The sequence below is a fragment of the Streptomyces sp. NPDC020780 genome (genome assembly GCF_044334475.1).
Taxonomy (GTDB): domain Bacteria; phylum Actinomycetota; class Actinomycetes; order Streptomycetales; family Streptomycetaceae; genus Streptomyces.
The window spans coordinates 1-56,612 of the sequence record NZ_JBIRTB010000023.1 but is presented as its reverse complement, the minus strand read 5'-3'; the positions used below and the strand labels follow the sequence as shown (position 1 = coordinate 56,612).

47 protein-coding genes, 1 pseudogene and 1 riboswitch (1 of these 49 running past the window's edge) are annotated in these 56,612 nt (G+C 72.4%); of the genes and pseudogenes, 17 read left to right on the top strand and 31 right to left on the bottom strand.

The features are described from left to right. Both ACH4VO_RS30640 and ACH4VO_RS30635 read left to right on the top strand, forming a co-directional pair. A protein-coding gene (locus ACH4VO_RS30640; RefSeq protein WP_360997370.1) for a M15 family metallopeptidase crosses the window boundary here: on the top strand, positions 1-299 show its 3' end. It extends 508 nt beyond the left edge of the window; 299 of the gene's 807 nt are visible here — the last part of the coding sequence; its start codon lies off the left edge, out of view; its stop codon occupies positions 297-299. Between the two features lie 161 nt (positions 300-460). Beyond that, positions 461-808, top strand: coding sequence for a DUF962 domain-containing protein (locus ACH4VO_RS30635; RefSeq protein WP_360997368.1), 348 nt, complete (start codon positions 461-463; stop codon positions 806-808). A 141-nt stretch (positions 809-949) separates the two neighbouring features. Here ACH4VO_RS30635 and ACH4VO_RS30630 read toward each other — a convergent pair whose 3' ends face one another. From ACH4VO_RS30630 to ACH4VO_RS30615, 4 genes are read right to left on the bottom strand one after another with little or no spacing between them, the layout of a single operon-like run. After that, positions 950-1,555 carry an ATP/GTP-binding protein gene (locus tag ACH4VO_RS30630; RefSeq protein ID WP_360997367.1) on the bottom strand — a complete coding sequence of 202 codons (606 nt, stop codon included), beginning with the start codon at positions 1,553-1,555 and terminating at the stop codon, positions 950-952. Further along, complete coding sequence (locus ACH4VO_RS30625) at positions 1,536-1,973, bottom strand: DUF742 domain-containing protein (RefSeq protein ID WP_360997366.1); 438 nt, start codon at positions 1,971-1,973, stop codon at positions 1,536-1,538. The genes ACH4VO_RS30630 and ACH4VO_RS30625 overlap by 20 nt, the downstream gene beginning before the upstream one ends. A 9-nt stretch (positions 1,974-1,982) precedes the next feature. After that, positions 1,983-2,423: a roadblock/LC7 domain-containing protein gene (locus ACH4VO_RS30620; protein WP_360997364.1), complete on the bottom strand. Its 441-nt coding sequence runs from the start codon at positions 2,421-2,423 to the stop codon at positions 1,983-1,985. Then, entirely contained in the window at positions 2,420-5,224 is a 2,805-nt protein-coding gene (locus ACH4VO_RS30615) for a nitrate- and nitrite sensing domain-containing protein (protein ID WP_360997362.1), read from the bottom strand. Before ACH4VO_RS30615 ends, ACH4VO_RS30620 begins: the two co-directional genes overlap by 4 nt. Positions 5,225-5,686: 462 nt before the next feature. On the opposite strand from ACH4VO_RS30615, the gene ACH4VO_RS30610 reads away from it, so the two are divergent. After that, positions 5,687-6,148: a hypothetical protein gene (locus tag ACH4VO_RS30610; protein ID WP_398441759.1), complete on the top strand. Its 462-nt coding sequence runs from the start codon at positions 5,687-5,689 to the stop codon at positions 6,146-6,148. A gap of 120 nt (positions 6,149-6,268) precedes the next feature. Here the strand turns inward: ACH4VO_RS30610 and ACH4VO_RS30605 are convergent, their stop codons facing one another. From ACH4VO_RS30605 to ACH4VO_RS30580, 6 genes are all read right to left on the bottom strand, one after another. Then, positions 6,269-10,993 (bottom strand): hypothetical protein, encoded by a 4,725-nt coding sequence (locus tag ACH4VO_RS30605; protein ID WP_360997360.1) that lies wholly within the window; start codon positions 10,991-10,993, stop codon positions 6,269-6,271. A 66-nt stretch (positions 10,994-11,059) separates the two neighbouring features. Beyond that, a complete protein-coding gene (locus ACH4VO_RS30600) occupies positions 11,060-11,965 on the bottom strand; it encodes a hypothetical protein (protein ID WP_360997358.1) in 906 nt (301 codons plus the stop codon). 70 nt (positions 11,966-12,035) lie between these two features. Next, positions 12,036-13,562, bottom strand: coding sequence for a hypothetical protein (locus ACH4VO_RS30595; protein WP_360997357.1), 1,527 nt, complete (start codon positions 13,560-13,562; stop codon positions 12,036-12,038). A 217-nt stretch (positions 13,563-13,779) separates the two neighbouring features. Then, entirely contained in the window at positions 13,780-17,394 is a 3,615-nt protein-coding gene (locus ACH4VO_RS30590) for a hydantoinase B/oxoprolinase family protein (protein WP_360997355.1), read from the bottom strand. A gap of 218 nt (positions 17,395-17,612) precedes the next feature. Further along, complete coding sequence (locus ACH4VO_RS30585; protein ID WP_360997353.1) at positions 17,613-19,031, bottom strand: HEAT repeat domain-containing protein; 1,419 nt, start codon at positions 19,029-19,031, stop codon at positions 17,613-17,615. 239 nt (positions 19,032-19,270) lie between these two features. Continuing rightward, a complete protein-coding gene (locus tag ACH4VO_RS30580; RefSeq protein WP_360997352.1) occupies positions 19,271-19,663 on the bottom strand; it encodes an ankyrin repeat domain-containing protein in 393 nt (130 codons plus the stop codon). Positions 19,664-20,010: 347 nt separating this feature from the next. On the opposite strand from ACH4VO_RS30580, the gene ACH4VO_RS30575 reads away from it, so the two are divergent. Both ACH4VO_RS30575 and ACH4VO_RS30570 read left to right on the top strand, forming a co-directional pair. Then, entirely contained in the window at positions 20,011-20,205 is a 195-nt protein-coding gene (locus ACH4VO_RS30575; RefSeq protein WP_014044751.1) for a hypothetical protein, read from the top strand. Positions 20,206-20,242: 37 nt separating this feature from the next. After that, a complete protein-coding gene (locus tag ACH4VO_RS30570; RefSeq protein WP_360997350.1) occupies positions 20,243-21,850 on the top strand; it encodes a hypothetical protein in 1,608 nt (535 codons plus the stop codon). A 12-nt stretch (positions 21,851-21,862) separates the two neighbouring features. On the opposite strand, the gene ACH4VO_RS30565 is transcribed toward ACH4VO_RS30570, so the two are convergent. Next, entirely contained in the window at positions 21,863-23,362 is a 1,500-nt protein-coding gene (locus ACH4VO_RS30565) for a PLP-dependent aminotransferase family protein (protein ID WP_360997349.1), read from the bottom strand. 101 nt (positions 23,363-23,463) lie between these two features. Between ACH4VO_RS30565 and ACH4VO_RS30560 the strand changes: the two genes are divergently transcribed. From ACH4VO_RS30560 to ACH4VO_RS30545, 4 genes are all read left to right on the top strand, one after another. Beyond that, complete coding sequence (locus ACH4VO_RS30560) at positions 23,464-24,207, top strand: hypothetical protein (RefSeq protein WP_360997347.1); 744 nt, start codon at positions 23,464-23,466, stop codon at positions 24,205-24,207. Beyond that, complete coding sequence (locus ACH4VO_RS30555; RefSeq protein WP_360997345.1) at positions 24,204-24,968, top strand: glycerophosphodiester phosphodiesterase family protein; 765 nt, start codon at positions 24,204-24,206, stop codon at positions 24,966-24,968. Before ACH4VO_RS30560 ends, ACH4VO_RS30555 begins: the two co-directional genes overlap by 4 nt. Positions 24,969-25,013: 45 nt before the next feature. After that, positions 25,014-26,381, top strand: coding sequence for an MFS transporter (locus tag ACH4VO_RS30550; protein WP_360997344.1), 1,368 nt, complete (start codon positions 25,014-25,016; stop codon positions 26,379-26,381). A 264-nt stretch (positions 26,382-26,645) separates the two neighbouring features. Next, positions 26,646-27,020, top strand: a complete 375-nt coding sequence (locus ACH4VO_RS30545; protein WP_014044757.1) for an RNA polymerase-binding protein RbpA — start codon at positions 26,646-26,648, stop codon at positions 27,018-27,020. A gap of 140 nt (positions 27,021-27,160) precedes the next feature. Here ACH4VO_RS30545 and fxsA read toward each other — a convergent pair whose 3' ends face one another. The 4 genes from fxsA to ACH4VO_RS30525 all read right to left on the bottom strand — a co-directional run bounded on the left by fxsA (position 27,161) and on the right by ACH4VO_RS30525 (position 31,323). Continuing rightward, positions 27,161-27,763 (bottom strand): FxsA family membrane protein, encoded by a 603-nt coding sequence (gene fxsA / locus ACH4VO_RS30540; RefSeq protein ID WP_360997342.1) that lies wholly within the window; start codon positions 27,761-27,763, stop codon positions 27,161-27,163. Positions 27,764-27,867: 104 nt separating this feature from the next. Continuing rightward, positions 27,868-28,635, bottom strand: coding sequence for a polyprenol monophosphomannose synthase (locus ACH4VO_RS30535; protein WP_360997341.1), 768 nt, complete (start codon positions 28,633-28,635; stop codon positions 27,868-27,870). Between the two features lie 537 nt (positions 28,636-29,172). Continuing rightward, positions 29,173-30,813 (bottom strand): amidohydrolase, encoded by a 1,641-nt coding sequence (locus tag ACH4VO_RS30530; protein ID WP_360997340.1) that lies wholly within the window; start codon positions 30,811-30,813, stop codon positions 29,173-29,175. A gap of 69 nt (positions 30,814-30,882) precedes the next feature. Continuing rightward, positions 30,883-31,323, bottom strand: a complete 441-nt coding sequence (locus ACH4VO_RS30525) for an Lrp/AsnC family transcriptional regulator (RefSeq protein ID WP_069173190.1) — start codon at positions 31,321-31,323, stop codon at positions 30,883-30,885. A 204-nt stretch (positions 31,324-31,527) separates the two neighbouring features. On the opposite strand from ACH4VO_RS30525, the gene ACH4VO_RS30520 reads away from it, so the two are divergent. Further along, positions 31,528-31,935, top strand: a complete 408-nt coding sequence (locus ACH4VO_RS30520) for a hypothetical protein (protein WP_360997338.1) — start codon at positions 31,528-31,530, stop codon at positions 31,933-31,935. Positions 31,936-32,328: 393 nt separating this feature from the next. On the opposite strand, the gene ACH4VO_RS30515 is transcribed toward ACH4VO_RS30520, so the two are convergent. Continuing rightward, positions 32,329-33,501 carry an acyl-CoA dehydrogenase family protein gene (locus ACH4VO_RS30515; RefSeq protein WP_360997336.1) on the bottom strand — a complete coding sequence of 391 codons (1,173 nt, stop codon included), beginning with the start codon at positions 33,499-33,501 and terminating at the stop codon, positions 32,329-32,331. A gap of 693 nt (positions 33,502-34,194) precedes the next feature. After that, complete coding sequence (locus ACH4VO_RS30510; protein WP_360997334.1) at positions 34,195-35,040, bottom strand: methyltransferase domain-containing protein; 846 nt, start codon at positions 35,038-35,040, stop codon at positions 34,195-34,197. Between the two features lie 131 nt (positions 35,041-35,171). Between ACH4VO_RS30510 and ACH4VO_RS30505 the strand changes: the two genes are divergently transcribed. Continuing rightward, positions 35,172-35,795 carry a TetR family transcriptional regulator gene (locus tag ACH4VO_RS30505; RefSeq protein ID WP_360997333.1) on the top strand — a complete coding sequence of 208 codons (624 nt, stop codon included), beginning with the start codon at positions 35,172-35,174 and terminating at the stop codon, positions 35,793-35,795. 560 nt (positions 35,796-36,355) lie between these two features. On the opposite strand, the gene ACH4VO_RS30500 is transcribed toward ACH4VO_RS30505, so the two are convergent. Then, a complete protein-coding gene (locus ACH4VO_RS30500) occupies positions 36,356-37,729 on the bottom strand; it encodes a peptidase C39 family protein (protein ID WP_360997331.1) in 1,374 nt (457 codons plus the stop codon). A gap of 381 nt (positions 37,730-38,110) precedes the next feature. Between ACH4VO_RS30500 and ACH4VO_RS30495 the strand changes: the two genes are divergently transcribed. Together ACH4VO_RS30495 and ACH4VO_RS30490 are read left to right on the top strand one after the other, a co-directional pair. Beyond that, a complete protein-coding gene (locus ACH4VO_RS30495) occupies positions 38,111-38,725 on the top strand; it encodes a hypothetical protein (protein ID WP_360997329.1) in 615 nt (204 codons plus the stop codon). Positions 38,726-39,098: 373 nt separating this feature from the next. After that, positions 39,099-41,009 carry an AAA family ATPase gene (locus ACH4VO_RS30490; RefSeq protein ID WP_360997327.1) on the top strand — a complete coding sequence of 637 codons (1,911 nt, stop codon included), beginning with the start codon at positions 39,099-39,101 and terminating at the stop codon, positions 41,007-41,009. 54 nt (positions 41,010-41,063) lie between these two features. On the opposite strand, the gene ACH4VO_RS30485 is transcribed toward ACH4VO_RS30490, so the two are convergent. The 10 genes from ACH4VO_RS30485 to ribD form a co-directional block, all read right to left on the bottom strand. Continuing rightward, entirely contained in the window at positions 41,064-42,149 is a 1,086-nt protein-coding gene (locus ACH4VO_RS30485) for a hemolysin family protein (protein WP_360997325.1), read from the bottom strand. Then, a complete protein-coding gene (locus tag ACH4VO_RS30480; protein WP_360997323.1) occupies positions 42,146-43,534 on the bottom strand; it encodes a hemolysin family protein in 1,389 nt (462 codons plus the stop codon). Before ACH4VO_RS30480 ends, ACH4VO_RS30485 begins: the two co-directional genes overlap by 4 nt. A gap of 185 nt (positions 43,535-43,719) precedes the next feature. Then, positions 43,720-44,199, bottom strand: coding sequence for a PH domain-containing protein (locus ACH4VO_RS30475; protein WP_360997322.1), 480 nt, complete (start codon positions 44,197-44,199; stop codon positions 43,720-43,722). Positions 44,200-44,272: 73 nt separating this feature from the next. Further along, entirely contained in the window at positions 44,273-45,121 is an 849-nt protein-coding gene (gene hisG, locus ACH4VO_RS30470; RefSeq protein WP_360997320.1) for an ATP phosphoribosyltransferase, read from the bottom strand. Between the two features lie 80 nt (positions 45,122-45,201). Then, positions 45,202-45,474: a phosphoribosyl-ATP diphosphatase gene (locus ACH4VO_RS30465; RefSeq protein WP_031097852.1), complete on the bottom strand. Its 273-nt coding sequence runs from the start codon at positions 45,472-45,474 to the stop codon at positions 45,202-45,204. 35 nt (positions 45,475-45,509) lie between these two features. Next, positions 45,510-45,995, bottom strand: a complete 486-nt coding sequence (ribH, locus tag ACH4VO_RS30460) for a 6,7-dimethyl-8-ribityllumazine synthase (RefSeq protein WP_069173202.1) — start codon at positions 45,993-45,995, stop codon at positions 45,510-45,512. An 82-nt stretch (positions 45,996-46,077) separates the two neighbouring features. Then, positions 46,078-47,367, bottom strand: coding sequence for a bifunctional 3,4-dihydroxy-2-butanone-4-phosphate synthase/GTP cyclohydrolase II (locus tag ACH4VO_RS30455; RefSeq protein WP_360997318.1), 1,290 nt, complete (start codon positions 47,365-47,367; stop codon positions 46,078-46,080). Further along, positions 47,364-48,008: a nicotinamide mononucleotide transporter family protein gene (locus ACH4VO_RS30450; protein WP_360997316.1), complete on the bottom strand. Its 645-nt coding sequence runs from the start codon at positions 48,006-48,008 to the stop codon at positions 47,364-47,366. The genes ACH4VO_RS30455 and ACH4VO_RS30450 overlap by 4 nt, the downstream gene beginning before the upstream one ends. After that, the gene (locus ACH4VO_RS30445) at positions 48,005-48,703 is read right to left on the bottom strand and encodes a riboflavin synthase (RefSeq protein ID WP_360997314.1); all 699 of its coding nucleotides are present in this window, start codon (positions 48,701-48,703) and stop codon (positions 48,005-48,007) included. The genes ACH4VO_RS30450 and ACH4VO_RS30445 overlap by 4 nt, the downstream gene beginning before the upstream one ends. Beyond that, on the bottom strand, positions 48,704-49,804 hold the full coding sequence (ribD, locus tag ACH4VO_RS30440) for a bifunctional diaminohydroxyphosphoribosylaminopyrimidine deaminase/5-amino-6-(5-phosphoribosylamino)uracil reductase RibD (RefSeq protein WP_360997313.1): 1,101 nt from the start codon (positions 49,802-49,804) through the stop codon (positions 48,704-48,706). A gap of 162 nt (positions 49,805-49,966) precedes the next feature. Beyond that, a riboswitch (FMN riboswitch) is annotated at positions 49,967-50,097 on the bottom strand. A 260-nt stretch (positions 50,098-50,357) separates the two neighbouring features. On the opposite strand from ribD, the gene ACH4VO_RS30435 reads away from it, so the two are divergent. The 3 genes and pseudogenes from ACH4VO_RS30435 to ACH4VO_RS30425 all read left to right on the top strand — a co-directional run. Further along, positions 50,358-52,697, top strand: coding sequence for a chitinase C-terminal domain-containing protein (locus tag ACH4VO_RS30435; protein ID WP_360997311.1), 2,340 nt, complete (start codon positions 50,358-50,360; stop codon positions 52,695-52,697). A 160-nt stretch (positions 52,698-52,857) separates the two neighbouring features. Continuing rightward, complete coding sequence (locus tag ACH4VO_RS30430; protein WP_360997309.1) at positions 52,858-53,361, top strand: GNAT family N-acetyltransferase; 504 nt, start codon at positions 52,858-52,860, stop codon at positions 53,359-53,361. Positions 53,362-53,496: 135 nt separating this feature from the next. After that, a pseudogene (locus tag ACH4VO_RS30425) lies at positions 53,497-54,002 on the top strand (type I restriction endonuclease subunit R); the annotation flags it as partial. A 70-nt stretch (positions 54,003-54,072) separates the two neighbouring features. Here the strand turns inward: ACH4VO_RS30425 and ACH4VO_RS30420 are convergent. Together ACH4VO_RS30420 and ACH4VO_RS30415 are read right to left on the bottom strand one after the other, a co-directional pair. Then, positions 54,073-54,327 carry a DUF397 domain-containing protein gene (locus ACH4VO_RS30420; protein WP_360997307.1) on the bottom strand — a complete coding sequence of 85 codons (255 nt, stop codon included), beginning with the start codon at positions 54,325-54,327 and terminating at the stop codon, positions 54,073-54,075. Next, positions 54,324-55,202, bottom strand: a complete 879-nt coding sequence (locus ACH4VO_RS30415) for a helix-turn-helix transcriptional regulator (RefSeq protein ID WP_360997305.1) — start codon at positions 55,200-55,202, stop codon at positions 54,324-54,326. Before ACH4VO_RS30415 ends, ACH4VO_RS30420 begins: the two co-directional genes overlap by 4 nt. A 310-nt stretch (positions 55,203-55,512) precedes the next feature. Between ACH4VO_RS30415 and ACH4VO_RS30410 the strand changes: the two genes are divergently transcribed. Further along, positions 55,513-55,812 carry an NIPSNAP family protein gene (locus ACH4VO_RS30410; protein ID WP_360997304.1) on the top strand — a complete coding sequence of 100 codons (300 nt, stop codon included), beginning with the start codon at positions 55,513-55,515 and terminating at the stop codon, positions 55,810-55,812. Between the two features lie 85 nt (positions 55,813-55,897). Here the strand turns inward: ACH4VO_RS30410 and ACH4VO_RS30405 are convergent, their stop codons facing one another. After that, positions 55,898-56,404: a hypothetical protein gene (locus ACH4VO_RS30405; protein ID WP_360997302.1), complete on the bottom strand. Its 507-nt coding sequence runs from the start codon at positions 56,402-56,404 to the stop codon at positions 55,898-55,900. Positions 56,405-56,612 lie beyond the last annotated feature (208 nt).

Below are 56,612 nucleotides of genomic sequence, written 5' to 3'. Positions count from 1 at the left end.
GCCCCTACGTGCCGGGCGAGGAACTCGCGCCCTGCTACGCGCCGCAGGACGAGCGCTTCCCGGACAACTCGGTGGACATGGGAACGGGCTACGACTGTTTCGACACCCTGTCGCACACCGACGACCCGCGGGCTCAGGGGGTACAGCGGGCCAACCGGCAGTTCCTCAAGGAGACGCTCACCGGGCTCGGCTTCGTGAACCTGGCCGAGGAGTGGTGGCACTACACCTACAAGCCCGAGCCCTTCCCGGACACCTACTTCGACTTCCCGGTCGCCAGGCGTTCGGTCGCCGGACGCTGACGCCCCGCGGACCGGGGTCGGCGGCCGGCGGACCGGGTGACGGCACTCCGTCGGGAGGAACGGGCACCCGGGACCACCCCCGTGGGCTCCGGGCGCCCGTTCTCCCTCTCGGACGCGGAACTGCCGTATCCGGTTGCGGGATCAGGCGTTACGGTGCCCTCATGCCACAGCAGACGTTCGATTCGTACGAGGAGTTCTGGCCGTACTACGTCGCCATGCACTCCAGGGCGGCGACCCGGTGGGTCCATCTGACGGGAACCCTGACCGGTCTCGCCGTCACCCTCTACGGGCTCGCGCGGGGCCGCAAGCGGTACGCCGCGGCGCTGCCGCTGATCGGGTACGGCACCGCGTGGCCCGCGCATCTCCTGATCGAGAAGAACAATCCGGCGACCTTCGGGCACCCCGTGTGGTCGTTGCGCGGCGACGTGCGGATGATCCGGACGATGCTCGCCGGAGGGGACCGCGAGCTGGCGGAGACGGCGGCCGGGTGGCTCGCCCGGAACACCTGAGAAGCCCACCCACGCGCAGGGTTGACGACTTCTCGGCCCGGGTGAACACTCCTGCCACGGCCGTCGCCCGTACGTGCCGTGCCCGCGGCCCGTACCCCGGTCGGCGGGGGTACGGGCCGCGTGCGGTGCTGCCGCCGGCGCTCAGGCCTTGGCGGGTTCCCGGAGCAGGTCGGCACGCGCCAGCGCGTGCTCGACGACCGCGACCAGCACGTCCCGGACGGACGGGCGGTCGCGAGCGTCGCAGAGCAGCACCGGCACCTCGGCGTCGAGGTCGAGTGCCGCCCGCACCGTGGGGACGGGGAACTGCTCGGCTCCCTCGAAGAGGTTCACGGCGACGGTGAACGGGATCCGGCGGCGCTCGAAGTAGTCGACCGCCGCGAAGCAGTCCTCCAGCCGCCGGGTGTCGGCCAGCACCACCGCACCCAGGGCACCTTGGGCCAGCTCGTCCCAGAGGAACCAGAACCGGTCCTGGCCCGGAGTCCCGAAGAGGTAGAGGACCAGATCCTCCCGGAGAGTGATCCGCCCGAAGTCCATGGCCACCGTGGTGGTCTTCTTGGCCTCGACCCCGGCGAGATCGTCCACGGGGCGCCCCGCCTCGCTCAGTGTCTCCTCCGTGCGCAGCGGTCTGATCTCGCTGACCGCGCCCACCAGTGTCGTCTTGCCCACGCCGAAGCCGCCCGCCACCAGGATTTTGAGGGTAACGGGCTCGACGGGCCGCTTGCTGCGGCTAGAGCGCCCGAAGGCCATTGATCACCTCGCGAAGAATGCTCACGTCCGGCAGTTCGGCCGGCGGAACGGGACGGGTGACGTGCACCAGTTCGTCCTCGACGAGGTCACCGACCAACACGCGGACCACCCCGACGGGGAGGTCGAGTCCGGAGGCGAGCTCGGCGATCGACTGGGGCATGTCGCTGCACAGTTCGACGATCTCCACGTGCTCCGGGGAGAGCGTCTGGTCCCGGCCGGGGTCGTCGGCCGCGGGTTCGGGCACGACGATCGCGATCAGGTCGAGACGGTGACGGGACGCGCTGCTGGTACGCCCCCGGGTCATCGCGTAGGGGCGGACCACAGGGCCGGCGTCGGCGTCGTACCAGCGGGAGAGGCCCGCGTCCGCCGGAGCCTGAGCTGATCCGGGCACGGCGTCCCGGGCGGAGTCGGCGCTCATGCCATCCCCTCACCCTCCGGCGGGCGTACCGGTCGTCCGGGGGGAGTTGGCAAGGTGGGCCCCCACGCGCTTGACCATCAGGGTCATCTCGTACGCCACCTGACCGATGTCCGAGTCGGAGTCGGACAGGACGGCGAGGCAACTGCCGTCGCCGGCCGCCGTGACGAAGAGGAAGGCCTCGTCGAGCTCGACGACGGTCTGCCGGACCCGCCCCGCGTCGAAGTGGCGGCCCACCCCCTTGGCGAGGCTGTGGAACCCGGAGGCGACGGCCGCCAGGTGCTCGCTGTCCTCACGGGTCAGGTCCCGCGACGTGCCGGTGGCGAGGCCGTCGCTGGACAGCACCAGCGCCTTGCGGATACTCGCGACGCGCTCGACCAGTTCGTCGAGGAGCCAGTCGAGTTCGCCGGAGCTCTGGCGTGCGGTGCGGTGTGCGGCGTGCGGTGCGGTCATCGACCGTCCCCTCCCGGAGTCGTTCCTGGTGCTGTCTCGCCGTGGCCGGTCCCGTCCTCGGCGTTCTGCCGACGGCCGCGCTGCCAGCCGCGTTGTAGCGAAGCCATGCGATTGCGTACGTCGTCCGCGTCACGTTCGAGATCCTCGTCGGTGACGGCGGGGGTGTGGCCGGGGGTCCGTCCTGCGAAGTCCTCCCGTAGCTGTGGGGCCAGGCTCGCCTGCCGGACCCTGCGGGGCAGCCCGCCCACGGTGTCCGGTGCGGGCGGCCGGGGGGCGGCGCCGCGCTGCGGCGGGCGGGCCTCGGGGGCCGCTGGTGCGGGGACGCGGTCGCGGCCCGGGGACGCCGGAAGGCCCGCGGGGCGGGGCGGGGAGTCGTCCGGCGGCGTCGGATGGGAGCGGCCCGGCTCGCCGACCCGGCGGCCCCTGTCGGTCACCAGCGTGGGCGAGGTGCGGCGCGGCAGCGGGGCCGGTCCCGACGGGCGCATCGGGCGGACGTCGGCCATGGGCCCGTCCGTCCGGTCGCCGGCCTGCTGATGCTGTTCGTGGTCGTCGTCCCGGCGCAGGGCACGGGCCCGGAAGATGCCTCCGCGCTCGCTCTCGGTGTCCTCCAGGTCCGACACCCCGTCGAGGACGGGGGCCAGGGCCGGGTCGAGTGCCCGGTCGAGTGCCGGATCGTCGAGGCCGAGCGCGCTCATCGGGCCTTCGAGTTCGACGGGGCCGTCGAGGACCGACGGGTCGGTGAGGCCGGTGGGGACCGGCGCGAGCCCGGAGGATCTGCCGGCGCCCTCCACCGCGCCGTCCCGGCGGGCCTTGCCGGCCGTTCCGGTGCCCGGCCGGCCGCTGCCGATGGCCTTCTCGGCCCGGCGGTCGAGACGGAAGCCCGTGCCGTGGGTGTCGGGGGTGTCGGGGGCGTCGGTGAGCAGTTGTGCGGGGATGAAGACGACGGCGGTCGTGCCTCCGTACGGCGAGGTCTGCAGGGAGACCCTGACGTTCTGCCGCTGGGCGAGCCGGCTGACCACGAAGAGGCCGAGCCGGTCGGTGTCGGAGAGCTCGAAGTCGGGGGTCTCGGCGAGGCGCAGGTTGGCGTCCAGCAGGACTTCCGGTGGCATACCGAGGCCCCGGTCGTGGATCTCCAGCGTGAAGCCGTTCGCCACGCGTTCGCCGTGCACCTGGACCGCGGTGTGCGGAGGCGAGAACACGGTGGCGTTCTCCAGGAGTTCCGCGATCAGGTGGGTGAGGTCGGCGACGGCGGGGCCGCCCACGCCGATCCGGGGCAGGCGGCGGACCTCGATCCGTTCGTAGTCCTCCACCTCCGCGACCGCGGCGCGTACGACGTCCATCAGCTGGACGGGCTTGCGCCACTGGCGGGAGGGGGCCGCGCCCGAGAGGATCACCAGGCCTTCGGCGTGGCGTCGCATACGGGTGGTGAGGTGGTCGAGGCGGAAGAGGTCGGCGAGTTCGTCGCTGTTCTCGGTACGGCGCTCCATGGTGTCCAGGAGCGTGAGCTGGCGGTGCAGGAGCACCTGGTTGCGCCGGGCCAGGTTCACGAAGACCTCGGAGACACCGCGGCGCATGTCGGCCTGCTTGACCGCGGCCTCGACGGCGGCCCGCTGCAAGGTGTTGAGTGCCTGGCCGACCTGGCCGATCTCGTCCCGTTCGTACTGGAGGTGAGGGGCCTCGGTCTCCACGTCGACCTGTTCGCCCGCCGCCAGCCGCCGCATCACGCTGGGCAGCCGTACTCCGGACACCTCGTGGGCGTCCTTGCTCAGCCGGGACAGGTCACGGATGAGTTCCCGTCCCACGCGTACGGAGACGAAGACGGAGACGAGCAGGGCGACGAAGCCGAGGACGCCGGCGACTCCGGCCTTGATCAGGACGCGGTAGCCGGCGGGTTCGGCCCGGTCCTGGAAGCGGTGGGACATCTCGGTGCTGTCGTTGGCCAGGCTCTCCAGGACCGGCGTGGCCACCTCCTGCCAGCGCGCGGCGTCGACGGCACCGGTCTTCCTGAACGGTCCGGCCGCGATGAGCCGCTGTTCGGTGGTGCGCAGGGGTTCGGTGTCGGGGCTGCCCCAGAACTGCTCCATGCGCGTGCGTTCGGCCGCGGGCAGGAGCTCGAGGTTGACCTCGTACAGGAGTCCGCGGTTGGCGACGAGGTCGGACACGGCACGGAGTTCGGGGGCGCCCAGCCGTCCCGCGACGAGCCCTGAGGTGATCAGCGCGTCCTCGCGGGAGAGCATCTCCCTGGCCCGGGAGACGCCGACCAGGGCTCGGACCTGCTTGTCCATCGAGACGTTCTCCCGCGTGTGGAGACCGTTGAGGAAGCGGTAGCAGGGGTCGACGAGGCCGTTGTAGAAGTCGAGCGCCCTGGTCCGGTCGATGGTGCGCTTCTCGACGGAGTCGCGCAGCGCGTCCAGTCCGTCGATCTCGCCGAGGATCGAGTCGAGCCTCGCCTCGGCGTCCGGGCCGAGGGCGTCGCGGATGTCGTCGCGCCGGGCGCTCCGGCGGACGTCCGCCACGAGCCGGTCGGTCGCCGCGCGTTGCCGGCGCAGGAGGGGCAGGGCGTCGGAGGCCCGGGGATCGGCGAGGAAGACGAGCGTCTGACGGCGTTCGCCCTGCACGGCGCGGACCGTGTCCTCCAGCGGGTGGCCGACCTTCTCCACGATGGCGGTCGCGCCCATCAGCTCCCCGGCTTGGCGCCCGGTGATGTAGGTGGCGAAAACCCACAGGCCCGTGAGTGAGAGGAGCGGCACCAGGAGCAACGCCACGATCTTCCTGCGGATGGACTTCCCGCGAAAGCGCATGGCCTCCCCCAGCTCGACCCCGCACCGCGGGGGTGGACGTCCGGTGTTCCGGTGGTGGTTCACCGAAGGTCCGTCGGTGTTCCGTCAACAAACGGCGCGAGCCTACTACCGACTTACGGGTAACTCGAAGGCGTGTCCGGACGCTTTTCGGCCGTAGATCCCGGAGTTGGCCACCAGTTGTCCTGGTATTCCCTACGAAGAAATTCGCGAAAGCGACAGAGAGCGCCTGGCAGTCGGCCGCGTACCCGCATGAGTCAGTTGGCCGGAAGTCTTCGGTCCGTGACCTTTCGGGGCCGATTGCGGACGTTCCCGGGAATCTTCCTCTCCCTGCGTTCGTCCATGTGTACGGGGCAGAGGACATGACGGGGCTCGCGCGGCACGCCGGCAGGCGCCGCCCGCGTAGAACGGGCGCAAGCCGGGCAGCCACCCTTCGGTCCGACAGTGGTGGGGAGTTGAGGGTCCTTGGAAACGGACGAGCGTCGGAGTGGGGTGCGGGCGGCAGCCGCGGCGCCGGAACCGGCGGGCAGGGCGCGGATCCGACGGCAGTTGTGGGTGGAGGAACCCGCGGAGCGCCGGCGGATGCCGGATCCGGTGCGGACGGCCGCTGTGCGCGCCGTGCTCATCGTGTCGCTGACGATCATCCAGGCCGTGGTGGCGTTCCTGTGCACGCTGGCGGGCTCCTGGCTCGCCTTTCCCATGGTGGTCAGCGGTGTGGCCAGCACGGTGGTGGCCACGTGGTCGGCGCTGGACGTGTGGGTCACCCGGCAGGTGTGGAACCAGCGGCACGGCGTGGTCTCGGTGCCGAGCAGCACGGCTCGCCAAATGCGCCGCGAGCGGCGGGCTGCCCGGCGCACGGCCAGGAGCCGGGCCCGCAAGGAAGCCCGGATACGCCGCCGGGGCGCGGGCGGGCTGTCCCGGGCCTGAGAGCCCGCGCCCCGGCGGCCGGGAAGCGGAGCGGGCGTATCCGGTCCGGGTCGGGCCGCCGGTGCGCGAGGTGCGCGAGCCCCACCCGGGAAAGCCGGCCGGGTGGGGCGGGAGCCCGCGTCAGCGGAGTGCCGTCTCCGTACGCATCTGCGGGAGCTGTGCACCGCCCCCGGTGTCGGGGGTCTGCGCGGACCGCTTGAACATGCGCGTCGCCGTGATCTCGCCGTGGACGGTCTCCCCCTCGGGGTCCTGCTGCGGAAGCCCGGGGCGAAGGTGCTCCTCGACACTGATGTACTTCAGCCCCGCCCGCAGGTCCGCGTCGTTGCGGAGCCGGATGACCAGCGGGAACTCCGCGAGGGCCGTGGTGTCGAACAGCCCGGTGGTGTAGAGGAGCTGGACGCCCAGCGCGTCGGCCACGGCGCGCTGAAGTTCCAGCAGGTAGGTGGCGTTGGCCCGGCCGATGGGGTTGTCGAGGAAGAGCGTTCCCGCGTGGCGGTGCCGGTCGCGTCCCCGGTCGTTGCTGCGCAGGGCCGCCATCGTGCAGTACAGGGCGATGGCGGCGGTGAGCAGCTGACCGCCGGAGAAGACGTCCCCCATCTGTCCGACCGGGACCCGCTCGGCGCGCAGGACCGCGTCCGGCTTGAGGATCTCCACGGCGATTCCCTTGGGCCGCAGGGCAGCCTGCACGCCGCGCAGCAGCAGGGACATGCCGTCCCGGCGCAGGTCGGAGTTCTTCCTGAGCGCTGCGTGGGTGGCCTCGTCGATGACCTCGCCGAGTCGTTCGGTGAGGGTGGCCTGGTCGGGTTCCTCGAAGCGGATCCGGAGGAACTCCTGCCCGGACCATTCGCCGAGCCCTTCGGGGAGCTGGGAGAGCCGCTGGGCGGAGCGGAGTGTCGTGAGAGCGGACTCCACGAGACCGCGCAGCCGGTCGACGATGGAGTCGCGGTTGCGTTCGAGCTGGGCCAGCTCGTCGGTCAGGACGCGCAGCCGCGGGGCGAAGGCCGTGGCCCACTTCTCCGCGTGGTCGGGCAGGGCGGTCGCGGGCAGTTCCCTGATCTGCTGCCGTGCCGGTGTCCGGACCTGTTCGTAGCGGGTGGAGTTGGCATGGCGTACGAGCACGTCGCTCGCCTCCCGTACGGAGCCCTCGGCCGCCGACAGCTCGGTGGCGCAGCTTCGCAGGGAGCGGCGGGCCTCGGCGGCGGACTGTCTGGCCTCCTCCAGGGTGCCGGGGTACGGGACGGAGGCGTCGGTCCCGTCGTCCGTGCCGTGGTCCCTGAGCAGGTCGCGCAGGAGAGCCGCGGTCTCGTCGAACCCGCCGGCGGACTCCTCGGCGGTCCGGTGGGCGCGCAGGAGTTCGGCGTGGGCGGCGTGGGCGGTGTCCAGGGTCCCGGTGGCGCAGGCCAGTTCGGCCGTGGCCGTGCGGAGCAGGTCCTGGGCGTGGTCGGCGTCGGCCGGCGAGAGGTCCTCGGGGAGCTCGGTGTGGTGGGGTGCGTCATCGGCCGGGGCGAGCCGCTCGGCCTCCCCGCGCAGTCTGCCGAGCTGCTCGCTGGCCGTGGACGCCCGGGTCTCCAGGAGTTGGACGAGCCTCTCCGCACGGGCCGCGGCCGCCTGCCGGGAGGGTCCGTCGGCGCCGTCGGTGCCTTCGAGGAGCTGTGCGGCGCGGGTGCGGACCTTGTTGGTGAGCCGGTCCAGCTCGGCCAGGGCGGCACTCTCGTCGCTCTCGGCCCTGGCCTGCTCGGCGCGCAGGTCGGCGCCGACCCCGACCTTCTCGTAGAGCTGGGAGGCGGCCCGGTAGGCCTCGCGCAGGGCGGGAAGCGAGGTGCGTGCGCTGCCGGCCGCCGGCTCCGGGAGGGTCTCCGGGGCGCCGGCGATCTCGGCTCGCTCGGCCCGCAGGGCCCGGGCGGTGCGGTGGGCGTCGTCCGCGGCGCGCTGGGCTGCCCGGCGGTCCTCGTCCGCGGCGCGAGCGCGCTCCAGGCAGGCCGTGGCGCGTGCCTCGGACTCGGCCGCCTCGTCGGTGAGTTCACGCAGCCGCGCCTGCCAGGCCGCCCGGTCGCGCAGGCGGTGGGCCAGACCGGCGAGGGCGTCGGCGGCGCGGCGGGCGCGCTGGGCGGCTTCCTGCCGCTCCTCGCGGACGCGGGCGGCGTCGGCGGCCGCCTCGTCCGCCTCGGCGCGGACGGTGCGGGCCTCGGCGAGGACGGCTTCGGCGGTCTCGGCGGCGGTGCGGGCGGTGCGGGCGGCCTCGCCGAGCTCACCGAGCATGCCGAACGGGCAGTCGGCGCGCCACGCGGCGATACGGGCGGCGAGGGCCCGGTCGGCGGTGAGCCGGGCCGCGAGCGCCCGGATGTCCTCGTCGCGGGCGGCGGCCCGGGTCCTGAGGGCCAGGCGCTCCTCGTCGGCGGCGTGCTCGTCGTGCATCGCCGGGTTCGGCGGGACCAGGAACACGTCGTCACTGCCGGTGCCGGTGCCGGGCGCCGGTACGGGAGCCAGGAGCGCGGCGGTCGTCCCGACGGCCACGGCCGAGCGGGGCAGCAGCGCGGCGGCGGCGAGGACCTCCCGGGCGCGGGTGTGGGCGTCCGGGTCGGTGATGACGACGCCGTCGACCAGTTCGGGGCGTGCGGCGAGCACGGCGGCGTGGTCGGCGGGTTCGACGGCCTGGGCGAGGTAGCGCCAGCCGGGCAGTGCGGGGATGCCGTGCTCACCGAGGTACTCGACGGTCGCCAGGACGTCGGGGCCGGGCGGCAGCAGTCCGCCGTCGCCGAGGGCCCCGAGGATGCGGGAGTCGTCGGCGGCCGCTGTCCGCAGGTCGAAGAGCCGTCGTTCGGCGGACGCGACGCCCTGGTCGAGGAGTTCACGCAGCTCGTCGGCGGCCGCGTCGAACTCCTCGGCGGTGAGCGTGTGCGGGTCGTGGGGGGCGGAGCCCGTCGCGCGCGGTGCGCTCCCGTCGTTCTCCTGCGTGTCGGTGGTGGACCGGTGGGGGCGGGGTGTGCCGGCGCCGGGCGCGCCCGGCAGGCCCAGCAGGTCGGTGAGGCGGTGGTCGGCCGCGATCGACTCGGCGGCCCTGCGTTCGGCCTCGTACGACTGTTCGGCGGCCCGGGCGCCGTCGGCGGCACGGGCGGCGGCCAGCTCGGCACGGCTCTCGGCCGCGGCGGCTTCCCGTGCGTGGTCGGCCGCGGCCCGGGCCGCTTCCCTGGCGGTGTCCCAGGCGGCGACCGCGGACTGCTCCGCGTCGTTGGCGGCGAGCGCCGCGCGGGCCGGGTCGGCGTCCGGCGCGGTGTCGTCGAGCCAGCCTGCCCGCACGGCTTCGGCGGTCTCCTGTTCGACCTCGGCGAGGCGCTGTCGCAGGTGCCCGGCCTCGCTGCGGGCGCGCTGGGCCTCGGTCGCGGCGGTGGTGGCGTCGCGGTGCGCCGTCTCTCCGGTGGCCTGGAGGACGGCGGAGCGCTCCTCCTCCTCGTCGGCCACGCGCTCGCCCGCCTCCGCGGCCGTGTGCAGGGCCCGTACGAGGTCGGCCGCGGCCGTGGCGCGGGCGGCGAGGGCGGGGGCCGCGTCACGCTCGGCCTCCCGGATGGCCACGGCGACACGTGCGGAGCGGTCCGCCGCCGCACGGTGGCGCAGGACCGCCTCGGCGGCCTGCCAGGCCGCGTGCAGGGTGCGTGCCTCGCCCAGTTCGCGGCGTTGTGCCGCTGCGCCCTTCTCGGCGGCGGTCAGGGCCAGCGAGGCGTGCCGGTAGGCCAGTTCGGCCGCGATCAGGGCCCGTCGGCCGCGGTCCGCCTCGGCCTCGGTGACGGTGCGGGCCGCGGCGGTGACCTGCGCGGCGAGCTCCCCGGTGCGGCCGCGTTCCTCCGCGGCACGGGCGGAGAGCCTGCGGGCCAGGGTGCGGGTGCGCCGCTCGGCGCCCGCGTGGATGTCGCGGCTGCGGGCCCTGGCCCCCGTGGCGTCGACGATCCGGCCGAGCAGTTCGACGGAGCCGGCGGTGAAGTCGCGCTCGGCGGTGAGCTCGGCGCGCCGGCCCAGTTTGTTGCCGAAGCCGCTGACGAGGTCGGCGAGACCGTCGGTGTCGCGGGTGTCGGTGACCGCGCGCAGCAGCAGATCGGTGAAGTCGGAGTCCTTCTTCACGGCGAAGAGACCGGCGGCCTCGCCCTCGTCGGCGTTCATCTCCCGCTGGTAACGGAAGAGTTCCGGGTCGAGCCCGAGGTCGCCGAGGTGTTCGTTCCAGCGGTCGTGGATCTCCTCCCAGTGCACGTCGAGGTGCTGGTAGAACTTGCCCGCGTCGGTGAGGGCGTCGCGGAAGCCCTTCATGGTGCGGCGCCTGCCCTGGGCGCCGGAGACGCCCTCGACCGGCCGGCCCACGGCGGTGGCCTCGGCGACCGGCAGGCTGTCCAGGCTGAGGCCCGGCCCGGGACGGAAGGAGTACCAGGCCTCCGCGAACTTGCGGGGGTCGTTGGAGACCTGGCGTCCGCGCCATTCGCTGACCTTGCCGACGACGACGCACTCACCGGTGAGGGTGTGCTGCCATTCCAGGGCGACGTGCCCGCAGTCGTCGGCGAGCAGGAACTTGCGCAGGACGCCGGAGCTGGCCCCGCCCAGGGTGTTGCGGTGTCCCGGCAGCATCACGGAGAAGATCAGCTTGAGCAGGACCGACTTGCCGCCGCCGTTCTCCAGGAAGAGCACCCCCGCGGGTGCCGGGCGGCGTGGCGGGCCGACGGGTTCGTCCTCGAAGAACTCCGCCTGGGCCGGCGCGGGTCGGGGCACGGGCTCCCCTACTCCGCGCAGGTCGAGCACGGTGTCGGCGTAGCGCGCACCGGCGGGTCCGATGGAGTAGAGGCGGACCCGGGACAACTCGTACATGGCGGCGGACTCTCGTCGTTCAGGCAACGGGGGGGGACGGCTGCTCTATCAGCGGGTGGGGAGTGGTCAGGAGTGGAACGGCAGCCCCGCGTCGGCGGCCAGCTCCAGGCCGTCGGCGTCGGGCGGGGGCAGCAGGGTGGCGGAGCCGTCCGTGACCGGGACGACGCCGAGCTCCAGCAGCTCGGCCATGGCGGCGCTGCCCGCCATGTCCCGTACCTGGAGCTGGTAGCGGGCTGTGGTGCGGTACGCGCCACCCGCGTCGTCCCCGGTGCGCTGGAGGAACCCCGAGTCGGTGAGGAAGGCCACGGCCTTGCCGATGATGCCGGTGGTGGAGCCGGCGAGCCTGCGGGCGTCCTTGGTGGCGCCCGTGGCACTGCGACGGGCGTAGATGCGCCACCCCGACTCCAGTCCGGGCGCGTCGGTGGCCGGGTCGGTGTTGTCACCCTGCTGCTCGGCGCGCTCCTCCAGGCGGTGGCAGGCCTGGCGGACGAAGGCGTCGACGCCGTTGACGGTGATACGGCCGATGTAGGCGTCGTCGGCGAGGTCCTCGGGGCGGGGGAAGGCCATGGCGGCGACGGCGAGGTGGGCCAGACCGTGCAGGAAGCGGTCGGCGGCGTCGGACGAGGCCCGCCGGGCGTAGTCGCCCATGCGCACCGCGAAGACCGAGTCCTCCGCGGCGGTCACGGCCATCCCGGCACGGGTGGAGACCTCCAGGACGATGAGTCCGAGCCCGGTGGCGACGGCGTCCGCGAGGCGGGCGAAGGCCGGCTCCTCGCGGTAGCGGCGCAGCAGATCGGCGTACGTGGCGTCGCGGGCGGGCAGGAGTTTGGGCTGCAGTCCGAAGGAGACGAGCCGGGCCGCGTCGGCCGCGTCCGCGGGGGTGACCGCCGCAGGAGCGGCCGGCGGTGCGGCGCCGTCCGCGGGCGACGGCTCGTCCCACGCTTCGGTGTGCTCGGCGTACTGCTCGCTCAACTCGGGAACTCCTCGGTACGGGTGGGGTGCTCGGGGTGCGGCGGGAAGGCGGTGGCCGGCCGGGGGGCCGTCATGAGGCGTCCTTCCGGTCCGCGGCCATGCCCGCGGCGTCCAGCAGAGCCATGCCCACTATCAGGTCGGCCCCGCCGAACTCGGCGTCCTCGAGCGGGGTGCCGTCGTCGACGGCGAAGAGCAGCCGCCGCTCGCCCTGGCGGTAGGCGGTGCCGACCGGGGGGCTCGCCGCGTGGACCGCGAGCAGGGCGACGAGGTAGGGCAGGTCGGGGTCACGGCGCCTGGCGTCGGCGAGGAGTCCGGAGAGCCTGCGGGGCGCGTCGTGCTCCAGGTCGAGCAGTTCCATGGCACTCGCCAGCTGCTCCTCGCTGAACCTGCTGTCGTCGGGGGTGGCGACGAGGTCCGGCTCCGGCATCTCCGCGCCCAGGTGCTCGCGCTCCACCGGCGGCGTGAGCAGCATGTCGACGAGGTCGCCGAGGCGGGCCGAGGAGGGGGCGCGCAGTCCTGTGCCGTGGCCGAAGAAGGCGTCGGTGGCCCGGGTGGCCTGTTCGACGGGGAGCGGCAGCAGGGGTGCGAGGAGCTGACCGTACAGGTCGAGTCCGACGCGTGCCGTGGGGGTGGCGAACGCCTGCCGGTCCTGTTCGGCGCGGAAGAGCGGTCCGGCCTCCAGCAGCCTGGACTGCAGCTGGGTGTGGCGGCGGATGCAGTCCTTGACGATGTCGACGAGCTCGGCGGCGCGACGCTTGTTCTCCGGCTCCCCGGCCTCGTCCCTGGCCTTGCGGATGTTGGTGAGGATCGCGTTCTCGTGGCGGTAGCGGTCGGCCACGTGGTCCAGCGCTTCGGCGATCATGTCGGGGACGGCGTTGAGCCAGTCGACGGCGCGGACGTTGCGCCGGGTCGCATCGAGCGTCCTACGGAGGGTCTCGGCGTACTGCACGGTGCGGTAACGGGCCTGTTCGGCGGCGAGTTGGGCGTCGGCGAGGCGCCCCCGGCTGACGAGGACCTCCAGCTTCACCTCGGCGGCGATCTGTGCGCTGGTGACGTCCGTGTCCAGCGCGCCGACCAGGACGTTGACCGCCTCGTCGGTGGCCCGGAGGTAGACGCTGCCGCCGTGGCCCGGTACTTCCTCGACGAGTTTGAAGTCGTAGTCCCTGCGGACGTAGACGCCGTCCGGTCCGAAGGTGCCGTACACCGCGCGGAAGCCGCGGTCCACGCTGCCCACGTTGATCAGGTTCTCCAGCACCCAGCGGGCGACCCGTTCGTGCTCGGCGACGGGTCTTGCGGGGGCCTGGGCCGCCACCCGCGGGAGGAGTCTGGCCACTATCTGCTCATGGTCGGCGCCGGTGTCGAAATCCATGGTGAGCGTGACCAGATCGATCGCCGCCAGGGCGACCTCGGCCATCGCGTAGACCGTGTACTCCCCGGCGAGATTCGCCTTGCGTACGTCGAGGTCGTGCAGCGGGGCGGTACAGGCGAGCGCGCGCAGCCGACGCGAGAGCCCCTCGTCGGCGGCGGGGCCCGGGGCGGGCCGCGGTCCGGCGCTGAGCTGGGGCGGAGCGGTGTCGGTGTCGGCGGGCGAAGTCACGCTGCACAGATTAGGTCCTCGGACCGACAACGGTCGAAACGGCGCAGAAGCGACCGGCTACGGGCTGTCCCGCAATTCCCGGTGGATCAGCGCGCGGCGTCAGATGCGGTGCATCGCACGGCGGAGGAGCGTCCGCATACTGGATGTATGGGGACGTTTCGGCAACGCGGCGAGGTGCCGTAGCTGTCGTCGCGCGCCCACCGGGAATTACGGGCCCTCATGGGGCCCCGTAACCGCCCCCGCCCGGGGTACGCAGCACCAGCACGTCCCCGGTGTCCAGTTCGGCGGTGTCGCAGCCGTTCAGGGGGGTGAGGGTCCCGTCGGCCCGCTCGATGTGCTGGTCCCCGAGGGCTCCGGGTCCGCCGCCCGCCATGCCGTACGGTGCCACCCGGCGGTGTCCGGAGAGCAGTGCGACGGTGACGGGTTCGAGGAAGCGGAGCCTGCGTTCGGCCCCGCACCCGCCGTGCCACCGGCCGGTTCCGCCGCTGCCCGCCCGCACCCCGAAGCTCTCCAGCAGGACCGGGTATCGCCATTCCAGGATCTCGGGGTCGGTGAGCCGGGAGTTGGTCATATGGGTCTGCACGACGTCGGCGCCGTGGAATCCGTCACCGGCCCCCGATCCGCTCGCGACCGTCTCGTAGTACTGGACGCGCTCGTTGCCGAAGGTGAGGTTGTTCATCGTGCCCGATCCCTCCGCCTGGACGCCCAGGGCCGCGTAGAGGGCGCCGGTCACGGCCTGGGAGGTCTCCACGTTGCCCGCGACGGTCGCCGCGGGGTGGACGGGTGCCAGCATGGACCTCTCCGGGACGCGTACGTCCAGAGGCTTGAGACAACCGCTGTTGAGCGGGATGTCCTCGGCGACGAGCGTCCTGAAGACGTACAGGACGGCTGCCATGACGACGGACGTCGGGGCGTTGAAGTTGCCGGGCTGCTGCGGTGAGGTGCCGGTGAAGTCGAGGACGGCGCTGCGTGCGGTGCGGTCCACGGTCACCGCGACCTCGATGACCGCGCCGCTGTCGGTCCGGTAACGGCAGGCTCCGTCGTCGAGCCGGGCCACGATCCGGCGTACGGACTCCTCCGCGTTGTCCTGGACGTGGCCCATGTAGGCCTCGACGGCGTCCTGCCCGAACTGCCGCACCATGCGCCGCAGTTCCGCGATGCCCTTCTCGTTGGCCGCGATCTGGGCGCGCAGGTCGGCCAGGTTGGCGGCGGGGTCCCGCGAGGGGTACGCGGCGGTGGTGAGCAGTTCCAGGGTCTCGGCCTCGCGGAGTTCTCCGTCGCGTACCAGCAGCCAGTTGTCGAACAGCACGCCTTCCTCGTGGATCGTGCGGCTGAAGGCGGGCATGGACCCGGGGGTGATCCCGCCGATCTCGGCGTGGTGGCCGCGGGACGCCACCAGGAAGCGCAGCCGGCGCTGCCGTCCGTCCTCCGGTTCGTCGAACACGGGTGTCACGACAGTGACGTCGGGCAGATGCGTGCCGCCGTGGTACGGGTCGTTGACGGCGTAGACGTCGCCGGGCCGCAGGGAGCCCGCGTTGCGCCGCAGCACCTCCCGGATGGACTCCCCCATCGACCCGAGGTGTACGGGGATGTGCGGGGCGTTGGCGACGAGGCTACCGTCCGCGGCGAACAGCGCGCAGGAGAAGTCCAGCCGCTCCTTGATGTTGACGGAGTGGGCCGTGCTCTCCAGACGCACACCCATCTGTTCGGCGATCGACATGAAGAGGTTGTTGAACACCTCGAGCAGGACGGGGTCGACCCGGGTGCCGACGGCGGTCCGTTCGGGGCGCGGGCTCACCCGGTCCAGCACGAGGTGCCCGGCAGGCCCGGGGACGGCCCGCCACCCGGGGGCGACGATCGTGGTGGCGTCGTCCTCGGTGACGACGGCCGGGCCGGTCACCGTGTCCGACGGCCGTAGATCCCGGCGCCGGTACAGGCCGGATTCCTGCCACCGGCCCCCGATGAACATCCGCACGCTCCGCAGGGGTCGTGGCGGCGTCACGCCTTCGCCGGAGGGCTGGCCGGAAGGATGGGGAGCGGGCGGTCCGGCCGTACCGGTCGCCTCCACGGTGACCGCCTCCACCACGAGGGGCTTGCGCATCGTGAAGCCGTAGCGGGCACGGTGGACCGAGGTGAACGCCTCGGTCATGGCGGCGACCGTGCCCAGGTCGACGGGCAGGCCGGCGTCGGTGCCCGCGTAGCGCAGGATGACGCGTGACCGGGTGCCGATGGCCGTGTCGGGGATCCCGTCGGCACGGAGTTCGGCTCGGGTGCGCGCCGCCAGGTCGTCGCAGAGGGCGCCCACCTGGGTCCTGGTCCCCCGGCTCAGTTCGGCCTCGACGGACTGCTCGCGCATCGCGGTGGCGTCGGCGAGACCGATGCCGTACGCGGAGAGGACCCCGGCGAGCGGTGGTACGAGGACGGTGTCGACGCCCAGGGCGTCGGCGACCGCGCAGGCGTGCTGGCCGCCCGCCCCACCGAAGCTCGTGAGCGCGTAGCGGGTGATGTCGTGGCCGCGCTGGACGGAGATCTTCTTGACAGCGTTCGCCATGTTGAGGACGGCGATCTCCAGGAAGCCCGCGGCGACCTCCGCGGCGGTGCGGGGCTGTCCGGTGGCGGCTGCGACCTCGTGGGCGAGCTCTTCGAAGCCCTCCCGGACGACGTCCTCGTCCAGCGGGAGGTCGCCGTCCGGCCCGAAGACGGCAGGGAAATGGGCGGAACGGATCCGGCCGAGCATCACGTTCGCGTCGGTGACGGTCAGCGGTCCGCCCCGGCGGTAGCAGGCGGGGCCGGGGTCGGCGCCCGCGGAGTCGGGACCGACCTGGTAGCGCCGTCCGTCGAAGTGGAGAATCGACCCACCGCCGGCGGCGACGGTGTGGATGCTCATCATGGGTGCGCGCATCCGCACGCCGGCCACCTGTGTCCCGAGCTCCCTCTCGAACTCGCCCGCGTAGTGGGACACGTCCGTGGAGGTGCCGCCCATGTCGAAGCCGATGACCCGGCCGTAGCCCGCCTGTTCGGACGTGCGCACCATGCCGACGACGCCCCCGGCGGGCCCGGAGAGCACCGCGTCCTTGCCCCGGAAGTGGGCCGCCTCCCGCAGTCCGCCGCTGGACTGCATGAACATCAGCCGGATGCCGCTCAGTTCGGCGGCCACCTCTTCGACGTACCGGCGCAGGATGGGTGAGAGGTAGGCGTCGACGACCGTCGTGTCGCCGCGCGGTACGAGCTTGATCAGTGGGCTGACCTCGTGCGAGCAGCTGACCTGGGTGAAGCCCGCGTCCCTGGCCTCCGCGGCGACGGCCTTCTCGTGGTCGGGGTGGCGGTAGCCGTGCATGAGGACGATCGCGGCGCTGCGGACACCCTCCCCCCGCACCTGTCCGAGCCGTTCCGCGACGGCGGCCCGGTCGAGGGGCCGCACGATCCGGCCGTTCGCGTCGATCCGTTCCGGGACCTCGACCACCCGGTCGTACACGGCCTCGGGGAGGAGGATACGGCGGTCGAAGAGGTGCGGCCGGTTCTGGTACGCGATCCTCAGGGCGTCCCGGAAGCCTTCGGTGATGACGAGGACGGTCGGCTCGCCCCGCCGCTCCAGCAGGGCGTTGGTGGCGACGGTGGTGCCCATCTTGACTCCCGCGACCCGGTCGGCGGGAACCGGTTCGCGAGGCCCGAGGCCGAGCAGCAGCCGGATGCCCGCGACGGCGGCGTCGCGGTAGCGGTCAGGGTCGTGGGAGAGGAGTTTGCGGCTGACCAGGTGCCCGTCGGGGTCGCGTCCCACCACGTCGGTGAAGGTGCCGCCGCGGTCGATCCAGAACTCCCAGCGTCCGGTCATCCCTCCATTCTGGCGTGGACGGACCCCCGCAGGAAGGACGCGTGCGCGAGGTCGGCCCGGTGTGTTCCGGAGGCCCCCGCTCGGCGATACGCCGGACGGAGGCAGCCCGCACCGCGCACCGACGCGGGAGGCGAGGACGGTGAAGCCACGCATCACCGTGCCGCTGCCTGCCGGGAGCGACGCCGCCGGATCCGGTCGTTCCGACCGGGCGCCGGGAGTCAGACCGCCGGCGCGTCGGGGCCGATCCTGCTGCGGACCGCCGTCTGCACCTCGGCCTCCTCGGCGGGGTCGGCGGCGAGCCGCCGCAGGCGCTCGGCGACCCGGACGTCCCCGGTCTCGGCATGGCGCGCGGCCAGCTCCCGGGTGCTCTCCTCGCAGTCCCAGAGGCACTCGACGGCGAAACCGGTGGCGAAGGACGGGTCGGTGGCGGCCAGGGCGCGGGCGGCCCGTCCGCGCAGGTGGGAGGAGGAGGTCTCCCGGTAGACGTGGCGCAGTACGGGCGCGGCGCAGGCGATGCCCAGGCGGCCGGTGCCGTCGGCGAGGGTCCCCAGTCGTGCCGTGTCGGTGCCTTCGCCCCGGACGGCCTCGCGCAGGGCGGCGAGGACGAGCGGGGCGTCCTGCGCTCCGCCGCGGGAGGCCAGCACGCCGGCCGCCGACGCCCCGAGGGCGTCGGGCCGCCGTGCCCAGCGCCGGGCCCGGCGCACCGCGTCGTCCCCGCACATGCGCTCGAAGGCGGCCACGGCCGCGTCGGCGACGGTGCGCGACGGGCAGGCGACGGCCTGCTCGATCAGGTCGAGCACGGCGGGGTCCCGCACCCCGGCCAGGTAGTGCAGGGCCGCGGACCGGGCGCCGTCGGAGCCGCTGCGCGCGGCTTCGGTGATCAGGGGGCGGTCCCCGGCCCCGGCGACGGCGGAGAGGCAGCGGGCCGCCGGTACGTGGAGCACGCTGCCCCGCTCCAGTCCCTCCTGGGCCCAGTCGAAGACCGCCTGGACGCTCCAGCCGGGACGCGGGCCGCCGGGCCGCATCTGCCGCTGCCACCGGTCGAAGGAGCCCTGTTCCGCCGCGGCCCTGACCCGGGCGCCGACGGTTGCGCGGGGGTCGTCGGCCCACAGTCGCCAGGGGCGCGGTTCGAAGGCGTCGCGTACCGCCGCGGCCAGTTCGGCTCCGCCCTGCGCCGTGGCGGGGAAGCGGGCCAGTACGGGTTCGGCGAGTGAGCGCAGTCCGGGGTCGTCGTCGCGCAGGGCCAGCTCGTCCAGGGCCCAGGCCCAGTTCGTCCCTGTCGCCGCGTACCGCCGCAGGAGCCGGAGGGCGTCGTCACGGCCGTAGGAGGCTAGGTGGCCGAGCACCGAGAGCGCGAGGCCCGTGCGTGAGTCGTCGGTGTCGAGGTGGTCCTCGGGGTCCCACAGGTGCCGCTCGATCTGCTCCGTGCCGCCGTCGAGATCGAGGTAGAGGCGTGCGTAGTAGAGGGAGCGGTTCTCGACCTGCCAGTCGTGACGCGGATCGCTCAGTACGCAGTGGTTGAGGGCCGCGAGGGCCTCGGTACGCGGTGCGGCGAGCGCGTGGAGTGTGCCGTCGCCGCGGCCCCTCTGCAGCAGGCCGAGCAGGGTGCCGCTCGGCGCTATGAACGGATCGAACATGGGGAAAGCCTCACATCAAGCTGTCGACGCAACCGGGACTGTGCTGTTCCGAGTGCCGGGAGGGCACTATGCCGCGCAGCGACATGATCGGCCGACCGCCGTCTTCTGCCTGGTGCTCATCTTTCCTCTGCCTCTCGTCGGTGGTCCTGAGCGGACCCGCGACGTCATGATGACCCAGCCATTTCGCCGACGCGACCACATTTACGGCGGACCGGTCAGCCGGCGCCGCGGAGCGCGTCTCAGCGGGCACCGAAGAGTTCCAGCAGGTCGGCCTTGCCGAACATGCGTGCGGTGTCCACGGCGGACGGTGTTCCGGCGGCCGGATCGGCCCCCGCGGCGAGCAGCGCGTCGATCACCGTGCGCTCGCCCTTGAAGACGGCCCCGGCGAGCGGGGTCTGCCCCCGGTCGTTGGCCCGGTCGGGGTCGGCGCCGCGGCCGGCGAGGGCGCTGACGGCGGGCGCGTGCCCGTGGTAGGCGGCGAGCATCAGCAGCGAGTCGCCCCGGTCGTTGGTGAGGTTCGCGGGTACACCCGCGTCGACGTAGGCGGCGAGCACGTCGGCCTCGCCGCGGCGGGCCAGGTCGAAGACCTTGGCCGCCAGCTCGACCACCTCGGGATCGGGTGCTTCGCTCATCGCACGGACCGCCTTCCATGACTGTGTGCCGGGCCCGGCGTGATGACGGCCGGTTCGCGGACGTGTGGGGGTACGGCACGGGGCCGTACGAGTGAACCGACAGGGTACTGCTCCGTGACCGACATGAGCCTGCCCGGCTCCGGCGGGAGATCACCATGTGGAACCTCCCCTTCCGCCCCCGAGGCCGCCTTTCTGCTACCGCCTGCTGCCCGGTGAATGCATTCCGCTCCCCGCCGATCGAGTGAAATCTCTCTCTTTTCACTCGATCGCACCTTTTATCGTATAGATACATCTTGTGATGCTGGAAGTACTCATGGTGACTGTCCCCTCAACCAGGAGAACCGCTCATGATCCTCTCCATCTCGGGCGTGGTACTGCTCGGCATCATCGTCTTCCTGTTCTTCAAGAAGGACGGGCTCAAGGCCTCCCACGCCCTCATCTGCGCCCTGTTCGGCTTCTACCTGGCCGGCACCGCCATCGCGCCGAGCATCACGGCCGGCGGGGCGAGCCTCGCCAGCATGCTGGGCGGGATCAAGTTCTGACGCCCCGCAACCGCTCCCACCCCTTCAGGAGACCGACGTGGCCCGGCGACCACTCCCCCGCATCCTGCGCAGCGGCAGCGCTTCGATCACGCGCAGTCGAGAGGTGGCGCGCTCCGCCGCCGACAGCGCCACCGACGTCCTCCATCCGCTGATCACGGTCACCCGCGGCCTGCGGCTGCTGGCCGGAGCGGGACGGCTGAAATGGGCAGCGACGCCCAAGGACCGGCGCGGGCACGCGCTGTTCCTCGTGGTGGCCTGCGTCCTCGTGCTGGCGCTCATCCCCTACGGGCCCCTGCTGGCCCTCGTCTCGGTGATGGGCGCCGCCGCGTGGAGGGGCCGGGAGCGCACCCCGGCGAGGACCGGCCCCGCCGAGTCGGAGGAGATCCGGCTCCGGGCGCTGTACGAGGCCCTGGTGCCGCATTTCTCCGTGAGCGACGACCCCGCTCCGCTGTTCTCCCACGGCGGTGACTGGGAGAAGGCCTTCGGCACGTCCTACGCGTTCGACGGGAACGGCCGCCTCACCCGGCTCGAGGTGAACTACCCCGCCTACTTCACGGACGGCGATCCCCCCTCACGGGCCCGCGTCGAGCAGGTGCTCCACACGAAGTCCGGCCGGGGCCGCGAATACCACTTCGCGTGGGACGAGGAGGGCAACAGGCTCGTCATGACGGTGCTCGACGCCCTTCCCACCACGATCGCCGCCCAGCGCTTCGTCACCTCTCCCGGGGAGACCGTGCTGGGCTTCACCGACGCCGACGCGGTCCGGCGCACCGTGCCCGTCCGGGACGGCGACACCACGCGTGACGCCTCACCGGTGGTCTGGCGTACCGGCGCCCGCTCCACGGAGCCCCACCTGCTGGTCGCCGGGCATCCGGGCAGCGGCGCCACGACCCTGGTGCGCTCCCTCGCCCTACAGGCCCTCCAGCAGGGCGACGTCCTCGTGGTCGACGGCGGCGGCCACGGCGAGTACGGGTGCCTGTCCGGACGCGAGGGCGTACTCGCCGTGGAGTGCGGCCTGGCCGGGGCCCTGGCGACGCTCGAATGGGCCTCGCACGAGACCGAACGCCGGCTCATCGCGGCCGACCGCGCCCGCCAGGCCGGGCACCCCGAACCCGAGGACATCAGGCGCCCGCTCTGGATCCTGCTGGACCGCCCGAGCGCGCTCGGGCACCTGGCGGCCGCCGACGGAGGGACCGATCCGCAGGAGTTGCTCCAGGTCCCCCTGCGGCACGGGCGGGCCGCGGGTGTGACGGTCGTCGTCGCCGACCACTTCGACGGCCTCGACGCCCTCACGGAGACCGTACGGAGCCACACCCGGGCCCGGGCCGTCCTCGGCCCCGCGACCCTCGACGAGGTCGAGGCCGTGCTCGGCGGCCGGCCTCCCACCACCCCGACCCCCGACGTGCCCCCGGGGCGCGGCTACACCCGGCTCGGCGCCGGACCGGTCCTGCGGCTCCAGGTCCCGGCCACCCCCGACCCGTACGACGACGCCACGAGCGAGGCGCACCGGCAGGCGGTGCTCGACCTGCTGCCCGGAGCGCCGCGGGTGGTGGAGCAGGAGGCACCGGAGGCCGGCGTAGCCGCGGCGTCCCCGTCCGTACGGGCGGAGGCGCTGGTCTCGGCCCCTGCGGCCGCCGAGAGGTGAGGCGTGGGGGCCTCAGGCCACGAACGTCCGTGGCGTATCGGCTCCCGCACCCGCCCCGGACCGGACCAGTCCGGCTGCCGCGGCGAGCCGCAGAGCGGCCTCCTCGGCCACCGGGCCCCCCACGGTGAAGGGCAGCCGCACATAGCCCTCGAAGGCGCCGTCGACCCCGAACCTCGGCCCCGACGGAACCCGTACGCCGACCCGCTCCCCCGCCACGGCCAGCCGCGACCCGGAGAGGCCGCCGGTGCGCACCCAGAGGGTGAGACCGCCGCGCGGGACCTCGAACTCCCAATCCGGGAGCTCGCGGCGCACCGCGCGCACCAGGTCGTCCCTGTTCTCCCGGGCCTGCTCGCGCCGGACGGCCACGGCCTGTTCCCAGCCGCCGGTGCGCATAAGCCAGTTGATGGCGAGCTGTTCCAGGACCGGTGTCCCCATGTCGGCGTAGGCGCGGGCGGCGACGAGGCTGCGGATGACGTCCGGTGCCGCCCGCACCCAGCCGATCCGCATGCCGGCCCAGAAGGCCTTGCTCGCGGACCCGACGGTGAGCACCGTGCTGCCCGCCGGGTCGAACGCGCAGACCCTGCGTGGCATCCGGACCTCGTCGTCCAGGTACAGCTCGTGCATGGTCTCGTCGACGACCAGGACGGTCCCCGCGGAGCGGGCGGCCTCCACCAGGGCACGGCGCCGCTCCTCGTCGGCCAGGGCACCGGTCGGGTTGTGGAAGTCCGCGACGACGTAGGCGAGGCGGGGCGCGGCGTCGCGCAGCACCTGGCGCCAGCGGTTCATGTCCCAGCCGCCGAGGCCCTCCTCCATCGCCACGGGCACCAGCCTGGCACCCGCCTCGCGCATGAGCTGGAGGATGTTGGCGTAGCTCGGGGACTCCACGGCGATGCGCTCGCCGCGCCCGGCGAACAGATGGCAGATCGCGTCGATGGCGCCCATCGCCCCGGTGGTGACCATGATCTGTTCGGGCATGGTGGGGATGCCGCTCGCGGTGTAGCGGTCGGCGATCATCTGCCGCAGGGCGGGCAGCCCGGCCGGGTAGTCCCCGTGGGTGTGCGCGTACGGCGGCAGTTCCTCCAGGGCTCCCTGGACGGCCCGGGTCAGCCAGGGCTCCGGGGCGGGCAGCGAGGCGCAGCCGAGGTCGATCATCGAGCCGAGGGACTCCGGCGGCAGGGGCTCCAGGCCGCGCGCGGGAAGCGGGTTGCCCGCCGGGACCGCCGTCCAGCTGCCGGCCCCGCGCCGCGACTCCAGGAAGCCCTCGGCCCGCAGTGCCTCATAGGCGGCGGCGACGGTGGTGCGGCTGAGCGACAGGGCCAGCGCGAGCTCCCGTTCGGCGGGGAGCCGGGCGGCGACCGGTACGCGGCCCTCCAGGACGAGCAGGCGCACTCCGTCGGCGAGCGCACGGTAGGCGGGCGGTTTGCGGCTGCCCGGGGCCACAGGCCGGGTCTGCTGGGCCCGGAGCTGGCGGGCGAGCTGTCCCGCACCGACGGTCGAGGTCCACTGCGCCATGAAAATCAGTCCACCTTCCTCGGATTGGCCATAGTTGTAGGCCAATCCCCCGCCACAGAGTGACATGCGGCAGTCCACCACCACCACACAGGGGGCACCACTTGTCCGACACCAACGCCCGGCGCGGGACCCGCCTCACCCGTCGGCTGACCTTTCTGTACGCGGGTCTGGCCCTGTACGGGGCGAGTTCGGCGCTCCTGGTGCGCGCCGGCCTCGGACTCGAACCGTGGGGGGTGCTGCACCAGGGCCTCGCCGAGCGGACCGGCATGTCCATCGGCGTCGTCTCGATCGCCGTCGGCGCCGTGGTTCTGCTCCTGTGGATCCCGATCAGGCAGCGCCCGGGGCTGGGGACCGTCTCCAACGTCTTCGCCGTCGGCGTCTCGATGGACGGCACGCTCGCCGTCGTACCCGATGTGCACGGGCTCTGGGCACAGATACCGGTCATGGCCGCGGGCGTCGTCCTGAACGGTGTCGCCACGGGCCTGTACATCTCGGCCCGTTTCGGTCCGGGGCCGCGCGACGGGCTGATGACCGGCCTGCGCCGGGTCACCGGGCGCTCGGTCAGGCTGGTGCGCACGGCGATCGAGGCGACCGTCGTGGTGACCGGGTTCGTCCTCGGCGGCTCGCTCGGCGCCGGCACCGTGCTCTACGCCCTGGCGATCGGACCGCTCGCCCAGTTCTTCCTGCGCGTCTTCGCCATCCCCGCGCCGGACGACCGCACGCCCGGCGACCGCCCACCGTACGGCGGTACCCCGGTCGGCCACGCGACGGACAGCGCCACACCGGCCGACGACACCCCCGGCGTCGCCGGCCGGACACCGCGAGCGGCGATACTTCCGCAGTGACTTCTGGACGCCATCCCTATCTGGACCACCCCTCGCCCCTCGCCTTCGCCCACCGCGGCGGGGCGGCGGACGGCAGGGAGAACACGGCAGCCGCCTTCCGGCGCGCGGCCGGCGCGGGCTACCGCTACTTCGAGACCGATGTGCACACCACCTCGGACGGCCGCCTGGTCGCGTTCCACGACGCGACGCTGGACCGCGTGACGGACTCCCGGGGGCGGATAGCCGATCTGCCCTGGAGCGAGGTGAGCCGGGCGAGGGTGGCCGGCAGCGAGCCGCTGGCGCTCTTCGAGGAGTTGCTGGAGGAGTTCCCCGAGGCCCGCTGGAACGTGGACCTCAAGGCCGGCTCCGCCCTGGTCCCGCTCGTCGAGCTGATCCGCAGGACCGGCGCCTGGGACCGGGTGTGCGTGGGCTCGTTCTCGGAGACGCGGGTCGCCCGCGCGCACCGCCTCGCGGGTCCGCGGCTGGCCACCTCGTACGGGGTGCGCGGGGTGCTGGGCCTGCGGCTGCGCTCGTACGGCATACCGGCGGCGCTGCGCGCAGGAGCGGTGTGCGCCCAGGTCCCGGAGACGCAGAACGGCATCCGGGTGGTCGACCGCGCCTTCGTGCGCACCGCGCACGCACGCGGCCTGCAGGTCCACGTCTGGACCGTGAACGAACCGGAACGGATGGCGGCCCTCCTGGACCTCGGGGTGGATGGCATCATGACCGATCACATCGAGGCGCTGCGCACGGTGCTGAGCGAGCGGGGCGCCTGGTCCTGACGCCGCGCCCCGCCGCGTCCGGCAGGGGACGAGCGAGGGGGCGCGGTGAGCACGGGTACTGCGGGGACGGCCGATCCGGAGCACCGGCCGGCAGCAGGGGAGGCCGGCCGGAAACGGGAGCAGCGGGGCTGGTACTTCTACGACTTCGCCTGCTCCGTCTACTCCACCAGCGTGCTCACGGTCTTCCTCGGGCCCTACCTCACGTCGATAGCCAAGGCCGCCGCCGACGCCGACGGCTACGTGCATCCGCTGGGGATACCCGTGCGGGCGGGATCGCTCTTCCCGTACGCCGTGTCCGTCTCCGTGGTGGTGGCGGTCCTGCTGATGCCACTGGCGGGCGCCGCCGCTGACCGCACGGGGCGCAAGAAGCCCCTGCTCGCGGCTGCCGCGTACGTCGGCGCGACGGCGACGGCGTGCATGTTCTTCCTGGACGGGCAGCGCTACCTGCTGGGCGCCTTCCTGCTCGTCGTGGCGAACGCGTCGATCTCCGTGTCGATGGTGCTGTACAACGCCTACCTGCCGCAGATCGCCACCCCGGAGGAGCGTGACGCGGTCTCCTCGCGCGGCTGGGCCTTCGGATACACCTCGGGCGCGCTCGTCCTCGTCCTGGACCTGGTCCTCTACACGGGCCACGACTCCTTCGGCCTCTCGGAGTCCGACGCGGTCCGCGTCTGCCTGGCCTCGGCAGGCGTGTGGTGGGGCGCGTTCACCGTCGTACCGCTGCGCAGGCTGCGCGACCGCCGGGTCGCTCCCGGCGGTGAGGGCGCGGTGGGCTCGGGCTGGCGCCAGCTGATGTCGACCTTGCGCGACATGCGTCGTCACCCGCTGACGCTCTCGTTCCTGCTCGCCTACCTGGTCTACAACGACGGCATCCAGACGGTGATCTCCCAGGCCTCGGTGTACGGCTCGGAGGAACTCGGTCTCGACCAGACGACCCTCATCACGGCGGTGCTGCTCGTGCAGGTGCTCGCGGTGGCCGGGGCCCTGGGCATGGGACGGCTCGCCCGGCTGTACGGCGCGAAGCGTACGATCCTCGGCTCGCTGGCCGTCTGGACGCTGATCCTCGCCGCCGCCTACGCGCTCCCGGCCGGCGCGCCGGTGTTCTTCTACACCCTGGCGGCCGCGATCGGCCTGGTGCTGGGCGGCAGCCAGGCCCTCTCCCGCTCGCTGTTCTCGCACCTGGTGCCGCGGGGGAAGGAGGCTGAGTACTTCTCGGCGTACGAGATGAGCGACCGGGGACTCAGCTGGCTGGGCCCCCTGGTGTTCGGCCTGGGCTACCAGCTCACCGGCAGCTACCGGGACGCGATCCTGTCCCTGGTGATCTTCTTCGCGCTCGGTTCCCTACTCCTGGCGCGGGTGCCCGTCCGGGCCGCGGTGGCCGCCGCGGGCAATCCCGTGCCGGGCAGGATTTAGACGTTGAAGTGAAAGGCCGGTAGTGTACGTCTTTGGCCTGCCCGGAGGACCGTTACGGCCAGAGGAAGAAGCCGAACCGTTGGGTGACAACTTCGACCAGAGGTGACAAACCGGGCACCGGTGGGTACTCAACCCAGACAAAGCAGCGGCACGACGGGCGACGCATGACCGGCAACGGGAATCTTTACCGCCGACCGGACGTTGACCGGATGACGACGACAGCGACACCTGTCCTGTGGGCGACAAGCCCGGGAGGCACGATTCATGAGTGAGCGAGCTCTCCGCGGCACGCGACTCGTGGTTACCAGCTACGAGACGGACCGCGGCATCGATCTGGCCCCGCGCCAGGCGGTGGAGTACGCATGCCCGAACGGACATCGTTTTGAGATGCCGTTCTCGGTAGAGGCGGAAATTCCGCCGGAGTGGGAGTGCAAGGCGTGCGGCGCCACGGCACTCCTGGTGGACGGGGATGGCCCCGAGGAGAAGAAGGGCAAGCCTGCGCGCACGCACTGGGACATGCTCATGGAGCGGCGCACCCGCGAGGAGCTGGAGGAGGTGCTGGCCGAGAGGCTGGCGGTTCTGCGCTCCGGAGCCATGAACATCGCCGTGCATCCGCGGGACAGCAGGAAGTCTGCCTGACCGCGCATCACCGCACAGATCGAGAGCCGCGGGCCGTGACACAGAACGTGTGTCACGGCCCGCGGCTCGTGGCGTTCCGGCGGGGCTTACCCCCGGCCGGGTGACGCCCGTCCGGGGAGTAGGTCGCCCCTGGCCTGCGGTCAGGGGGCGAGCGGCGGGCGGGGCGCGCCGCCTGGGCCGTCGTCGGACCGGTGGGATGCCTGGGTGCCGTCCTCGCGGATGACCTCTCCCTGGACCACCTTCCCGTCGGGCCGGTGCATACGGGCCTGCTGGAGGGCGTCCGAGAGGGTTCCCGGCGTGGCCTGACGCATCCGGCGCTCCAGGGAGCGCTCCGCGAGGCGGCCGAGCATCGAACGGAGCGGGGGCAGCAGCAGGAGGAGGCCCACCGCGTCGGAGATCATGCCGGGGATCATCAGGAGAAGGCCGCCCAGCATCAGGAAGCCGTTGCCCCTGCTGCCGGCCGGAGCTGCCACCGGCTCGTCGGGGGCGCCGGGCTGCCCCGGCATCCGCTGCAGGGTCTCGGACAGGTTCCGGAAGGCACGCCGCCCCGCCCGCTTGATCACCGCTGCACCGAGCACAGCCCCGGCGACCAGGATCAGGAACACGGTGAAGCCGCTCGCCGCGTCGGCCACCACGATCAGCAGCCAGATCTCCAGTACCAGCCAGGCGGCGAGACCGAGCGGCAGGAAGGTGCGGGCGCGTGAGCGCCGGGGACGGTTCTGAGGCGGTGTGCCGGTCGTCATGCACCCAGTGTGCCTGTCCCGGCGTGCGTGCGGCGTAAGCGGGTGATCTTGGAGCCGCTCGTCCGGGCCGGCCGGGCACGGCGCGCGCGGGTGCCCGGCGGCGGTCAGGCGTTCTTGCGGCCCAGTACCTTGTTCGCCCGGCCGGTGATCCCCCAGCCGGTGACCCGCCAGAGTGCCTCGACGAGGATGTCGCGGCTCATCTTGGAGTCACCGATCTCTCGTTCCATGAAGGTGATGGGCACCTCGACGACGTGGTAGCCCGCCTCGACGGCCCGGCGGGCCAGGTCGACCTGGAAGCAGTACCCCTGGGAGGCGACCTCGTCGAGGCCGAGGCCCTTCAGGGTGGGCGTGCGGAACGCCCGGTAGCCGCCGGTGACGTCGCGGACCGAGAGGCCGAGCAGCATCCGGGAGTACAGGCTGCCGCCGCGGGAGATCATCTCGCGGTGCCGCGGCCAGTTGACCACCCGGCCACCGGGGACCCAGCGCGAGCCGAGGACCAGGTCGGCACCCTTGAGCGCGGTGAGGAGCCGCGGAAGCTCCTCGGGCTGGTGGGAGCCGTCCGCGTCCATCTCGACCAGGACCCCGTAACCGTGCTCCGTGCCCCAGCGGAAGCCCGCCAGGTAGGCGGCGCCGAGCCCTTCCTTGCCCTTCCGGTGCAGCACGTGCACGTGACTGTCCGCCGCCGCGAGCTCGTCGGCGACCTTGCCGGTGCCGTCCGGGCTGTTGTCGTCGGCGACCAGGATGTCCGCGTCCGGAACGGCGGCGCGCACCCGGGCGGTGATCAGTTTGACGTTCTCGGCCTCGTTGTAGGTCGGAATGATCACCAAGACACTGCCGAGCGGGCCGAACTGCCTCTGACCGCCGTCGTTCACTACTGCCCCTTAAAGTCCGTACGCAGGTGCCCACCATATCCAGCGCATCGCGGCCGGATGCCTACGCGGTCACGAGCGGGCGTGGCAGGCACACCGTCGTACCGGACAGAAGGACGGAACTGCGGACAGATCTGCGGGTCGGGGCCCGGCGTCCTTCGGGCCGACCTGGGACCCGCTGGCTGCGGGTCGACCGAAAGCCGTTGTCTACTGAACCTCCGGGCCCCACCCGGGTCGCACCTGCCGTCCGGACGACACACTCCCTCGCCCCCGAGGCGCGGGCGCTGAACCTGGCTGTCAGCGGTGGTGCGCCGGTGCGGCACACCACCCCCTGACCCAGCGGCGTTCGACGACTGCGTGGAGGTTCGACCGGCCGGACGTCCAGTGGTGGACCCGGCCGAACCTACCGGCCGGTGGGCGCTTCCTGTCAACAGCCGGTCGACCTGCAGTTTTCCCTCAAAGCTCCAGGTCAGTGCCAGAGCTTCACGGGTCGCCCCGAAGTGCGCCCGCCTTCGATCGGCGGTACGGAACCTCCCGACGTCACTCGTTCGGCCTCACATAGACGGTGCGCCCGCGGACCACGGTGCGCAGGCAGACCGGAAGCTCGGCCCCGGGGGTGAGATCCGGCAGGCCGGGGGTGCCGGAGCGGGGGTCGGTCGACCACCGGGACACCCGGTCGTCGGGGGCCTGGACCACGAGTTCCCCCGTCCGCCAGACGGCGTAGTCGGCGGGGGCGCCGGGCACCAGTACCCCGGCGTCGTCGCGTCCGACGGCCCGCCAGCCGCCCCGGGTGTGCGCGGTGAAGCCGGCCCGCACGGAGACGCGGTGCTCCGGGGTGCGGTGGAAGGCAGCCGCCCGCACGGTCCCCCAGGGGTCCGAGGGCGTGACAGGGCTGTCCGAGCCGAACGCCAGGGGCACCCCGGCGCGCAGGAGTGCCGCGTACGGGTTGAGCGTCGCAGCCCGCTCCGCGCCGAGCCGCCGGGCGTACATGCCGTCCGGGCCACCCCAGGCCGCGTCGAAGGCGGGCTGGACGGAGGCGGTGAGGCCGAGCTCCGCGAACGCGGCGATCGTCTCCGGGGTGAGCATCTCGGCGTGCTCCACCCGGTGCCGCGCGGCACGGACGCGGGCGAGGCCGAGGGTCTGGGAGGCGGCCCGGACGCCGGCGACGACGGCGGAGACCGCGGCGTCGCCGATGGCGTGGAAGCCGGCCTGCAGACCGGCTTCGGTGCAGGCGGTGACGTGCGCGGCGATCCGGGCCGCGTCCAGGTGGGCGGTGCCGCTGTGCGGCGCGTCGGCGTACGGCTCGTGCAGGGAGGCCGTGTGGGAGCCCAGGGAGCCGTCGACGAAGAGGTCACCGGCCGCGCCGACGGCCCCGAGTTCGCGGATACGGCGGGCGCCCTTCTCGTCGGAGATCGGCTCGGCCCAGTACCCGAAGACGCGGGGGCCTGGCTCCTCGGCGGCGAGCTCCAGCAGCGCGGTGAAGTCGTCCTCGTCCGAGATGTCGGGTCCGGCGCACTCGTGCACGGTCCCGATGCCGAGCGAGGCCGCGTGCGCCAGGGACGCGCGCTGGGCCTCGGCGCGGCGGCGCGGTGTGACGGCACCGTGGGCGGCGGAGCGCACCGCGTGGTGGGCGGCGCCGGTGAGGGGGCCGTCGGGGTGGTAGCCGGCCAGCGCCCTGACCCCGGGGACGAGGTCGAGCAGGGTGGTGGTCACCACGGCGGAGTGCACGTCCACCCGGGGCAGGTAGACCGGCAGGCCGGCGGCGGCCTCGTCGAGCTCGGCGCGCGAGGGGGGCCGCTGCTCGGGCCAGCGCGTCGCGTCCCAGCCGTGGCCGAGGACGACCCGCTGCCCGGCTTCGCGGTTCGCGTAAGCACGCAGGAGGTGGAGGGCTTCGGAGAGGGTGCGCGCGCCGGAGAGGTCCAGCCCGGTGAGGGCGAGTCCGGTCGAGGTGGTGTGGACGTGGGAGTCGGTGAAGGCCGGGGTGACCAGAGCCCCTTCCAGGTCGACCACCTCGTCGACGCCGCTCGCGAAGGCGTCGGCCGCCCCCTCCGATCCCACCCAGGCGACATGGCCGCGTTCGACGACCATCGCGGTCGCGAACGGGTCGGCGGGGCTGTGGACATCTCCACCGCGCAGCAGCACGGTGCGGTGTTCGCTCTGGGAGGCGGTGCTCTCGGTCATGGGACCAGTCTCGCGCCTGCCCGGAGCGCTTGTGCCCCCGGCCCCCTCGCACGAGGGCCGCGAGGTTCCTCAGATCCGCGGCGGGCGCGCCTCGTACGGGGTGGAGAGGACGACGGTCGTACGGGTGGAGACGCCGGCCAGCGAACGGATCCGGGTCAGCAGGTGCTCCAGCTCCAAGGGGCTGGAGCACCGCACCTTGAGGATGTAGTTCTCGTCGCCGGCGACGCTGTGGCAGGCCTCCAGCTCCGGTACGCCGGCGAGCCGTTCGGCGATGTCGTCGGGGGCGCTCGGGTCGAACGGTTTCACCGAGATGAACGCGGTGAGGGGCAGTCCGACGGCCTCGGGGTCGACGACCGCGGCGTAGCCCCGGATCACCCCGCGCTGTTCCAGCCTGCGGACGCGCTGATGAACGGCCGAGGTGGACAGGCCCGTGGCCTTGCCCAGGTCGGTGTAGCTCATCCGCCCGTCCTTGACGAGCAACTCCACGATCTGACGGTCCAGCTCCTCCATGCGGATCAACCTATGGCCCCGGGTGCCTCCAGGCACAGTCGCGGAACCCCCGGAAGGCCGCGTTCGAGGGGCATGTGACCAATACCACAATTTTACGGGCCGGTAGCCGACGGGCCCGCGGTTACGGCCGACTTCCCACGGGAAGTGGTTGCTGTGGCCGAGGCCGTGGCGCCCGGCCGGCCCATCCGAGGGGGGAAACATCCCATGCAGAGCATGAAGCTCACCGGACGTACCGAACCGGAGCCCGTCGAATACGCCGCTCATGACGACGACGCCGCTGCCGACGCCTACGACACGTTCGAGATGTACCGGGTGATCTGCCCGGACTGTGCGCAGCCGATCGCCCTGTTGGCGGGCGAGGACGTCCTGCCTGAGCACGCCCTGTGCCCCACGCCGTGGAATCCGTTCGTCCTCACCGTGTGTGCCGGGACGAGCCGTCCGGCCGCCGAGGCCCGTCCCGCCGACGAGTCGCTGGAGGTCCAGGAGCAGGAGACCGCGCTGCTCCTGACGCTTCCTCAGGGTTTCGACTGGCGGATGCAGCCCTTCTCGCACGCCGGCGGACCCGGCTCGCGGCCCCTGCGCGTACCGCCGGTACGGCGTCAGGCAGCCTGAGGCGTCCTCCGTCCGTCCCGCAGGACTCCCCTCGGCCCGCGCCGTGGCCCTGGTGTGGTGCGGACCCTCCCCGTCGTCGGCCGGAGCGCGGCACCCGGGGAACGGGCGCGCGAATCGGCCGGCGTCCCTGCCCGGCGTGGGTTCCGTAGGACGAGGCAGCGGCCGAGGGTCGGCCGCGCTCCGGGGCGTCCCGGCGCTCCGGATCCGGGGAACGGTTCCCCGGCCCGACCGTGCGCCCTCGGGCCGGACCGCGCGTCACGTCTCCGCTTCTCACGGCCGACCCGGCCCTCACCGGGCCGTGGTGCCCATAGGGAGGGCGCGGGCCGGACGATGCCGGACGGTGCCGGACCGTCATGACCCGGAGGGGACCGGATCATGACGACGCCCGTGGGGTCAGCGTGTCTCGGGACCCGCGAGGTGGCGGGCAATGACCATGCGCTGGATCTGGTTGGTGCCCTCGACGATCTGCAGCACCTTCGCCTCGCGCATCAGCCGCTCGACGGGGAAGTCGAGCGTGTAGCCGTAGCCTCCGAGCACCTGGACGGCGTCCGTGGTCACCCGCATGGCCGTGTCGGTGCAGAAGAGCTTCGCCATCGCCGCCTGCCGGGAGAACGGCAGTCCGGCGTCGCGGCGCCGTGCCGCCTCGAGGTAGAGCGACCGGCCGGCCTCGATCTGGGTGGCCATGTCGGCGAGCATGAAGCGCAGGCCCTGGAAGTCCGCGACGGGACGGCCGAACTGGCGCCGCCCGGTGGCGTATTCGACGGCCTCGTCCAGGGCTGCCCGGGCGACGCCGATGGCGCAGGCCGCGATGCCCAGGCGCCCCGAGTCGAGTGCGGACAGGGCGATGGCGAAGCCTTGCCCCTCGTCGCCGATGAGGCGGTCCCCGGAGATCCGTACACCGTCGAAGTGCATCTGGGCGGTGGGCGAGCCCTTCATGCCCATCTTCTTCTCCGGCAGGGCGGCGCCGAGCCCTTCGGCGTCGCCGGGCACGAGGAACGCCGTGATGCCGCGGGGGCCCTCTGCCCCGGTGCGCGCCATGACCGTGTAGAAATCGGCGATGCCGCCGTGCGTGATCCAGGCCTTGGTGCCGGTCAGGACCCAGTCGTCGCCGTCCCGTACGGCCTTCGTGCGCAGCGAGGCGGCGTCGGAGCCCGAGGCGGGCTCGGAGAGGCAGTAGGCGCCCAGCAGACCGCCCCCGAGCATCGCCGGAAGATGGGCGGCACGCTGTTCCTCTGTGCCGTAGCCGGCGAGGGCGTGGCAGGCCAGCGAGTGGACGCTGACGCCGAGGCCGACGGTGAGCCGGGCGGCGGCCAGTTCCTCCAGCACCTGCAGGTAGACCTCGTACGGCTGGTCGCCGCCGCCGTACACCGAGTCGTACGGCAGGCCGAGGAGTCCGGATTCGGAGAGCAGGGTGAAGACGGCGCGCGGGAACTGGCCCGCCTCCTCCTCCTCGGCCGCCCGGGGTGCGATCTCCTTGGACACGATGTCGCGGACGAGCTCGACGAGCTGCCGGGACTCCTCGGTGGGCAGGCGGCGTTCCACCGGCTGCGGGGCACGGTCGGACATGACGCGCTCTCCTCCCTGTCGGGCGTTGCGGCGGTCGCACTCGCGGGGTAGGCGCGGCGCCGCCGGGTGGTCCCGGGTCTCGCCCGGAAAGGTATGGCCCCCAGCCGATCCTGCCCTGCTCGGATCACGAGAGGTGCTGGCCAGCGGCTGTGGCGGGATGAGTATGCCCGATCGGAGCGCCGGCGTCACCGGGGGCAAGGCGCACGGCCGCCGGGGAAGTTGGCCCGCCCCGTCGACACGCGCGTCCGCGGCCGTCGGTGGCGGTGCCGGCGGCACCCGGCGCGGGGTGGCCGAGGGGGTTGTCCGCAGCGCGGTCGGCGGGACCCCGGACGGGAGTCGAGGGGCCGCGCGGGCCCCGCCGGGCAGCCACCCGGCGACGGAACCTGCGGCCGTGCGGGGCCGTCTCCTTTACGGTCCGGCGGGCGGGGGGTGCGTCCTGGGGGCGCGATCGTTCGTCCATGGCCTTCGAGCCCTCGTCGAGGCGCTGGGCCGGGTGAGCCGGCGGGTGCGTGCGCGGGCGAGGGCCTTGCAGGAGCGGACAGACGCGGCACCCATCGAGGGTCCGGGGCCCTGGAGGACGACTGCCCGGGCCGACGGCCGGGCGGGCGGCCCCGCGTACAGCGCTCAGGCCACCCCGGCGTGAGCTGCGGCAGCCTGGCGGTCTGTCGGCATCCGGGAAGCGGCCCGGTGGGGTCAGCCGGGACGGACGGCGGTGACCAGCAGGGCGGCACTCCGCAGGCGCACCGCGCCGTGCTCCTCGTGGGCACGCAGGCTGTCTGCGAGCATCCGGCGGGCGCGGGCGGCGGTCGGGGGATCGACCTGGCTGGTCAGATGGCGTCCCGGGCCGGAGTCGAGGAGGAAGGAGGCCGCGTCGTCGGCGTCCCGCCCCCATGCCCCGTACGCGTCCACGCGGGCCGTGCCGATGTGCTCGTATCCGGCGGCGGCCAGCACCTCACGGGTACGGTCGGGGTCGGCCAGGGAGAACATCCCGGGGCCTTGCGCGGCGCCGAAGTCCCCGACGGGCAGGATGCCGCGCAGGGCCGCGAGGGCCTGGAGCCACTCGTTGCGTCCGGGGTCCGCGGAGCAGATGAACGCGAGGCGGCCACCGGGGCGGAGCGCGCGTCCGACGGTGGCGAAGGCGGCGACGGGGTCGGCGAAGAACATCACCCCGAAGCGGCTGATCACGGCGTCGAAGGAGCCGGGCCCGAAGGCATGGACCTGGGCGTCCCCCTGGACGAAGGTCACGTTGCCCACGCCCTCGCGCCGCGCGCTCTCGCGTGCGCGCTCCAGCATCGGCGCCGACAGGTCCAGGCCCGTGGCCCGGCCGCTCCCGGCCCGGCGTGCGGCCAGCCGGGTGGTCTGCCCCGCCCCGCAGCCGATGTCGAGGACGCGGTCGCCCTCCTCAATCGCGGCGGCGGCGAGCAGGGGCTCGTCGAAGCGTTCGTTCACGGCGTTCCAGCGGTCGTGGTTGCGGGCCCAGTGCGTGCCCTCGTAGCCGTTCCACGCCTGGGCCTGACCGGTGTTCACGATGTGCTGCATACGGAGCCTCCTGCGGGACGGGTGTCTGCCGGGATTAGAGTGGGCGAGCGCCCATACAGTATGGGCGCTCGCCCATACTGGCAATCCCCCGCCCTGGGGACGTGCCGTGTCTCGTACCGGGAGAAGGCCTGATGTCACCGCGTGGAGTAGCGATTCCTGATGTGCGCGAGCGGCTCTTCGACGCCGCGGAGCGGGTGCTGGCGCGTGAGGGACCGGCCGCCCTGACCAGCAGGGCGATCACCGGCGAGGCCGGTTGCGCGAAGGGGCTGTTGCACGCCCACTTCGACGGGCTGGACGCATTCGTGGCCGAGCTGGTCCTCGACCGCTTCGCCCGCGTCGCGGGGCGGGCCGGGCTGCTTGCCGGACAGGCGGGGCAGGCGACGGTGGCCGAGAACCTCGGCACGGTCGCGCTCGCCCTGCTGGACTCGCTGGACCCCACGGTGACCGGCCTCGCGTTGACGCGGCCCGCCGCCTCGCAGCGGATCCGCCTGGCACTGGAGGCCGGCGCGCCCGGTTTCACCGCCGTCCAGGACGCGATCACCGCCTACCTGGACGCCGAACAGCGCCTCGGACGCCTCGCGGAGGGCGCCGACACCGCCGCAGTAGCACTCGGCCTCGTCGGCACTGTCCACCATCTCCTGATGACGGCCCGGCCCGGTGCGCCGGCCCCCCGCGCACAGGCGGAGCGGCTCGTCGTCCTGCTCGTCGGTGCCGTGTCCGGCGGCGGAGCGGCCGCGGGCCGGGCGGCGCCGTAGCGGGCGCGAAGGAGTGCGAGGTCCTGCTCCGGGGCCCGTACGTGGTCAGCCGGTGGTCACCCGTCCGCCGTGCCGTGACGGTCAGGGGCGAGCGCGCCGTCGCAAGCGTGCACAGCGCCGGTACGAGAGACCAGCGGCCCGGTCGCCCCCGGAGTGGCCCTCGGCGGTGCCGATCCAGGGCTTCCTGGTAGCGGCACTGCACTCGTGTCGGCGCTGTGGCGGGGTCATCGAGGAGAGCGCGAGCCGCAACAGGGTCGCGCCACCCACCTCCCGGTGCGCCGGACGCGGGCCCGTCCACGGCTGCGATCACGTGCAGCATGAACCGGCGACGGGACAACCCTCGGCGCCCCGGACTCCCCGGACTCCCCGGAGACGATCCGCACGACCCCCGCCAGGACCGGAGCACCGTGGCCCTGACCCACGGCGTTTCCGTTCACGAGGTGTCTCGCCGGGCCGGACATCGTTCGGTCAAGGTCACGGTGGACCGGCAGGGGCACCTCACCCGGGACGGCCGGGGCGCTGCCGTCACGCCGGCGAGGCGCCCGTGGGGCCTCACATGATCAGGCCAACCCGAGCGACCGCAGAACGCGGTCCTGACTCGGTGCCGGCCGGACCGGCCAGAAGAGGTAGCAGACGCCTCCCGTACCGCTCCTCACCCTGCCGTTCGCGTCGTACCTCTTCGTCCGCAGCCAGATGTTCTCCCACTCGGACCGGCGGTAGACGCGGCGGACGGCGTCGTTGTCCGCGGACGCGGGGTCGTTGGCGATCACGTCGCCGTCGGCGGTGAAGCCGATGACCGTCATCAGGTGGCCGGAGGTGCCGTAGCCGGCGCCGGTCAGCTCCTCCTTGAGGAAGGACTGGGACGTGATGACGGGAATGCCCGCACCCACGAGTCGTTCCACGTCGGTGAGCGAACCGAGCCGGGTGACGACCGCGTTCATCTCCTTGTACGTCGCCGCGTAGGCGGCGTTGAAGGGCCAGTTGCCGCATCCCTCGTACTGGTGGTCGTAGGTGTGGCGGGCCGCGTGGCAGACCTGCGGGTCCGCGATGTCCGGCCGCACCCAGGCCAGATCCTCCGCGGTGGGCCGGCGACCCCAGTACTCGATGATCATCTGCGAGGAGGTCGGACTGCACCAGGCCTCGCCCCCGTTGTCGTACTCGGGGTACTCCCCCACGTGGACGTTCTGCGAGTAGCGGGGCACCGTCAGTTCCCTGCTCATCCCGGGTGTGCTCGGCGGGACGGTGAAGCGGTCCGGGACGTCCGAGGCCATCGCGCCGATCCGGTGGACCGTGGGCGTGAGACCGCTGCCCGGGGTGCGGTACAGGGTGAGCCGCAGCCGGTAGGAGACCAGCCGGAGCCCGCTCGCCGCGTCGTCCACGGAGAAGGTGTCCGTCCAGACCGTGCTCCTGCCGTCGGTCTGGTCGTCGACGGACGTGCGGCGGATGTCGGTGTCGCCCGCCGCCCACCGGCCCATCACGTACCAGGGGGTGTCCGTCCCGTCCGAGTACCGGCCGCGGAGCTCCACCTGGAGCCAGGTGCCGGCCGGTGTCCGTGCGTTCCAGGAGGCGATCACCTCGGTCGCCGGAACGCCGCAGCGGTGGAGGGGGGAGGTCCAGGTCGCGTACTCCCAGGCGGCGGTCGTGCCGCTGTGCGGGTCGGTGTACTCGGTGGTGCCGGCGGGGGCGGCGATCACCAGGCCCGGCCTCGGTCCGGCGACGGCACGGGTCCCGGCCGCCGAGCCGCAGCGCCAGTCGGTGTAGGTGCTCCAGAAACGGTTGTCCACGAGCGAGGCGGCCGCCGGCGACGAGAAGGTGGACGAGGGGGTACGGGAAGGGGCGGCCGCGGTGGGGGCCGCGGAGGCCACCGTGCCCGCTCCGGCCGCTGCCGCGAGCGCGGCGCTGAGCACGGTCCTGCGTGTGGTCGGTCCGGTCATGGGCGAGACCCCCGGTCGCGAGTGGGTTGGGGCTGCGGGTGCCGATCAGTGCGCCAACTATCGCGGGTGGGAGCCGGATCCTGCCAGCGATTCGGCCCGTGCCGCCGGAAGAATATTGGTCTGGTCCACTGGTGTGACCTGCGGGGAGGGACGGGCCAGGCTCCGCCGTCCTAGGGCGTGTGTCGAAAGTAGCGCCGTCTGCCCGAAGGGCAGGCTCGGCGGTGTCCGGTGCGTGCGATCGCAAGGCGGAGGGTCGCCCCGATACTGGATGTATCGGGGCGATCCCGACAACGCGGCGAGTGTGCGTGCCGGGCGCCGCCGGGCAGGCGCTCCTTTCGATACACGCCCTGGCGGCCGGGGCGGCTCTCGTAGGCTGGGGGGATGAACGACCTGGCGGACCACGCACGCCGTCTGCGCTCCCTGCCGCCGTCCTGCGGGCCCGTACGGATCATCGCCGTCGACGGGCACGCGGGGTCGGGCAAGACCACCTTCGCCGGCCGGCTGGCCTCCGCGCTCGGCGGTGCCCCCGTGCTGCACCTGGACGACCTGGCCACCCACGGCGCGCTCTTCGCCTGGACGGACCGCCTGCGGGCCCAGGTCCTGGATCCGCTGTCGCGCGGAGAGACCGCGAGATACGCCCCGTACGACTGGACGCTCCGGCGCTTCGGTGCGGCGCGGGAGCTCCGGCCCGCGCCCGTGGTGGTGGTCGAGGGGGTGGGCGCGGGCCGCGCCGCCGTCCGGCCGTACCTCGCGGAGCTGCTGTGGCTGGAGGGGGACAGCGAACGGTCCTGGCAGCGGGGCAGGCGGCGCGACGGGCCGGCACTGTCGGAGTTCTGGGACGGCTGGACCGTCGCGGAGGAGCGGCATTTCGCCGACGACCCCTCATATCCGTTCGCTCACGCGGTGATCCGTCAGATGCCGGGTGGATACGCGTGGCTGGACGGCCCCCATGTGACAACGGGGGCGAGTCACCCCCTCACGGAGAGTGAAGAGTGAGGGTAGCCTTGCCGGTCAGCCGTCATTCGGGCCGGCTGTACCTCAACTCCGCTTGACCGAGGGGCCGGACAGGTTCTACGTTCTCATTGTGCGGCTTTTCGAAGCCCCGCAGACACGAAGCCCCCGGTTGTTCCCCCGTGACCGGGGGCTTCGTTCTGCCCTCAGCCCGGCCTCTCCCGGGACCCGGACAGGCTCTCGCGCTCACCCTGCGTCACCGGACCGACGTCCCGGCCAGGCCCGCAGGGCGTGATCGCACGGGTACGATGCCTCTCGCGTGTGGTCAATTCCCGTCCCCGGCACGGTGATTACCGACGCTCCGATGGGCATGCTGTGCGGGCAGGGCATTCTGGGGGCACGGTTTGTGGGGGACGTGATGGACATCGGCACGCCGGGCACACAGGCCCCCGCCGACCTCGCCTGGCTGCGGGGCGTGGACGCCTACACGATGGGCGCGTACCCGCAGGCCGAGGAGGAGTTCAGGACCGCGGTGCGCGTCGACCCCGGCATGGCGGACGGCTGGCTCGGCCTCCACGCCCTGCGGATCGACACCTCCACGGCGCTGCTGCGCATGTACCGCCACCGCGACCGCTTCGGCGAGCAGCGCGCCCGGTACCGCCGCACACTCAACTCCTGGTACTGGCTGGGCTGGTGGGTGCAGCCGGTGCTGGAGAGCCCACGCGACCTGCTGCTGGCGCACGCCTCCCACTGGCTGGACGGCCGCCATGTGCCGGAGCTGGACCGGGCGCTCGCGGGCCTGCCGCCGGTCGACGCGGACCGGCACGTGCGGTTCCTGCACGCGTGTCGCGCGTACCTGGTCAAGGACTGGGAGCAGCTCGTACGCACCACCGAACCGCTCGTCGACGATCCACTGCTCGGCATCGAGTCAGGTCTCTTCGGCGGCATGGCCCGGGTGCGCCTGGAGATGTACGGGCAGGCCGAGCCCCTGCTGTCCGCGGCCCTGATGCGCTGCCGGAGCGAGCAGCCCCAGCGCAAGGAGCTGCGCTACTGGCTGGCCCGGGCCCACGAGGGCACCGGGCGCAGCGCGGCGGCCCTCCCCCTGTACCGGGCGGTGCACCGTGTCGACCCGGCGTTCATGGACACCTCCGCCCGGCTCGCGGCGATCTCCGACGGCGACGGCTACGACGAGGCCACCGGCCTCGCCGCCCTCTCCCTGACGGGGCCGGCCTCGGACGGCGTGGGCACGGAGACACAGCCGGACGGCGAGACGGCGCTGGGAACCGGCCTGGTGGACGGCCCCGACCCCTGGCTCGGCGGGGACCCGCTGGACCTGCCGGGGTCCGCCACGCCGCCGACCCGGCCCGAAGGGGTGCGGGAGAAGTCGGGGACGTCCGGCCGGCAGGCGCGCGGCGCCGTCCCGGCGGGGCCGAGCGATCCGGTGCTGCTCGCCGAAGCGCTGGCGGAGCTCGAGCGCATGGTCGGCCTCGAACCCGTGAAACGCCAGGTCAAAGCATTGTCCGCGCAGCTGAACATGGCGCGTCTACGGGCCGAGCAGGCCCTGCCCGTACAGCCGCCGAAGCGGCACTTCGTCTTCTCCGGCCCGTCCGGGACGGGCAAGACCACGGTCGCCCGCATCCTGGGCCGGGTGTTCTACGCGCTCGGGCTGCTCGGCGGCGATCACCTCGTGGAGGCCCAGCGCTCCGACCTGGTGGGCGAGTTCCTCGGCCAGACCGCCGTGAAGGCCAACGAGCTGATCGATTCGGCACTCGGCGGGGTGCTCTTCGTCGACGAGGCGTACAGCCTCTCCAACTCCGGTTACAGCAAGGGCGACGCGTACGGCGACGAGGCACTGCAGGTCCTCCTCAAGAGGGCCGAGGACAACCGGGACCATCTCGTCGTCATCCTGGCGGGCTACCCCGAGGGCATGGACCGGCTGCTGTCCACCAACCCGGGCCTCTCCTCGCGCTTCACCACCCGGGTCGACTTCCCCAGCTACCGCCCCCCGGAACTCACCGCGATCGGCGAGGTGCTGGCCGCCGAGAACGGCGACACGTGGGACGAGGAGTCCCTGGAGGAGCTGCGCAGCATCAGCGGCCATGTGGTCGACCAGGGGTGGATCGACGAGCTGGGCAACGGCCGCTTCATGCGCACGCTGTACGAGAAGAGCTGCGCCTACCGCGACCTGCGGCTCTCCGGGTACACGGTGGCGCCGACCCGTGGCGATCTGTCGACGCTGCGGCTCGCGGACCTGATGCAGGCGTACGGCGAAGTGCTGTCCGGGCGGGGCCCGGTGGACCGGGGGACGCAGGAGCCGGGGGCGCTGTGACGCGCCGGGGCCGCCGGGCGGGGCCGTAGCCCGCCCGGCGGTCGTCGTCGCGGGTCAGCCCAGCGGGGCCATGGCCTGCGGCGCATCCACCGTGCGGCGGGCCACCGAGACGCGGTGCGCCGGGTCGCGCACCTCTCCCACGAGCATCTCCAGCACGTCCTCCATGGCGACGAGGCCGAGCACCTTGCCCGAGGCGTCGGCGACCTGCGCCAGATGCGTCGCCGCGCGCCGCATCACGGTCAGGGCGTCGTCCAGCGGAAGCTCCGCCCGTACGGTCGCCATCGGGCGCCAGACGTGCTGCGGGACGGCTCGTTCGCCGTCCTCCAGCTCCAGGACGTCCTTGACGTGCAGGTAGCCCATGAAGGGGCCGCCGCCCTCCGCGCAGACGGGGAAGCGTGAGTAGCCGGTCCGTACGGTCAGCTCCTCGATCCGGCGCGGGGTGACGGACGGGTCGACCGTCACCAGCGCCGCCCGGTCGAGCAGCACGTCGGTGACCGGCCTGCTGCCCAGCTCCAGCGCGTCCTCCAGGCGTTCCTGTGCCTCCGGTTCCAGCAGTCCGGCCTGTCCGGAGTCCTCGACCAGCCGGTTGAGCTGCTCGCTGGTGAAGACGGCCTCGACCTCGTCCTTCGGTTCGACGCCGAAGAGCCGCAGTACCAGCCGGGCGCAGGCGCCGAGCGCGGAGGTGACCGGCCGGCAGAGCCGGGCGAAGCCGACCAGGCCGGGGCTGAGCCACAGGGCGGCCTTGTCGGGCGCGGCCATCGCCAGGTTCTTCGGGACCATCTCGCCGATGACGAGGTGGAGGAAGACGACGAGGACGAGGGCCAGGGCGTAGCCGAGCGGGTGGATCAGCGCCTCCGGCAGGTGCACGGCGTGGAAGACCGGCTCCAGCAGGTGGGCGACGGCCGGCTCGGCCACGGCTCCGAGGGTCAGGGAGCAGACGGTGATGCCGAACTGCGCGGCGGCCATCATCTGCGGCAGGTTCTCCAGGCCGTACAGGACCTGTGCGGCCCGGCCGGATCCCTTCGCGGCGAGGGGTTCCACCTGGCTGCGGCGTACGGAGACGAGGGCGAACTCGGCGCCGACGAAGAAGCCGTTCGCCAGCACGAGGAAGCCGGCGAGGAGGAGGTGGACGAGGCTCATCGCACGACCTCCAGCAGCTCCTGGGTGAGTTCGGCCGCCTCGGGCCGGGGTGGGGCCGTGGCGGGCCGCGCCAGGTCCGCCAGGCGGACGAAGCGGACCTGCTCGGCGCGGTAGTGGCCGACCTGGCGGACCAGGACCCGCCAGCCGGGCAGTTCGGCGCGGTCGCCGGGGGCGGGGATGCGTCCCAGCAGGTCGGCGACCAGCCCGGCCACGGTCTCGTACGGCCCCTCGGGTACCTCGAGGCCTATGCGCCGCAGGGTCAGTACCCGGCAGCTGCCTTCCGCGTCCCAGCCGGGCCGTCCGTCGTCGGCGACCACGGGGGTCAGGTCGGGCCGGTCGGCGCCTTCCGCGTCGTGCTCGTCGCGGACCTCGCCGACGAGTTCCTCGATGATGTCCTCGAGGGTGACGACGCCGGCGGTGCCGCCGTACTCGTCGACCACGACGGCTATCGGCTGCTCGTTGCGGAGCCTCTGGAGCAGCTGTTCGACGGGCAGGGTCTCCGGTACCAGGAGCGGCGGCACGGCGATGCGGCCGGCCGGGGTACGCAGCCGGTGCTGGGCGGGGACGGCGAGGGCGTCCTTGAGGTGGACCATCCCGACGACCTCGTCGATGCGCTCGCGGTAGACCGGGAAGCGGGAGAGCCCGGTGGCGCGGGTGAGGTTGAGGACGTCCGCCGCGGTCGCCGACGACTGCAGCGCGCTGACCCGCACGCGGGGCGTCATGACGTGCTGGGCGGTGAGCCCGGCCAGCGACAGGGTCCGTACGAAGAGGTCGGCGGTGTCCTGTTCCAGGGTGCCCGCCTCGGCCGAGTGCCGGGCCAGCGAGACCAGTTCGCCGGGGGTCCGGGCGGAGGCCAGCTCGTCGGTGGGCTCGACGCCCAGCAGCCGTACCAGCCGGTTGGCCACCGTGTTCAGCACGGTGATCACGGGGCGCAGGACGGTGGAGAAGCGGTGCTGGGGGCCGGCCACGAACCGGGCGACCTGGAGCGGCCGGGAGACCGCCCAGTTCTTCGGTACGAGTTCCCCGATCACCATCTGGACGGCGGAGGCGACCAGCATGCCGGTCACGACGCTCACCCCGGGAACGACCCCTCGGGGCAGGCCCGTGGCGGTGAGCGGTCCGGCCAGCAGCCGTGCGAGCGCCGGTTCGGCGAGCATGCCCACGACCAGTGAGGTGATGGTGATGCCCAGCTGGGTGCCGGAGAGCTGGAAGGAGAGTTCGCGCAGGGAGGCGACGACGGTGCCGGCCCGGCGGTCGCCTTCGGCGGCCGCGCGTTCGGCGTCCGGCCGTTCCACCGTGACGAGCCCGAATTCGGCCGCCACGAAGAAACCGTTGGCGAGGATGAGAAGGAATGCCGCGGTGAGCAGCAACAGGGGGGTGGTCATGCCGCCGCCTCCGGGGGGAGGGCGGCGCGGGTACTACCGGACGATCCGTCCATTGCTGGAGGGAGTCACTCCTTGGGTCGCAGGAAAGCCCCGCGGGCCTCGTGGCCTCCGGTGCGGGGCGGGGCGCGCGCGGGGCGCCACCGCCCTCCAGAGTAGTCAAGAAGGGGCCGTGCGGGGCAGGGGGCTCAGCCGTTCTCCGTGCTCCCGTTCACTCCGCTGCCGTGGAATTCGGCGAGCGCGCGAAGGGTACGGGCGTCACGGATGGCGTGTTCCTTGGCGATTCCGGGCTGGATGCCGAGGGCGGGCAGGCTGGTGCCGTCGCTGAGGTCGAGGAAGACCCAGGGGTCACCGGCACGCAGGTTGACGCGCAGGATCTCCGCCCAGGCCAGCCGGCGCGTACGGGTGATGTTGACGACGGTGACCCCGGCCTCGTCCGCGACGACGCGGGGCCTGCTGAGCAGGGCGAGGACGCCGGAGAACAGCAGGGCGACGAAGATGAAGCTGGTCCGCTCCCCCGGGCTGAGCTGCTCCAGTATCAGCGCGATCGCGGTGATGACGACGAACATCGCCGCCCCGACGGCGAGCAGGACCACCCGGCTGCGCGTGGGCCTGAACGTGGCCGGAAGTGCGGGGAGTTCGGGCGGCCGGGGCGCGGGGGCGGACATGGGTGCTGTCGTCCTTCGGTGTTCTGCGGTCCCTGCCGCCCCAGGGGCGGCAGGTGCGGACCGGGCGGGGCTGTCAGAGACGGCAGGCGTGGATGGCCGTCGTGAGGATGGCGCGGGCGCCGAGCTCGTACAGGTCGTCCATGATCCGCTGGGCCTCCTTGGCGGCGACCATGGAGCGGACGGCGACCCAACCCTCGTGGTGCAGGGGGGAGATGGTCGGCGACTCCAGGCCCGGGGTGAGGGCCACCGCGCGCTCCAGGTGCTCGACGCGGCAGTCGTAGTCCATCATCACGTAGCTGCGGGCGACGAGCACGCCCTGCAGGCGGCGCAGGAACTGCTGCACCTTGGGCTCGTCGGCCGGGGCACCCTTGCGGCGGATCACGACGGCTTCCGAGGTCATGATCGGTTCGCCGATGACCTCGAGCCCGGCGTTGCGCAGGCTGGTGCCCGTCTCGACGACGTCGGCGATGACCTGGGCGACGCCGAGCTCGACGGCCGTCTCGACCGCGCCGTCGAGGTGGACGACGGAGGCGTTGACGCCGACGTCGGCGAGGTGCTTGGCGACGATGCCCTCGTAGGAGGTGGCGATCGTCATGCCGTCGAAGTCCTGCGGGCCGTCGGCCGTGCCGGGCTTGGTGGCGTAGCGGAAGGTGGAACGCGCGAAGCCGAGCTGGAGGATCTCCTCGGCCTCGGCTCCGGAGTCCAGCAGCAGGTCACGGCCGGTGATGCCGATGTCGAGCCGGCCGGAGCTGACGTAGATCGCGATGTCGCGCGGCCGGAGGTAGAAGAACTCGACCTCGTTGGCGGGGTCGACGAGGACGAGCTCCTTCGACTCCTTGCGCTGCTGGTAGCCGGCCTCATGGAGCATCGCCATCGCAGGCCCGGAGAGTGAACCCTTGTTGGGGACGGCGATGCGCAGCATGGGGCGGGGTCCTTTGTGCGGAGTGATGTGGGAACGTACGGAATCCGGCCCGACTGGGCCGCAGTGCGGATGCCGGAGGCTCAGAGGTGGGCGTAGACGTCGTCGAGGGAGATCCCGCGGGCGACCATCATCACCTGGACGTGGTAGAGCAGCTGCGAGATCTCCTCGGCGGCGGCTTCCTTGCCCTCGTACTCGGCGGCCATCCAGACCTCGGCCGCCTCCTCGACGACCTTCTTGCCGATGGCATGCACGCCCTTGTCCACCAGTTCGGCGGTGCGGGAGGTGGAGGGGTCGCCGTCGGCGGCCTTGAGCTGCAGCTCGGCGAAGAGCTCTTCGAAGGTTTTGTTCGCCATGATGGTCCTTAGAATACGGGGTCCCGGGCCGCCGCTCAGCGCCAGGGTTCGCTGACGGTGCGCAGGGTGGCGGCGGTGGCGACGGCCGCGGTGACCGCTTCGTGCCCCTTGTCCTCGTGGGACCCCTCGAGCCCGGCCCGGTCCAGGGCCTGCTCCTCGGTGTCGCAGGTGAGGACGCCGAAGCCGACGGGGACTCCGGTGTCGACGGTGACCTGGGTGAGGCCGCTGGTGACCCCCTGGGACACGTACTCGAAGTGCGGGGTGCCGCCGCGGATGATCACGCCGAGGGCGACGATCGCGTCGTACCCGCGCCCGGCGAGGACCTTGGCGACCACCGGGAGCTCGAAGCTGCCGGGGACCCTGAGCAGCGTCGGCTCGTCGATGCCCAGGTCGTGCAGGGCGCGCAGGGCGCCGTCGACGAGGCCGTCCATGACCTTCTCGTGCCACTGGGCCGCGATGACGGCCACCCGCAGGTCACCGCAGTTGCGTACGGACAGTTCTGGTGCGCCCTTGCCGCTCATGTCTCTCCTGGTTGTCTGGTCGGTGCGGTGTTCCGCCGGTGGGGTGTTCCGCCGGTGCGGTGTGCCGGTGTTCTGCCGGTGGTCACTGGTTGCCGCAGGTCGACGCGGTGGTGGCGTCGAGCCAGGGCAGGTCGTGGCCCATGCGGTCGCGCTTGGTGCGCAGGTAGCGGAGGTTGTGCTCGCCGGCCTGGACGGGCATGGGCTCGCGTCCGGTGATTCCGAGGCCGTATCGCACGAGGGCCGCCGTCTTCTCCGGGTTGTTGGTCATCAGCCGGAGCGTGTGGACGCCGAGGTCGGCGAGGATCCGGGCGCCGGCCGCGTAGTCCCGCGCGTCGGCGGGCAGGCCGAGTTCGAGGTTGGCGTCGAGGGTGTCGGCGCCGCGCTCCTGGAGCTCGTACGCCCGCAGTTTGGACAGCAGCCCGATGCCGCGCCCCTCGTGGCCGCGCAGGTAGACGATGACACCGCGGCCCTCCGCCGTGATGCGTTCCATGGAGGCGTGCAACTGAGGGCCGCAGTCGCAGCGCTGGGACTGGAAGATGTCCCCGGTCAGGCATTCGGAGTGGACGCGTACGAGGACGTCCTCGCCGTCGCCGAGGTCGCCGTGGACGAGCGCGACGTGTTCGACGCCGTCGACGGTGGAGCGGTAGCCGTACGCGGTGAACAGGCCGAAGGCGGTCGGCAGTCGCACCTCGGCCTCCCGGCGGACGGTGGGCTCGGCGCTGCGCCGGTAGGCGATGAGGTCCTCGATGGAGATGATCGTCAGGCCGTGCTTGCGGGCGAAGGGGACGAGCTCGGGCAGGCGCAGCATCACGCCGTCCTCGCCTGCGATCTCGACGATGGCGCCGGCCGGGCGCAGTCCGGCGAGGCGGGCCAGGTCGACGGCGGCCTCGGTGTGGCCGTCGCGGACGAGGACGCCGCCGGAACGGGCGCGGAGCGGGAAGACGTGGCCGGGGCGTACGAAGTCGCCGGGGCCGGCGACGCCGCCCGCCAGCATCCGCAGGGTGGTGGCCCGGTCGGCGGCGGAGATGCCGGTGCTCACCCCGTGGGCGGCGGAGGCGTCCACGGAGACGGTGAAGGCGGTCTTCATCGACTCGGTGTTGTGTTCGACCATCTGCGGGAGCTGGAGGCGGTCCAGCTCGTCGTCCTCCATGGGGGCGCAGATCAGACCGCGGCACTCGCTCATCATGAAGGCGACGATCTCGGGGGTGGCCTTCTCGGCGGCGATGACGAGGTCGCCCTCGTTCTCCCGGTCCTCGTCGTCGACGACGACGACGGGCCGTCCGGCGGCGATGTCGCTGATCGCCTGTGCGACGGGGTCGAGGGAGAGGTCCTCGGCGGCGAGGCCGTGCAACCAGCTGGGCTGGGCAGTCATGCCGTGGCTCCTTCCAGAGCGGGTGTCCGCGTACGCAGCCACCAGTCGCGCATGCCCCACAGGACGAGGGCGCCGTAGACGACGTAGATGAGACCGGAGAAGGCGAGTCCGCTGTGGAAGTTGAGCGGGACGCCGACGAGGTCGACGAGCAGCCAGGCGAACCAGAACTCGACCATGCCGCGGGCCTGGGCCAGCATCGCCACGAGCGTGCCGGCGAAGATGTACGCGTCCGCCCAGGGGCTCCAGGAGAGCGACGGGAAGGCCGTGAACAGGGCGCCGACGGCGAGGGTGCCGAGCGCGGCGCCGCCCACCAGGTACGCGCGTTCGCGCCAGGTGGCGAAGCGTACGGCGATGGAGCCGTCCTGCGCCTGCTGCCTGCCGCGGGTCCACTGCTGCCAGCCCCATACGGCGACGGCGACGACGATCAGCTGCTTGCCGACGCTGCCCGCCTGCTGCACGGAGACGTTGGCGGCGATGAGCACGAGGCCGGACAGGAGCTGGGCGGGCCAGGTCCACACGGAGCGCAGCCAGCCGAGGGCCAGGGCGATCAGGCCGACGGTGTTGCCGATCATGTCCGACCAGATGATGTGCTGCCCGAAGGCGGTGAACGCCTCCGCGTTCAGCCAGTCCAGAGTGCTCATGCGACCGGCTCCCCGGGCTCGGTGGCTGATGCCGGGCTCGCGGACGCGGCAGTCGCGGTCCCGGCGTCCGGGGCCGGGGTCGCGGCGTCGGGGGCCGACGCCCCGGCGTTCGGGCCGAGCAGCCGCTCGACGTACTTCGCGAGGACGTCCACCTCGAGGTTGACGGGGTCGCCGGCCTTCTTGATGCCGAGCGTCGTCAGCGCGAGGGTGGTCGGGATGAGGCTGATGGTGAAGTGGTCGGGGCCGGCGTCGACGACGGTCAGGCTCACGCCGTCCACGGTGATCGACCCCTTCTCCACGACGTAACGGGTCAGCTCTGCGGGGAGGGAGATCTTCACGACCTCCCAGTTCTCGGAGACCGTGCGCGCGAGGATGCGGCCCGTGCCGTCCACGTGTCCTTGGACGATGTGCCCGCCGAGCCGGCCGCCGAGCGCCATGGGCCGCTCCAGATTGACCCGGGACCCGGTCTCCAGCGCACCGAGGCTGGAACGCTTCAGCGTCTCGGCCATCACGTCGGCGGTGAACTCCTGATCGCCGAGGTCCACGACGGTGAGGCAGACGCCGTTGACGGCGATGGAGTCACCGTGCTTGGCGCCTTCGGTGACCACGGGGCCGCGCAGGCGGAAGCGGGAGGCGTCGCCGAGTTTCTCGACGGCGGTGACCTCACCCAGTTCTTCGACGATTCCGGTGAACACTCAGTTTCCCTTCCGAGCAGGAACGGGGACGGCGGTGATGCGCAGATCCGGGCCGAAACGGGCGGTCTCGGTCACATCCAGGCGCAACGCCTGCGAGAGGGTGGAGATTCCGGCGTCGGCGAGGGCCGCGGGGCCCGCGCCGAGGAGGACCGGGGCGAGATAGCCGACGACGGTGTCGACCACTCCCGCGGCGACGAAGGAGCCGGCCAGGACCGGGCCGCCCTCGAGGAGTACGGAGCGGATGCCGCGCGCGTGCAGGGCGGCGAGCAGGGCCGCGATGTCCAGCCCGGGGCCGGTGGCGGCGCGCGGGAGCCGCAGCACGGCGTCCTCGGGGAGGTGCGCGGTGTCCGCGTCCTCCCCGACGGCGATCAGCGTGGGCGCGGTGCCGTCCAGGACCCGGGCCCCGGGCCGGACTGCGGTGGCGGCGGTGTCGACGACGACCCGCAGCGGCTGCACGGCGCCCTCGATGCCGCGTACACCCAGCTGCGGGTCGTCGGCTCGGGCGGTGCCGGAGCCGACGACGACGGCGTCGGCCTCGGCGCGCAGCCGGTGCACGTCGGCCCGGGACTCGGGCGAGGTGATCCAGCGGCTCGTGGCGTCGGCGGCGGCGGTACGGCCGTCGAGGGTGGCCGCGTACTTCCAGAGGACGTAGGGGCGGCCCAGGCGTACGGAGGTGAGCCACGCGGTGTTCCCGGCCTCCGCCTCCTCGGCGAGGAGGCCCTGCTCCACCTGGACCCCTGCGGCACGCAGGGTGTCCGCACCGCCGGTGGCCTGCGGATTCGGGTCGGCGACCGCGTACACGACGCGGCGGACACCGGCGTCCAGGAGTGCCTGGGCGCAGGGGCCGGTGCGGCCCGTGTGGTTGCAGGGTTCGAGGGTGACGTAGGCGGTGCCGCCGCGGGCGGCTTCGCCGGCCTCGCGCAGGGCGTGGATCTCGGCGTGCGGCCCTCCGGCACGCCGGTGGTAGCCCTCGCCGGCCTGCTGCCCGGTGACGTCGAGGACGACGCACCCGACGACCGGGTTGGGGCTGGTGGCGCCGAGTCCGCGGGCCGCGAGCGTGATCGCTCGCCGCATGGCGGTGATGTCGGCTGCGGTTGCCACCGGGTCCTCCTGCCTCTTCGGGCACGGACTCCGGGGCCTGTCGATGACGACAGATGAAGCGGAACGCAACAGGGGACGCCGAAACCGAAAGCACGGATGCGCCTGTCCCGGGACGATCTCCCGGAACGCATCCGCCTACGGCGACGTACCTGTGACGGCCCGCCGCGCACTGCCTCCCATCCGGACTTTAACCGTCGGTCCAGGAATCCCACCTGGTCAACCGGCCGCTGGATGCGGACGGGTCGCGGACTATAACCGCCGGTTCGGAATTGCACCGACCCCGGAGTGCGCTGCTACTGGTACATCACTCATTGTGCCACGGCCGCCCCTGGGCCAAACGGGTGCCCGCTGTGGAGCGACCCACAGGGCGTGTGCCACGACCGCGCCCTGGCCCACTCACCGGCGAGATGGTCCAGACCTATTGACTCACTGGTCTAGTCCTCTTAATCTCTGCGTCACCTCCGAGGAACGCCTGCCGGGTGTGCGCACACCCGGGCCCCGTGCACCTTCCGCTTGCCCGTTGTGTCAGTCGACCTCCCCAGGAGGACCACACATGCTGTCCCCCACCCGTGCGAGAGCCACCCTGCTCGCAGCCGCCGCAGCCGCCGCCGGACTGCTGCTGGGCTCGCTCACCGCGACCCCGTCGGCCGCCGCCGACCAGGAGTCCTGCCGGCCCGACGGGCTCTACCGGACCCCTGGCGTCGCCGTGCCGTACTGCTCGGTCTACGACTCCGAGGGCCGCGAGAAGATGGGCGCCGACCACCAGCGGCGAGTCATCGGATACTTCACCAACTGGCGGACCGGCAAGGACGGCATGCCGGCCTACCTCGTCCCGGACATCCCGTGGGACAAGGTCACGCATCTGAACTACGCGTTCGCGCACGTCGACGGCGACAACAAGATCTCGGTGGGCACCGACGGCCCGCAGAACGCGTCCACGGGCATGACCTGGCCCGGTGTGGCGGGCGCCGAAATGGACCCCGGCTTCCCCTACAAGGGCCACTTCAACCTGCTCAACAAGTTCAAGAAGCAGCATCCGGCCGTGAAGACCCTGGTCTCGGTGGGCGGTTGGGCCGAGACCGGCGGCTACTTCGACGACAAGGGCACCCGGGTGGACTCGGGCGGCTTCTACTCGATGGCCACGAACGCCGACGGCTCGGTCAACCAGAAGGGCATCGACACCTTCGCCGACTCCACCGTGGCGTTCATCAAGAAGTACGGGTTCAACGGCGTCGACATCGACTACGAGTACCCGACGACGATGAAGGACGCCGGCAACCCGCTCGACCACACCCTGGCCAACGCCCGCCGGGCCGGTCTCGTCAAGGGCTACGGCGCGCTGATGAAGACGCTGCGCGAGAAGCTGGACCGCGCGTCCGCCGCCGACGGCACGCACTACCTCCTGACCGTCGCGGCCCCCTCCTCGGGCTATCTGCTGCGCGGCATGGAGACCTTCCAGGTCCAGAAGTACCTGGACTACGTCAACATCATGTCCTACGACCTGCACGGCGCCTGGAACGAGTACGTCGGCCCGAACGCCTCGCTCTACGACGACGGCAAGGACGCCGAACTGGCCCAGGCAGGCGTCTACTCGACGTCCCAGTACGGCGGGACCGGCTACCTCAACACCGACTGGGCGTACCACTACTTCCGCGGTTCCATGCCGGCCGGCCGGATCAACATCGGGCTGCCCTACTACACCCGTGGCTTCAAGAACGTGCAGGGCGGCACGAACGGGCTGTGGGGCAAGGCAGCGACCACCGACTGCCCGGCGGGTGCCGGGCTGACGAAGTGCGGTGACGGTGCCGTCGGTATCGACAACCTCTGGCACGACCTGGACACGAACGGCAAGGAGTCCCCGGCCGGCTCCAACCCGATGTGGCACGCGAAGAACCTGGAGAAGGGGGTCGTGGGCGACTACGTCACCCGCTACGGCTTCCCGGCCGGCACGAAGCTGACCGGCACCTATGCTCGCAACTACGACCCGACGCTGGTCGCGCCCTGGCTGTGGAACGCCGAGAAGAAGGTCTTCCTGTCCACCGAGGACGAGCAGTCGGTGGCCGCCAAGGCGGACTACGTCCTCGACAAGGGCATCGGCGGAACGATGATCTGGGAGCTCGCCGGCGACTACGGCTGGAACGCCGCCAAGGGGCAGTACGAGCCCGGCTCCACACTGACGTCCGCGATGTACGAGAAGTTCAGGTCCGCCACCCCGTACGGTGCCACCCGGTCGACCATCGACCTGCCCGCCAAGGCCCTGGACATCGACGTGGCCTTCGAGCAGTTCCCGCTCGGCGACTCGAACTACCCGATAGGCCCGAAGCTGAAGATCACCAACAACACGACGGCGACCCTGCCGGGCGGCACGGAGTTCCGGTTCGACTACGCGACCTCCGCCCCGCCCAACGCCAAGGACCAGTCGGGCTTCGGCACCACCATCGTCCGCAGCGACCACACCGCGGCGAACAACATCGGCGGTCTCAAGGGCGACTACAACCGCGTGTCACTGAAGCTGCCGGCCTGGCAGACGCTGGCCCCGGGCGCCTCGGTACAGCTGGACTTCGTCTACTACCTGCCGACCTCGACGCCGTCGAACTGGACGGTGACCTTCGGCGGGGCGACGTACGCCCTCGCCGGGGACCTGGCACGCGGCACCACCGTCGTCCAGCCGGGCACCGGGACCGGAACCGGCCCCACCCCGACGCCGACGCCCACCCCGACGCCGACACCCGGCACCTGCACGGCGACGGCCTGGAGTGCGTCCGCGGAGTACGGGGCGGGGGCGACCGTGAGCTACGGCGCGCACACGTGGAAGGCCAAGTGGTGGACCAAGGGCGAGACACCCGGTTCCACCGGTGAGTGGGGCGTCTGGCAGGACCTCGGGACCTGCTGAACCCGGCTCCGACCGCCCGGCGGCGACCGGCACCACCGTCGCCGCCGGGCTCACCGCTGCCCGGCCGAACCCACGGCCGCCGGCACGGGGCGCCCGTTGCGGGGCCGGCTGACGGACCCGCGCCCGGGCCGGGTTTCGATCAGTGGGGCACAGTGAGGGCATGACCACGTACGAGACGATGTCGTTCCACCTTGAGACCGAGCGGCTGATACTGCGGCCATGGGTCGAGTCGGACGCCGCCGAGTTCTGCGCCCTCCTCTCCGAACGCGGCAAGGGGACCCCCACGGTCGAGCACATCCGGACGTCCATCGCGGAGCTGCTCGCCGCGACGGCGACTACGGGGATAGCCCTGTTGCCCATCCAGCGCCGTGACGAAGGCGACTTCATCGGCTACTGCGGGCTGATCATCGGCCGCTCCACCGTGGAAGAGCCTGAAATCGCGTACGAGTTGTTCCAGCGCGCGCATGGGCGTGGCTACGCCACCGAGGCCGCCGGCGCGGTGCTCGATGCCGCTGCCGCAACCGGGCGAAAACGGCTCTGGTCGACCGTCGGCGCGTGGAACACACCGTCGCTCCGTGTCCTCGAGAAGCTCGGGTTCGAGCGGGATCACGTTTCCACGGAGGACAATGGTGAAGTGGTCTGGCTCACACGCACGTTGCCGTGACCAGGTATGCGTGATCGATGCATGCCGGAGGCGCGATGTGGAGTCCGGCGATGTCCGCCTTCTCGCCGCTCAGCGGCGGACCTGCGTCCGCCCGCTGTGGCGCCGGAGCGGATCGCCGAGCCGCACGGGCCTAACCTCTACAGCCGCTGCCTCCTCGACCCCCTTCCCCTCGGGCGGACGGTGGCGTCGACATTGGGGTGATCGACCTCAGCCACCTGCGGGTGGAGAAGACGGGCGAGTACGACGTCTCTCTCACCCCCGAGGGCTCGACGGAGCCGCCCGGCTTCGGTGAGGGTGCGGGCGGCGCAGCGGAGGCGGAGAAGTCGCTGCTGTCGGAGCTGATCGAGGCGTTCAACACCACGTTCGGCACGGACTTCACCGAAGAGGACGTTCGGAAGCCGTTCAACAAGACCACCAAAGACCCCAAGGTCCGGGCGGCGGCCGTCGTCAATGACGAGACCAACTTCGGCAAGGTCTTCGACCGGGCCTTCGCCGACAACATGGCCGACCACATCGAGACGACCGCCGGCATAGGGCGCCAGTACTTCGGCCCCGACAAGAGCTTCCGGTCCAACCTGGACCGCAGCGCATGCCGGGCAGCGTGGCGGATGATCCGCCGCGAGGAGAACGTGGACGAGTAGGTCCCCCGTATGGGAGAGCCCCGCTGCAACGCCGGATCGGCGCGCGGCGGGGCTCTCCCGCCTACTTTGCTCAGCCGAGGACGAACCCGACGAACCCGGCCCATGCGCCGGGGCCGACGGTCAGCACTGAGCCCTCGGGCTGCTTCGAGTCCCGGACGTGTACGTGTGTGGCCACGGCAGCGAACTCCACGCACTCGCCACCTTCAGCCCCGCTGTAGCTGCTCTTGCGCCAGGCGACCTCAAGACAGTCGCCACCTTCAGCCCCGCTGTAGCTGCTCTTGTACCAAGCAAGCTCCTGCGAGGCAGAGACTTCGGCGGTGTTCATAGCTCTCCCAGCAACTTCTCGATGAACCCCAAGGACTCTCGCGGAGTGAGAGCCTGGCTCCGGATGATCCCATAGCGGGCTGCGGCAAGCCGCGTCTCGTCCCGATCACTTAGCCAATTACTGCGCCCCTGCGCCTCGGTATACACGAGCTGTTCGCCGCCCTTGCGCGTAACCACGGTGAAGGCACCGTCCACCCCGGCGTTGTCGTCGCGATCAAGCGGCATCACTTGGATTTCAACATTACGGAACCGGCCGAACTTCAGCAGCTGCGACAACTGGCCACGCAAAACGGCTGGACCGCCCAACGGGCGTCGCAGAACGGGCTCCTCCACAACAAAGCTCATGAGTGGTGCGGGCCAGCGGCTGAAAATCTCCTGCCGCGCCAAGCGCGCAGATACTCGTTGCTCGATGGTGTCCCCGTCGAGCAAGGGTCGTCGCATGGCGAGAACGGCCCGCGTGTACTCCTCGGTCTGCAACAGGCCCTTGACCATATGGGTGTCGTACGCACACAGCTCGACCGCCTCAGCCTCCAGCCTCGCCATGTCCCGAAAGAACGCCGGATACTGCGACCGCGCCAGCTCCTCCTTCAACGCCACCAGCAACCCACCGGCCTCCAGCAACCGGTCCGCCTTGTCGACGAAGCCCGGCTGCGGAATCCGCCGCCCCTGCTCGAACGAGGCCACCGACTGAGCCGCGTACCCGACCCGCTTCCCGAACTCCACGCGGTCCAGCCCCGCCCGCACCCGCAACAGCTTCAGCTGCCGCCCGAACGCGACCGCAACCCCGTTCTCCGACCTGCCCTCCGACTGCGCCCCCGCCGAGGACTCCGTGCCCTCCCCCGCGCCCACGCCCGCAACCATCTCGTCCTGCGTCATCCGCCACCGCCCGTCCCCGTACGTACACGCCCCACGTCCCTCGCGCCCAACCGTCACACGGAAAAAGGCACTTCACCGCTCAACCACCAGGCCGACAACACCCGCGCCCGCAGCCCCTCGATCGCAGCGCCCGCCTTGGCTCGCCCCGCTCGGGCACCGTAATCACGCGCTCCTCCGCCTGCACGACGTTCCCAGGTGGTTCCCTCCAAAGAGTGGGTACGAGCGAGCCAACGTCCAACCATCCCCGCCACCCACGGATCACATGGCTCCTGCAGTGGCGCACCGAGTCCGCCCGTGAGAGGACACCTCCATGGCCAAGACCACCCAGCTCCGCACCTACACCGTCCGCGACGGCCTGCTGGACGAGTGGGCGCAGCGGTGGAAGGCCGACATCCTGCCGCTGCGGCTCGAGTGGGGATTCGCAATCGGTGGGGCCTGGGTGGACCGGGAGCTCAATCAGTTCGTCTGGCTGATCTCCTACGACGGCCCGGAGACCTTCGCCGAGCGCAACGCGAGGTACTGGGACTCGCCGGCCCGCAGGTCGATGGATCTCGATCCGGACGCCTACCTCGTCAGCACCGAGGAGCGGACGGTGGAGGAGTGGTACTGAGCCGACGCACCGGTTACGCGCCGGCCAAGGGCAGCAGGTGCCATCGTCGTCCGTCCTCGTCGAGGGTCCGGAAAGACGTGTCCAGTCACGCGGGGAGGACGGGGCCCACCGCGTGGTCGGCCTTGGAGCAGAACCACATCGCTGCGGGGCCGAGGCGGAAGGGGTGCAGGCCTGATCCGTGGTCCGGGCACAGCGGCCAGATCAGACGGTCCCGGTCGGCCAGCAAGCACTGGAAGCCCTCTGCGGCCTCGACGGCGATCGCGGGAGCGTCGATTCCGTGGACGGGCTCGTCGCCCACCCAGACCTGGCCGGCCGGTTCGCACGCCGTCGGCGCGTTGACGTGGACAGGGACGGTGACCGGCCGCCCTGTCTGCTGGTGGACTGTGGCCGCCAGGGAGTCGACCGCGTGCTGGGCGAGGGCACGGCGGCGCTCGATGAGCAGAGGAACGAAGTACGCGGGCGGCATCGCGCCGTTGTTCTCGAAGGCCGACCACAGAAATCCGCGGACGTCGTCGTTCTCCAGTACGGCTTCAAGTTCCAGGTCGAGGGTCCGATCGAGCAGGCGGACCCAGTCCCTGAAATGGGCATCCATTGTCTCTCCGGATGAGTACGGCCCCCCGGACTGTGAGGTCGCGGGCCGGGGGCCTTCTGCTGTCGGGGGAACCGTGAGCTGATGGCCCAGCTCAACCGCTGACCAATCAGCGCCGTTAGCCTCGCGCTTTCACGAGGTGGGCTGTCCAGTGGTTGATCAGAAACGCAGAAAGTGCCTCTGACCAGCAAGAATGAGGATTGTCGAGGTC

Bases quoted from the DNA above. Each gene is read 5' to 3' on its own strand.
- ACH4VO_RS30630 (WP_360997367.1), bottom strand. From the start codon at position 1,555: ATGGCCTTCGGGCGCTCTAGCCGCAGCAAGCGGCCCGTCGAGCCCGTT.
- ACH4VO_RS30590 (WP_360997355.1), bottom strand. From the start codon at position 17,394: ATGACCGGACGCTGGGAGTTCTGGATCGACCGCGGCGGCACCTTCACC.
- ACH4VO_RS30485 (WP_360997325.1), bottom strand. From the start codon at position 42,149: ATGAGCCTCGTCCACCTCCTCCTCGCCGGCTTCCTCGTGCTGGCGAAC.
- hisG (WP_360997320.1), bottom strand. From the start codon at position 45,121: ATGCTGCGCATCGCCGTCCCCAACAAGGGTTCACTCTCCGGGCCTGCG.
- ACH4VO_RS30450 (WP_360997316.1), bottom strand. From the start codon at position 48,008: ATGAGCACTCTGGACTGGCTGAACGCGGAGGCGTTCACCGCCTTCGGG.
- ACH4VO_RS30430 (WP_360997309.1), top strand. From the start codon at position 52,858: ATGACCACGTACGAGACGATGTCGTTCCACCTTGAGACCGAGCGGCTG.
- ACH4VO_RS30520 (WP_360997338.1), top strand. From the start codon at position 31,528: ATGCAGAGCATGAAGCTCACCGGACGTACCGAACCGGAGCCCGTCGAA.
- ACH4VO_RS30625 (WP_360997366.1), bottom strand. From the start codon at position 1,973: ATGAGCGCCGACTCCGCCCGGGACGCCGTGCCCGGATCAGCTCAGGCT.
- ACH4VO_RS30500 (WP_360997331.1), bottom strand. From the start codon at position 37,729: ATGACCGGACCGACCACACGCAGGACCGTGCTCAGCGCCGCGCTCGCG.
- ACH4VO_RS30580 (WP_360997352.1), bottom strand. From the start codon at position 19,663: ATGAGCGAAGCACCCGATCCCGAGGTGGTCGAGCTGGCGGCCAAGGTC.
- ACH4VO_RS30525 (WP_069173190.1), bottom strand. From the start codon at position 31,323: ATGGAGGAGCTGGACCGTCAGATCGTGGAGTTGCTCGTCAAGGACGGG.
- ACH4VO_RS30585 (WP_360997353.1), bottom strand. From the start codon at position 19,031: ATGTTCGATCCGTTCATAGCGCCGAGCGGCACCCTGCTCGGCCTGCTG.
- ACH4VO_RS30455 (WP_360997318.1), bottom strand. From the start codon at position 47,367: ATGACTGCCCAGCCCAGCTGGTTGCACGGCCTCGCCGCCGAGGACCTC.
- ACH4VO_RS30410 (WP_360997304.1), top strand. From the start codon at position 55,513: ATGGCCAAGACCACCCAGCTCCGCACCTACACCGTCCGCGACGGCCTG.
- ACH4VO_RS30530 (WP_360997340.1), bottom strand. From the start codon at position 30,813: ATGACCGAGAGCACCGCCTCCCAGAGCGAACACCGCACCGTGCTGCTG.
- ACH4VO_RS30415 (WP_360997305.1), bottom strand. From the start codon at position 55,202: ATGACGCAGGACGAGATGGTTGCGGGCGTGGGCGCGGGGGAGGGCACG.
- ACH4VO_RS30615 (WP_360997362.1), bottom strand. From the start codon at position 5,224: ATGCGCTTTCGCGGGAAGTCCATCCGCAGGAAGATCGTGGCGTTGCTC.
- ACH4VO_RS30480 (WP_360997323.1), bottom strand. From the start codon at position 43,534: ATGACCACCCCCCTGTTGCTGCTCACCGCGGCATTCCTTCTCATCCTC.
- ACH4VO_RS30505 (WP_360997333.1), top strand. From the start codon at position 35,172: ATGTCACCGCGTGGAGTAGCGATTCCTGATGTGCGCGAGCGGCTCTTC.
- ACH4VO_RS30475 (WP_360997322.1), bottom strand. From the start codon at position 44,199: ATGTCCGCCCCCGCGCCCCGGCCGCCCGAACTCCCCGCACTTCCGGCC.
- ACH4VO_RS30545 (WP_014044757.1), top strand. From the start codon at position 26,646: ATGAGTGAGCGAGCTCTCCGCGGCACGCGACTCGTGGTTACCAGCTAC.
- ACH4VO_RS30620 (WP_360997364.1), bottom strand. From the start codon at position 2,423: ATGACCGCACCGCACGCCGCACACCGCACCGCACGCCAGAGCTCCGGC.
- ACH4VO_RS30510 (WP_360997334.1), bottom strand. From the start codon at position 35,040: ATGCAGCACATCGTGAACACCGGTCAGGCCCAGGCGTGGAACGGCTAC.
- ACH4VO_RS30635 (WP_360997368.1), top strand. From the start codon at position 461: ATGCCACAGCAGACGTTCGATTCGTACGAGGAGTTCTGGCCGTACTAC.
- ACH4VO_RS30435 (WP_360997311.1), top strand. From the start codon at position 50,358: ATGCTGTCCCCCACCCGTGCGAGAGCCACCCTGCTCGCAGCCGCCGCA.
- ACH4VO_RS30605 (WP_360997360.1), bottom strand. From the start codon at position 10,993: ATGTACGAGTTGTCCCGGGTCCGCCTCTACTCCATCGGACCCGCCGGT.
- ACH4VO_RS30575 (WP_014044751.1), top strand. From the start codon at position 20,011: ATGATCCTCTCCATCTCGGGCGTGGTACTGCTCGGCATCATCGTCTTC.
- ACH4VO_RS30495 (WP_360997329.1), top strand. From the start codon at position 38,111: ATGAACGACCTGGCGGACCACGCACGCCGTCTGCGCTCCCTGCCGCCG.
- fxsA (WP_360997342.1), bottom strand. From the start codon at position 27,763: ATGACGACCGGCACACCGCCTCAGAACCGTCCCCGGCGCTCACGCGCC.
- ACH4VO_RS30565 (WP_360997349.1), bottom strand. From the start codon at position 23,362: ATGGCGCAGTGGACCTCGACCGTCGGTGCGGGACAGCTCGCCCGCCAG.
- ACH4VO_RS30405 (WP_360997302.1), bottom strand. From the start codon at position 56,404: ATGGATGCCCATTTCAGGGACTGGGTCCGCCTGCTCGATCGGACCCTC.
- ribH (WP_069173202.1), bottom strand. From the start codon at position 45,995: ATGAGCGGCAAGGGCGCACCAGAACTGTCCGTACGCAACTGCGGTGAC.
- ACH4VO_RS30465 (WP_031097852.1), bottom strand. From the start codon at position 45,474: ATGGCGAACAAAACCTTCGAAGAGCTCTTCGCCGAGCTGCAGCTCAAG.
- ACH4VO_RS30515 (WP_360997336.1), bottom strand. From the start codon at position 33,501: ATGTCCGACCGTGCCCCGCAGCCGGTGGAACGCCGCCTGCCCACCGAG.
- ACH4VO_RS30420 (WP_360997307.1), bottom strand. From the start codon at position 54,327: ATGAACACCGCCGAAGTCTCTGCCTCGCAGGAGCTTGCTTGGTACAAG.
- ACH4VO_RS30490 (WP_360997327.1), top strand. From the start codon at position 39,099: ATGGACATCGGCACGCCGGGCACACAGGCCCCCGCCGACCTCGCCTGG.